57 protein-coding genes, 4 tRNA genes, 3 rRNA genes and 2 pseudogenes (1 of these 66 running past the window's edge) are annotated in these 57,375 nt (G+C 45.4%); 29 read left to right on the top strand and 37 right to left on the bottom strand.

Annotated features, from left to right (window positions below; genetic code table 11):
- Positions 1 to 498: 498 nt before the first annotated feature.
- The 6 genes from HDEF_RS06205 (at position 499) to HDEF_RS06185 (ending at position 4,472) form a co-directional block, all read left to right on the top strand.
- Positions 499 to 726 carry a type II toxin-antitoxin system Phd/YefM family antitoxin gene (locus HDEF_RS06205; protein WP_015873792.1) on the top strand — a complete coding sequence of 76 codons (228 nt, stop codon included), beginning with the start codon at positions 499 to 501 and terminating at the stop codon, positions 724 to 726.
- Position 727: 1 nt separating this feature from the next.
- Positions 728 to 1,057 (top strand): type II toxin-antitoxin system RelE/ParE family toxin, encoded by a 330-nt coding sequence (locus HDEF_RS06200; RefSeq protein ID WP_015873791.1) that lies wholly within the window; start codon positions 728 to 730, stop codon positions 1,055 to 1,057.
- A gap of 559 nt (positions 1,058 to 1,616) precedes the next feature.
- On the top strand, positions 1,617 to 2,042 hold the full coding sequence (locus tag HDEF_RS13210; RefSeq protein ID WP_234809354.1) for a hypothetical protein: 426 nt from the start codon (positions 1,617 to 1,619) through the stop codon (positions 2,040 to 2,042).
- The gene (locus tag HDEF_RS06195) at positions 1,957 to 2,442 is read left to right on the top strand and encodes a hypothetical protein (RefSeq protein WP_044612339.1); all 486 of its coding nucleotides are present in this window, start codon (positions 1,957 to 1,959) and stop codon (positions 2,440 to 2,442) included. The genes HDEF_RS13210 and HDEF_RS06195 overlap by 86 nt, the downstream gene beginning before the upstream one ends.
- A gap of 645 nt (positions 2,443 to 3,087) precedes the next feature.
- Entirely contained in the window at positions 3,088 to 4,041 is a 954-nt protein-coding gene (gene trfA / locus HDEF_RS06190) for a plasmid replication initiator TrfA (protein ID WP_015873789.1), read from the top strand.
- A gap of 104 nt (positions 4,042 to 4,145) precedes the next feature.
- Complete coding sequence (locus tag HDEF_RS06185) at positions 4,146 to 4,472, top strand: hypothetical protein (RefSeq protein ID WP_015873787.1); 327 nt, start codon at positions 4,146 to 4,148, stop codon at positions 4,470 to 4,472.
- A gap of 4 nt (positions 4,473 to 4,476) precedes the next feature.
- Here the strand turns inward: HDEF_RS06185 and HDEF_RS11580 are convergent.
- The 3 genes and pseudogenes from HDEF_RS11580 to HDEF_RS06170 all read right to left on the bottom strand — a co-directional run.
- Positions 4,477 to 4,788: pseudogene (locus tag HDEF_RS11580) on the bottom strand (cupin domain-containing protein); the annotation flags it as partial.
- A 109-nt stretch (positions 4,789 to 4,897) separates the two neighbouring features.
- Entirely contained in the window at positions 4,898 to 5,782 is an 885-nt protein-coding gene (locus HDEF_RS06180; protein WP_015873786.1) for a replication initiator protein A, read from the bottom strand.
- Between the two features lie 675 nt (positions 5,783 to 6,457).
- The gene (locus HDEF_RS06170; protein WP_044612337.1) at positions 6,458 to 6,781 is read right to left on the bottom strand and encodes a hypothetical protein; all 324 of its coding nucleotides are present in this window, start codon (positions 6,779 to 6,781) and stop codon (positions 6,458 to 6,460) included.
- Between the two features lie 180 nt (positions 6,782 to 6,961).
- Between HDEF_RS06170 and stbA the strand changes: the two genes are divergently transcribed.
- From stbA to stbC, 3 genes are read left to right on the top strand one after another with little or no spacing between them, the layout of a single operon-like run.
- Complete coding sequence (gene stbA / locus HDEF_RS06165; RefSeq protein WP_015873783.1) at positions 6,962 to 7,282, top strand: plasmid stabilization protein StbA; 321 nt, start codon at positions 6,962 to 6,964, stop codon at positions 7,280 to 7,282.
- 8 nt (positions 7,283 to 7,290) lie between these two features.
- Positions 7,291 to 8,007 carry a StbB family protein gene (stbB, locus tag HDEF_RS06160; RefSeq protein WP_015873782.1) on the top strand — a complete coding sequence of 239 codons (717 nt, stop codon included), beginning with the start codon at positions 7,291 to 7,293 and terminating at the stop codon, positions 8,005 to 8,007.
- A gap of 1 nt (position 8,008) precedes the next feature.
- Positions 8,009 to 8,317 carry a plasmid stabilization protein StbC gene (gene stbC / locus HDEF_RS06155; RefSeq protein ID WP_015873781.1) on the top strand — a complete coding sequence of 103 codons (309 nt, stop codon included), beginning with the start codon at positions 8,009 to 8,011 and terminating at the stop codon, positions 8,315 to 8,317.
- Between the two features lie 152 nt (positions 8,318 to 8,469).
- Here stbC and pilV read toward each other — a convergent pair whose 3' ends face one another.
- Entirely contained in the window at positions 8,470 to 9,876 is a 1,407-nt protein-coding gene (gene pilV, locus HDEF_RS11575) for a shufflon system plasmid conjugative transfer pilus tip adhesin PilV (protein ID WP_086935004.1), read from the bottom strand.
- Positions 9,877 to 9,984: 108 nt separating this feature from the next.
- On the opposite strand from pilV, the gene HDEF_RS06140 reads away from it, so the two are divergent.
- Positions 9,985 to 10,464, top strand: coding sequence for an Hsp20 family protein (locus HDEF_RS06140; protein WP_015873779.1), 480 nt, complete (start codon positions 9,985 to 9,987; stop codon positions 10,462 to 10,464).
- A 38-nt stretch (positions 10,465 to 10,502) separates the two neighbouring features.
- Here HDEF_RS06140 and HDEF_RS06135 read toward each other — a convergent pair whose 3' ends face one another.
- The 13 genes from HDEF_RS06135 to HDEF_RS06075 all read right to left on the bottom strand — a co-directional run bounded on the left by HDEF_RS06135 (position 10,503) and on the right by HDEF_RS06075 (position 23,689).
- Entirely contained in the window at positions 10,503 to 12,011 is a 1,509-nt protein-coding gene (locus tag HDEF_RS06135) for a GspE/PulE family protein (protein ID WP_015873778.1), read from the bottom strand.
- 17 nt (positions 12,012 to 12,028) lie between these two features.
- Positions 12,029 to 12,493: a type IV pilus biogenesis protein PilP gene (gene pilP / locus HDEF_RS06130; protein ID WP_015873777.1), complete on the bottom strand. Its 465-nt coding sequence runs from the start codon at positions 12,491 to 12,493 to the stop codon at positions 12,029 to 12,031.
- Positions 12,480 to 13,772 (bottom strand): type IV pilus inner membrane component PilO, encoded by a 1,293-nt coding sequence (locus HDEF_RS06125; RefSeq protein WP_015873776.1) that lies wholly within the window; start codon positions 13,770 to 13,772, stop codon positions 12,480 to 12,482. The genes pilP and HDEF_RS06125 overlap by 14 nt, the downstream gene beginning before the upstream one ends.
- Positions 13,772 to 15,412 (bottom strand): PilN family type IVB pilus formation outer membrane protein, encoded by a 1,641-nt coding sequence (gene pilN / locus HDEF_RS06120; RefSeq protein ID WP_015873775.1) that lies wholly within the window; start codon positions 15,410 to 15,412, stop codon positions 13,772 to 13,774. The genes HDEF_RS06125 and pilN overlap by 1 nt, the downstream gene beginning before the upstream one ends.
- A gap of 98 nt (positions 15,413 to 15,510) precedes the next feature.
- Positions 15,511 to 15,927 (bottom strand): type IV pilus biogenesis protein PilM, encoded by a 417-nt coding sequence (pilM, locus tag HDEF_RS06115; RefSeq protein ID WP_015873774.1) that lies wholly within the window; start codon positions 15,925 to 15,927, stop codon positions 15,511 to 15,513.
- Positions 15,928 to 15,951: 24 nt separating this feature from the next.
- Entirely contained in the window at positions 15,952 to 16,473 is a 522-nt protein-coding gene (locus tag HDEF_RS06110) for an IS630 family transposase (RefSeq protein ID WP_302476659.1), read from the bottom strand.
- Entirely contained in the window at positions 16,397 to 16,774 is a 378-nt protein-coding gene (locus tag HDEF_RS06105) for an IS630 transposase-related protein (protein ID WP_012737971.1), read from the bottom strand. The genes HDEF_RS06110 and HDEF_RS06105 overlap by 77 nt, the downstream gene beginning before the upstream one ends.
- A gap of 86 nt (positions 16,775 to 16,860) precedes the next feature.
- Entirely contained in the window at positions 16,861 to 17,778 is a 918-nt protein-coding gene (locus HDEF_RS12140; RefSeq protein ID WP_015873773.1) for a TcpQ domain-containing protein, read from the bottom strand.
- Positions 17,779 to 17,820: 42 nt separating this feature from the next.
- Entirely contained in the window at positions 17,821 to 19,674 is a 1,854-nt protein-coding gene (locus HDEF_RS06095) for a type IV secretory system conjugative DNA transfer family protein (protein ID WP_015873772.1), read from the bottom strand.
- Entirely contained in the window at positions 19,661 to 20,692 is a 1,032-nt protein-coding gene (virB11, locus tag HDEF_RS06090; RefSeq protein WP_015873771.1) for a P-type DNA transfer ATPase VirB11, read from the bottom strand. Before virB11 ends, HDEF_RS06095 begins: the two co-directional genes overlap by 14 nt.
- The gene (gene virB10 / locus HDEF_RS06085; protein WP_044612336.1) at positions 20,689 to 22,068 is read right to left on the bottom strand and encodes a VirB10/TraB/TrbI family type IV secretion system protein; all 1,380 of its coding nucleotides are present in this window, start codon (positions 22,066 to 22,068) and stop codon (positions 20,689 to 20,691) included. The genes virB11 and virB10 overlap by 4 nt, the downstream gene beginning before the upstream one ends.
- Complete coding sequence (gene virB9 / locus HDEF_RS06080) at positions 22,065 to 22,994, bottom strand: P-type conjugative transfer protein VirB9 (protein ID WP_015873769.1); 930 nt, start codon at positions 22,992 to 22,994, stop codon at positions 22,065 to 22,067. Before virB9 ends, virB10 begins: the two co-directional genes overlap by 4 nt.
- Positions 22,995 to 22,996: 2 nt before the next feature.
- On the bottom strand, positions 22,997 to 23,689 hold the full coding sequence (locus HDEF_RS06075; protein WP_015873768.1) for a VirB8 family type IV secretion system protein: 693 nt from the start codon (positions 23,687 to 23,689) through the stop codon (positions 22,997 to 22,999).
- Between the two features lie 353 nt (positions 23,690 to 24,042).
- Between HDEF_RS06075 and HDEF_RS06070 the strand changes: the two genes are divergently transcribed.
- Positions 24,043 to 24,639: a recombinase family protein gene (locus tag HDEF_RS06070; protein ID WP_015873766.1), complete on the top strand. Its 597-nt coding sequence runs from the start codon at positions 24,043 to 24,045 to the stop codon at positions 24,637 to 24,639.
- 57 nt (positions 24,640 to 24,696) lie between these two features.
- Here the strand turns inward: HDEF_RS06070 and HDEF_RS06065 are convergent, their stop codons facing one another.
- From HDEF_RS06065 to HDEF_RS06030, 8 genes and pseudogenes are all read right to left on the bottom strand, one after another.
- Positions 24,697 to 25,731 (bottom strand): TrbL/VirB6 family protein, encoded by a 1,035-nt coding sequence (locus HDEF_RS06065; RefSeq protein ID WP_048901567.1) that lies wholly within the window; start codon positions 25,729 to 25,731, stop codon positions 24,697 to 24,699.
- A 13-nt stretch (positions 25,732 to 25,744) separates the two neighbouring features.
- Positions 25,745 to 26,032: an EexN family lipoprotein gene (locus HDEF_RS06060; RefSeq protein WP_015873764.1), complete on the bottom strand. Its 288-nt coding sequence runs from the start codon at positions 26,030 to 26,032 to the stop codon at positions 25,745 to 25,747.
- Positions 26,029 to 26,775 carry a TrbJ/VirB5 family protein gene (locus tag HDEF_RS06055; protein ID WP_015873763.1) on the bottom strand — a complete coding sequence of 249 codons (747 nt, stop codon included), beginning with the start codon at positions 26,773 to 26,775 and terminating at the stop codon, positions 26,029 to 26,031. Before HDEF_RS06055 ends, HDEF_RS06060 begins: the two co-directional genes overlap by 4 nt.
- Positions 26,776 to 26,898: 123 nt before the next feature.
- Positions 26,899 to 29,535 (bottom strand): VirB4 family type IV secretion/conjugal transfer ATPase, encoded by a 2,637-nt coding sequence (locus tag HDEF_RS06050; protein ID WP_048901566.1) that lies wholly within the window; start codon positions 29,533 to 29,535, stop codon positions 26,899 to 26,901.
- 14 nt (positions 29,536 to 29,549) lie between these two features.
- Positions 29,550 to 29,825, bottom strand: coding sequence for a TrbC/VirB2 family protein (locus tag HDEF_RS06045; RefSeq protein WP_015873762.1), 276 nt, complete (start codon positions 29,823 to 29,825; stop codon positions 29,550 to 29,552).
- A 101-nt stretch (positions 29,826 to 29,926) separates the two neighbouring features.
- A pseudogene (locus HDEF_RS06040) lies at positions 29,927 to 30,247 on the bottom strand (transglycosylase SLT domain-containing protein); the annotation flags it as partial.
- Between the two features lie 83 nt (positions 30,248 to 30,330).
- Positions 30,331 to 30,558, bottom strand: coding sequence for a hypothetical protein (locus HDEF_RS06035; RefSeq protein WP_015873761.1), 228 nt, complete (start codon positions 30,556 to 30,558; stop codon positions 30,331 to 30,333).
- 24 nt (positions 30,559 to 30,582) lie between these two features.
- Entirely contained in the window at positions 30,583 to 30,900 is a 318-nt protein-coding gene (locus tag HDEF_RS06030) for a hypothetical protein (protein ID WP_015873760.1), read from the bottom strand.
- Positions 30,901 to 31,112: 212 nt separating this feature from the next.
- On the opposite strand from HDEF_RS06030, the gene HDEF_RS12135 reads away from it, so the two are divergent.
- Entirely contained in the window at positions 31,113 to 31,319 is a 207-nt protein-coding gene (locus tag HDEF_RS12135; RefSeq protein ID WP_015873759.1) for a hypothetical protein, read from the top strand.
- 58 nt (positions 31,320 to 31,377) lie between these two features.
- Here the strand turns inward: HDEF_RS12135 and HDEF_RS13790 are convergent, their stop codons facing one another.
- From HDEF_RS13790 to HDEF_RS06010, 7 genes are all read right to left on the bottom strand, one after another.
- Positions 31,378 to 31,689 carry a helix-turn-helix domain-containing protein gene (locus tag HDEF_RS13790; RefSeq protein WP_158531026.1) on the bottom strand — a complete coding sequence of 104 codons (312 nt, stop codon included), beginning with the start codon at positions 31,687 to 31,689 and terminating at the stop codon, positions 31,378 to 31,380.
- 57 nt (positions 31,690 to 31,746) lie between these two features.
- On the bottom strand, positions 31,747 to 32,367 hold the full coding sequence (locus HDEF_RS06025; protein WP_015873756.1) for a helix-turn-helix transcriptional regulator: 621 nt from the start codon (positions 32,365 to 32,367) through the stop codon (positions 31,747 to 31,749).
- Positions 32,364 to 32,528: a hypothetical protein gene (locus HDEF_RS12550; RefSeq protein WP_157791411.1), complete on the bottom strand. Its 165-nt coding sequence runs from the start codon at positions 32,526 to 32,528 to the stop codon at positions 32,364 to 32,366. Before HDEF_RS12550 ends, HDEF_RS06025 begins: the two co-directional genes overlap by 4 nt.
- 22 nt (positions 32,529 to 32,550) lie before the next feature.
- The gene (locus HDEF_RS13205; RefSeq protein ID WP_234809489.1) at positions 32,551 to 32,631 is read right to left on the bottom strand and encodes an ash family protein; all 81 of its coding nucleotides are present in this window, start codon (positions 32,629 to 32,631) and stop codon (positions 32,551 to 32,553) included.
- 231 nt (positions 32,632 to 32,862) lie between these two features.
- Positions 32,863 to 33,375 carry a DNA-3-methyladenine glycosylase gene (locus tag HDEF_RS06020; RefSeq protein ID WP_015873755.1) on the bottom strand — a complete coding sequence of 171 codons (513 nt, stop codon included), beginning with the start codon at positions 33,373 to 33,375 and terminating at the stop codon, positions 32,863 to 32,865.
- Between the two features lie 3 nt (positions 33,376 to 33,378).
- Complete coding sequence (locus HDEF_RS06015) at positions 33,379 to 34,092, bottom strand: Rpn family recombination-promoting nuclease/putative transposase (RefSeq protein WP_425475039.1); 714 nt, start codon at positions 34,090 to 34,092, stop codon at positions 33,379 to 33,381.
- 45 nt (positions 34,093 to 34,137) lie between these two features.
- Positions 34,138 to 34,653, bottom strand: coding sequence for an HNH endonuclease (locus HDEF_RS06010; RefSeq protein ID WP_238526161.1), 516 nt, complete (start codon positions 34,651 to 34,653; stop codon positions 34,138 to 34,140).
- Positions 34,654 to 35,252: 599 nt separating this feature from the next.
- Here HDEF_RS06010 and HDEF_RS13895 point away from each other — a divergent pair.
- The 15 genes from HDEF_RS13895 (at position 35,253) to acnA (ending at position 50,857) form a co-directional block, all read left to right on the top strand.
- Positions 35,253 to 35,408, top strand: coding sequence for a hypothetical protein (locus HDEF_RS13895; protein ID WP_234809347.1), 156 nt, complete (start codon positions 35,253 to 35,255; stop codon positions 35,406 to 35,408).
- A gap of 261 nt (positions 35,409 to 35,669) precedes the next feature.
- Positions 35,670 to 37,218: ribosomal RNA gene (locus HDEF_RS06005) — 16S ribosomal RNA — on the top strand.
- A gap of 85 nt (positions 37,219 to 37,303) precedes the next feature.
- Positions 37,304 to 37,380, top strand: a tRNA-Ile gene (locus tag HDEF_RS06000).
- A 56-nt stretch (positions 37,381 to 37,436) separates the two neighbouring features.
- Positions 37,437 to 37,512, top strand: a tRNA-Ala gene (locus HDEF_RS05995).
- Between the two features lie 83 nt (positions 37,513 to 37,595).
- Positions 37,596 to 40,497 (top strand): 23S ribosomal RNA (locus tag HDEF_RS05990).
- Positions 40,498 to 40,556: 59 nt separating this feature from the next.
- Positions 40,557 to 40,672, top strand: a 5S ribosomal RNA gene (rrf, locus tag HDEF_RS05985).
- Together the 16S, 23S and 5S rRNA genes with 3 tRNA genes alongside form the textbook arrangement of a ribosomal RNA operon.
- A 73-nt stretch (positions 40,673 to 40,745) precedes the next feature.
- Positions 40,746 to 40,821 (top strand) — tRNA-Trp (locus tag HDEF_RS05980).
- A 290-nt stretch (positions 40,822 to 41,111) separates the two neighbouring features.
- Entirely contained in the window at positions 41,112 to 41,384 is a 273-nt protein-coding gene (locus HDEF_RS11555) for a transposase (protein WP_086935001.1), read from the top strand.
- A 475-nt stretch (positions 41,385 to 41,859) separates the two neighbouring features.
- Positions 41,860 to 42,717: a phospholipase A gene (gene pldA, locus HDEF_RS05970; RefSeq protein WP_044612530.1), complete on the top strand. Its 858-nt coding sequence runs from the start codon at positions 41,860 to 41,862 to the stop codon at positions 42,715 to 42,717.
- 578 nt (positions 42,718 to 43,295) lie between these two features.
- Positions 43,296 to 44,021: a 30S ribosomal protein S2 gene (gene rpsB / locus HDEF_RS05965; RefSeq protein WP_015873751.1), complete on the top strand. Its 726-nt coding sequence runs from the start codon at positions 43,296 to 43,298 to the stop codon at positions 44,019 to 44,021.
- Positions 44,022 to 44,062: 41 nt separating this feature from the next.
- Positions 44,063 to 44,923 carry a translation elongation factor Ts gene (gene tsf / locus HDEF_RS05960; RefSeq protein WP_015873750.1) on the top strand — a complete coding sequence of 287 codons (861 nt, stop codon included), beginning with the start codon at positions 44,063 to 44,065 and terminating at the stop codon, positions 44,921 to 44,923.
- 4 nt (positions 44,924 to 44,927) lie between these two features.
- Complete coding sequence (gene pyrH / locus HDEF_RS05955) at positions 44,928 to 45,659, top strand: UMP kinase (RefSeq protein ID WP_015873749.1); 732 nt, start codon at positions 44,928 to 44,930, stop codon at positions 45,657 to 45,659.
- Between the two features lie 52 nt (positions 45,660 to 45,711).
- A complete protein-coding gene (gene frr / locus HDEF_RS05950; RefSeq protein WP_015873748.1) occupies positions 45,712 to 46,269 on the top strand; it encodes a ribosome recycling factor in 558 nt (185 codons plus the stop codon).
- Positions 46,270 to 46,374: 105 nt separating this feature from the next.
- Positions 46,375 to 47,562: a 1-deoxy-D-xylulose-5-phosphate reductoisomerase gene (ispC, locus tag HDEF_RS05945; RefSeq protein ID WP_015873747.1), complete on the top strand. Its 1,188-nt coding sequence runs from the start codon at positions 46,375 to 46,377 to the stop codon at positions 47,560 to 47,562.
- 628 nt (positions 47,563 to 48,190) lie between these two features.
- Entirely contained in the window at positions 48,191 to 50,857 is a 2,667-nt protein-coding gene (gene acnA, locus HDEF_RS05940) for an aconitate hydratase AcnA (RefSeq protein ID WP_015873746.1), read from the top strand.
- A 262-nt stretch (positions 50,858 to 51,119) separates the two neighbouring features.
- On the opposite strand, the gene cmoB is transcribed toward acnA, so the two are convergent.
- From cmoB to HDEF_RS05925, 3 genes are all read right to left on the bottom strand, one after another.
- Positions 51,120 to 52,094 carry a tRNA 5-methoxyuridine(34)/uridine 5-oxyacetic acid(34) synthase CmoB gene (cmoB, locus tag HDEF_RS05935; RefSeq protein WP_015873745.1) on the bottom strand — a complete coding sequence of 325 codons (975 nt, stop codon included), beginning with the start codon at positions 52,092 to 52,094 and terminating at the stop codon, positions 51,120 to 51,122.
- A 3-nt stretch (positions 52,095 to 52,097) separates the two neighbouring features.
- Positions 52,098 to 52,865, bottom strand: a complete 768-nt coding sequence (cmoA, locus tag HDEF_RS05930; protein ID WP_015873744.1) for a carboxy-S-adenosyl-L-methionine synthase CmoA — start codon at positions 52,863 to 52,865, stop codon at positions 52,098 to 52,100.
- A gap of 69 nt (positions 52,866 to 52,934) precedes the next feature.
- Positions 52,935 to 53,010, bottom strand: a tRNA-Ala gene (locus tag HDEF_RS05925).
- A 314-nt stretch (positions 53,011 to 53,324) separates the two neighbouring features.
- Between HDEF_RS05925 and HDEF_RS05915 the strand changes: the two genes are divergently transcribed.
- Positions 53,325 to 55,091, top strand: a complete 1,767-nt coding sequence (locus HDEF_RS05915; protein WP_015873742.1) for a coiled-coil domain-containing protein — start codon at positions 53,325 to 53,327, stop codon at positions 55,089 to 55,091.
- A 172-nt stretch (positions 55,092 to 55,263) separates the two neighbouring features.
- Complete coding sequence (gene radA, locus HDEF_RS05910; RefSeq protein ID WP_015873741.1) at positions 55,264 to 56,646, top strand: DNA repair protein RadA; 1,383 nt, start codon at positions 55,264 to 55,266, stop codon at positions 56,644 to 56,646.
- Positions 56,647 to 56,720: 74 nt separating this feature from the next.
- On the opposite strand, the gene HDEF_RS05905 is transcribed toward radA, so the two are convergent.
- Both HDEF_RS05905 and HDEF_RS13200 read right to left on the bottom strand, forming a co-directional pair.
- Positions 56,721 to 57,329: an autotransporter outer membrane beta-barrel domain-containing protein gene (locus HDEF_RS05905; protein WP_234809487.1), complete on the bottom strand. Its 609-nt coding sequence runs from the start codon at positions 57,327 to 57,329 to the stop codon at positions 56,721 to 56,723.
- Positions 57,311 to 57,375, bottom strand: the 3' end of a protein-coding gene (locus HDEF_RS13200; protein ID WP_234809346.1) for a hypothetical protein. The gene runs 172 nt beyond the window's last position; 65 of the gene's 237 nt are visible here — the last part of the coding sequence; the start codon falls outside the window, past its right edge; its stop codon occupies positions 57,311 to 57,313. Before HDEF_RS13200 ends, HDEF_RS05905 begins: the two co-directional genes overlap by 19 nt.

The following is a 57,375-nucleotide window of genomic DNA, read 5'->3' as shown; positions in this document are numbered from 1 at the left end:
CCGATTATGGCCAGAGCTACTGGTAGCGGGGTTAATCTGAATAAACTGCTTGATCGGTGCGGCTGGCAAATAGAAGCCTGTTCAAACGACGCTGAACCTTTTCTTTTCCAGCTAATTAATGGCTTCCGAAAGATAAGCAATGATGCCTGGTATGTAATACTGGCGTATTACATGAGTAATTCTTGTGTGTTCTATTTCACATTCAGCAGGTGTTCATATTCCCGGCGTTCCATCGAGAACGTTACGCCTATCTTTGGAACCACATCTTGGGGCTCTAGCGTTTAGCTCAGGCCTGAACCTCCGAAATTGCTGTCACCTCAGTTTCTGGTGGGCAACCAGCGCATCCAACAAGATCACCCGCGCTCGGGTCAGATTTCAACCGCCTGTCATAATGTGGCCGCCAGTTGAACATTCAGGTAATTCCGTCCAGATACACCTTGCATTAAAACCATATTTAGACTAAATTTAAACTTAATTATAAAAAGGGGGGGATTTATCATGAGAGTCGAAACAATCAGTTATGTGAAAAAAAACGCCGCCACGCTTGATCTGGCAGAACCGATTCTTGTCACACAGAACGGCGTTCCTGCGTATGTGATTGAGTCATACGATGTGCAAAAGGAGCGGGAAAACGCCATCGCATTACTGAAGCTGCTTACCCTCTCTGAGAAAGATAAAACTGACGGCAAGGTCTACTCAAGAGGCCAGCTGCTCGAGGGGTTATGATATGGGCGTTGTATTTCAATACACTAATACCGTCAAAATCTGTATCGATGATATTTCGAGTTATTTATTACGGCGTATAGAGGCGAAACGAAAAGAGGTTATCACCGCCATTATTGAGCAATTCGAAAAACGAGTGAGTGATTTTCCCCTGGGCTGTCAGATCTGCCCGGAATTGCTTAAAATAGGCTGTGCTCAATATCGTGAATGTAATACGGCAAATGGTTATCGTGTGCTGTATTCAGTCGAAGATGAAACTATTACAGCTCATGCTGTTTTGTCCCAAAAGCAGGACATTCAGCAACTGCTATTTAAGCGTATGATAAGTTTTTAATTAGACGCATAATCAATCTATGACGGGCCGTCATAGGTTAAAAAATGCTCCTGGCATACAAAAAATTCTGTTTCCCGAACTGGGGGGGGTTAGCTGATAGTTTTTTAGCCCTTGATAAATAGGCAGTAATTTCAAATAATGAAATACTAGTGTATTACATGTGTCATTCTTGGTTATTCTATTTTACTGTCAGCAAATGCGCATATTCGCGGTGATCCATCGAGAAAGTCACGCTCATCTCTGCGTTGCCAAGTCCAGTGCAAACACCTTCAGATACACCTCCGTGCTTTCATAGCGTTTATGTTGCATATAGTCCTGTACGACTTTCGGGGGAACATTGTTAAAGAACAGCTGCATCGCAAATTGAATAGAATACCTTCATCACTTGCCCTTTTCACTGCCTGTTGTAACCACAGCCCTGCAGTTTTTTTTCTGACATCGAATAATGGCTTACGGCATCCGGGCCGGAATGTCGCCAGGTAACGCTTCAGCGTCCGAAAACGTACACACGGCCGGGGACTATCCAGCTGTACGTCCCGGGGTTAACGTCAGGGCTTCAGTGATCAATTCCCTTGAAGTGATGGATTATGAGCGCCGATTGAAGGCCAGTCATGTTCAATTTAGCCTGGAGGCCTGTGCTTTATCTGACATTGTTGAATTCAATAAACCGGCGGAGTCGGACGTAAAGAATGAAGACGAACACACTGAAAAAACCATTCAGAATAAAATCATTAAAATACTCAGTGAAGCGGTCGCAAGCAGGGCCTCAGATGTGCATTTTCGTCTGGAAAAGGTCTTCTGCAAAATCTGTTTTCGTATCGATGGAAGAGATTCATCAGCCAAGCAAAAGCAGAAGGCTATGAGGTCGTGGTGGTGTCAAAAACGAACCTCTCTCCGAGATGGGCAAAAAATCTTCGGCCGATATCCGAGAGCAGCTTCTCGAGGAGCTGAAAGAAGACATCGACAATCAGCCGCTGTTAAGTGAAGCGCAATTCCAGGCGGCTCTGCATGGCGAAGGGGACTACTCGGAAACCAGCCTCAGGAAGACCCAGATATTTAAGGACCTGAACCTGACCGAGTATGACGGCGAAGATGCGACGGCGCTTTTGAACCAGCTGACCTTGGGGGAAGTCACTGGGGGAACGGTGAGTGCCATCAAAAAATTATCGATTTCCGCGCTGTCTGTGCAGGCCGACAAGCAGTTAGACATTCGCAACCGCAAGTTTGTCACCAACCGTGTAGATTTAAAACATTACAGCAAACGCAAACAACATCAGTCTCAGATTCTGTCGGCGACCGGTCTAGATGATAAACTCAACTATCAAGGTCGAATCTGGACAAGCCAGGAAGCCCAGACAATCCGAAAATGGCTTCTGCGCCCGTGAGGAAGTGTTTAAGTACAGCGGCATCACCGTGTGGTGTGACATTCAAGGCCCTAAAAAGCCCTCTTCGCTGGTTTAATGACTTCCTGAGAAAGAAAAAACCCCCTTGAGGGTTTTAGTTTTGTGCTCCTTAAAATGGTTTTTAGGCGTTTTTAGAGGCATTTGGTTCAAACAGGTTTAACGTCTGAGAATTTCAAAAAAAAATTTTTTTAACTTTAAACAAGAGCGCTCGCCGCAGTCTTTGGCTGAGGCGTACCGAAGGAGCTTTGCTCCGAGGAACGAACAGCCAAAGCGAGGAAGCGGAAGATCCTCTTTTGTCGAGGGAAGCACGGTCACTCTTTAGCCAATATTAGGCAATCAGGTTTTTTAGTATTTGAATTTGTGCCTGTTAAAATGATGGGGTAAGAACTGAAGTTATCCATAAGATTTAATGGGGAAAACGTGGTTAAAAGATCAGTTATGTATAAGTTAAATAAGTTAAAGGGATTTTTTTGGCTATAGGCATATGAAATATAATAAGTTTTTCGACATGTTGGTTTTTAAATCACAGTATTTAGGTTTTTAAATCACAGAAACGAGCCAATCAAGTGCTGCTAACACCTGACCAGCTCTGACCAACAACCCTAGACACTAGATAGGATTGAGGCTATGGCAGATCATACAATTAATCAGAGAGTAAGCAAATTGAGAACGTTACGTCCCCGTAAACATGAGTTAGAATTTTTTATTGCTGATGAGGTCGAGCTTTCGAGTTTCAGGGATGAGATGGCAAGCATGGAACCCCCTTTTTTTGCCTTGAAAGGCGGAGATACCAAGGTTAGAAAATACAAAAATGGGAATGTAACCGTTATTGTTAAGGCTACGGCTGATGGATTAGCCACTGTTTTTGATAAAGATGTCTGGATTTATAGTATATCAAAACTACAGGAAGCGATTAATAATCATCAAGAAATAAGTAGAACAATTTGTTTTACGCCTTATGATTTTTTTGTAACCACGAATAGAACAATTAGTGGTAGAACTTATCAAGAATTAGAAAGGGCTTTAGATAGGTTAAAGGGAACAACAATTAAGACCAATGTTTTTTATTCAGAAGAAAAGCAGGAAAGTATTGGCTTTGGTCTTATTGATAGTTGGCGAATTCTTGATGAAAAGAAAGGTAATCTTGATATTGGTATGATTGAGATAACGTTACCTGATTCGCTTTATCAGGCATTGCATAAAAAGAAAATGCTGAAAATCAGTCCCGACTATTTCCGTATCAGAAAAGCAATAGACAGGCGACTTTATGAAATAGCGCGTAAGCATTGTGGTCATCAGGGAGAGTTTACGATAGCCCTTGAAAAACTGCATTTAAAAACGGGCAGCACCGCCTTGTTGAAAATGTTCCGGCATAACATTAAACAACTGGCTAAAACGAATGACTTGCCTGATTACGGCCTTCGTTACGATGCCAAAGCGGATATGGTGATTTTTAATAACTGTAATCTCACACCGGAGCAGGAAGAAAAAGAACAACAACGGGAAAATGGTAAGCGAGAAATCTACAAATTGAAAAATTTACTGGATGAAAAACTGGCCGCCAAGCGAGGTAAAAAATGAGCAATATTTATCCGTTCCCTCAAGGTGAACAACGTCAGGCGGTGAAAAAATCAATAAAAACAACAAATCGGAAGAAAAAGTTAAGCAAGGCAGGTTAAATTTTGATGACCGGCATTCTCTGGTTGTGGTTTGCTTTGCGTATCACCCTTGCCAATATGTTGCATATCGCCACAGTCTCATTCTTTGCCTTTTTACATGCGTTCAAGGGATTTATTTTTGTGATGGGCGGATTGGGTTGCATCATAATGTATTATCATATTGATAAGCATTTTACCGCATCGGATAACTATACCATTCCTTTTTTTGGGGGGCTTTGGGTGATGGCTTGTGCAGGTGAGGTGATAACGTCAATGCTTCACTCAACGATGCGTTTTCATCGACTCTTTTCGGTTTTGGTCAGAGAAGAAGAGAAGAGCGACGCTCACTATTAAGATGTCCCTGTTGCAATAGAGTCTGAACTTGTGAAGGGGAGTACACCTCTGCCTCCGGTGCTTTCGGTAACTCATAGGAAGTTTGAGACATCTCCTGAACAAACCAGGTCTTCAAATGGCCTCTCTTCTGAAGTAAGAATTGACTCATCATGTCTTGGAGGGCCGTGAGGTCTTGTGGCAGAATTTCGGTGGGATCTTCCCGCAGAAGTAAATCGGGTGAGGGAGAATACTCAATGCCTCGATGGTTTTCATCTGAAAGCGACTCAGTCCAGTTCCTTATCATGCGAAGACTGTTGTCTGTCCAGAAATTCAGGCATCTCGTTTATTCTTCTTCAATGAAAGATTTACTGTCTCGAAAGGGCATTTTTTCAAAAAACATCAGAGATAAACTGAGGCAATCTGATGTGATGTCTGCCAGTATCTTGTCAAATCAGACCCTCAGAGGCCATACGGTGGGCGTGATATTGGAGGTCCCCGAACAAAATATTTACGCTGTCTCGTTCCACATCATAGCGCATTTCATAATCTGGTAAGTCGTTAGATTTAACCAGTTGCTTGATGTTATGTCTGAACATTTTTAACAAGGCTGTACTGCCTGTTTTTAAATGCAGTTTTTCAACGGAAATATTGAATTCTCCTTGATGACCACAGTGTTTTCGGGCAATCTCATAAATGCGTCGATCTGTCGCTTTTCTGATGCGAAAATAGTCAGGACTGATTTTCAGCATTTTCTTTTTATGCAATGCCTGATAGAGCCAATCCGGTAGGGTGACTTCTATCATACCGATATCCAATTTACCTTTCTTTTCGTCAAGAATTCGCCAACTATCAATAAGTCCAAATCCTATAGATTCCTGTTTCTCATCAGAATATACAATGTTCGTCGTTATTCTTGTACCAGATAATCTTTTTAAAGATTTTTCTAATTCATTATATGTTCTCCCGCCTATCTCTCTATTTGTAGTCACTAAAAAATCATAAGGCGTAAAGCAAATAGTTCGGCTTATCTCCTCATTATTATTCATGGCTTCCTGTAGCTTAGATATGCTGTAAATCCAAACATCCTTATCAAAGATAGTTGCCATACCTGATGATGTCGGTTCTACAGTAACGGTTATATTTCCATTTTTATATTTTCTAGTCTTTGTATCCCCTCCCTTCATAGCAAAAAAAGGATGCTCCATGCTTGCCATTTCATCCCTAAAACTTGAAAGCTCAACCTCATCGGCAATAAAAAACTCCAGTTCATGTTTACGGGGGCGTAATGTTCTCAAGTTGCTTACTCTCTGATTAATTGTATGATTTACCATAGCCTCAATCCTGCGTTATCAGGGTTGCTGGTAAGAGTCAGTGCTGAGCGGTCACTCAGCACTGACTCGCTCGTTTTGGGATTTAAAAACCAAATACTGGGATTTAAAAACCAAAGAGTTGAAAAACATGTTTTAAATTATTGTATTTATAAGATTTTTTATCTAACTAAATTTCCTTAACTTGTTTTAACTATACATAACTGATCTTTTAACCGCGTTTTCACGCTTTAATCTTGTGGATAACTTCAGTTGTTACCCCATAATTTAAACGGGCCAAAACTTGAGTACTAGAAAACCTAGAAAACCTGATTGCCAAATATTAGCTAAAGAGTGACCGTGCTCCCCTCGACAAAAGAGGATCTTCCGCTTCCTCGCTTTGGCTGTTCGTTCCTCGGAGCAAAGCTCCTGCGGTACGCCTCAGCCAAAGACTGCGGCGAGCGCTCTTGTTTAAAGTTAAAAAAATTTTTTTTTGAAATTCTTAGACGTTAGACCTGTTTAAACGAAACGCCTCTAAAATCGCCTAAAAACCATTTTAAGGAGCATAAAATAACAACCCATGAATGTGCATTACCAAAAGGAGATTTCTTCTCACAGAGAGATACAGGACGTTTTAGGATAGTTTTTGAAGGTTAGGCCAGGCGAGATTTTCAGATCAACACAGTTTTTGTACTAAAATCAATGGGGGTTCTGTACTAAGAATCTAGTACAAGACACCAAAAACACCAGTACAAAATTTTCATCAAATTTCACAATGTCATAGTGACGTAAATACGAATTTCTTTCAGGTGATGGATGAAAGAATGATAACCGTTTTAAGTCATGCTGTTTCAGGGAAAGCCCCTGTCCAAAATCCAAATATTTTTCTTCGCGTTCCACTTGGATTAACTTTTTCCGCTGACAGGTATTGTTTGGCTTGTTTTGACGCGGGAACCCCCCTAGTAACAGAAAGCCAAAATCACCAATATAAACACCCGATGCAGGATAGGCGTATTGTCCCAAAATGTGCCATTTTTTGACGCTCCGCCCGCCGCTACACGGGGTTCTTGTGAAGTAAAAACCATTTTACGTCAAAAATACATCATTTTTACATTAAAAAATTGACAGGAATTCATTTTTACATCATTAATCAGCTTTTTTATCATTATTACACCAAAAATACATCAATTTTAAGAGGCTAATATGAAGCCTAAAAGCATTAGGGCAGCCATCCAGATGATGCTGCCAGAAGTGGAAGAAATGTTATCTCTTGGTGTATCAAGAGAAGATGTTTTTAAGGTGGTTTCAGAAAGATTTCACATTGCTAATGTGAATGTTAGAAGTTTTGATACTGCATTATATCGAGCAAGGGTAAAACGATCCAAGCTGGAAAAATCTACGACTCTATCTTGCAGAAAAAAGGAAGATCAAAATAACACTCATAGTCAAGAGATTATCGGTAAAGAGTTTTTTGAAAAAATCAACGATTCGTTTGACCCAAATAAATTCATGGATAAATACTGAGGTGGAAAATGAAAGTAGCAGTCATTAATTACAGTGGTAGCGTCGGAAAAACCTTGATTTCGACTTATCTTCTTTCGCCTAGAATGAAAGATGTAAAATTCTTTTCTGTTGAAACGATTAATCAATCAGCGGCAGATTTGGGTATTAAAGATGTAGTCAGTTTTAAAGGTGATGATTTTTCAAAACTGATTGAAGATGTTGTTTTTGAAGATTCTGCCATTATTGATATCGGCGCATCTAATGTAGAACCATTTTTAATGTCTATGTCACGTTTTGATGGCGGTGCAAACGAATTTGATTTGTATTTTATTCCTGTTACCAAAGAAGATAAGGCCGTGAAAGAAAGTATGAAAACGGCACACACCTTACACAAGGCTGGAGTCGAAAAAGACAAAATTGTTTTCGTGCCAAACAGGATTACTCCGGGTGAAGATGTCAAAAAAGTTTTAGAGCCGATTTTCTCTTTTGTAAAAAAAACCAATGTCGGAAAAATTGATAAAAACTCCGTGATATACGATAGTGAAGTTTTTGAATACTTGGCTCATCATCAAATATCATTTGAATCTCTGACAGAAGAAGATGCAGAGGAATTTAAAATGAGAGCAAAACAATCTAATGATACCGATGAGCGCCGTAAAATGGCGCGTCGTTATACTTATATGAAACAAGCGATTCCTGTTAAAAACAATCTTGATAGAACATATGCTCTATTAATCGGAGAGTGATATGGACAAGCAACCCGATAAATTAGAGGTGCTAATGGACTGGTTTCTAGGTGATGCCAAAGAAATCAATGAGACACAAAAAAAAATACTGGAAGAACAAACGGCATTACTTAATCGTGTTGAAGAACTGAATCAATGCATTGATTCAAAAATAGAAAAATCCATCCAAGACATTATTGTTAGAATGAGCGATTCTTACAACGAAACAAGGTATAAAACTAAAAGAGGCCGATTTATCGCTATAATATTGCTTTGTTCTATCCTTAGTGCTCTGATCGGCGTGGAACTGACTTTGTTCATCATCAAATGAATAGAGTGAAAATAGACCACTCATATCTTTATCACGAACATGTCAGTGACATAATCAGATGAAACTAAATTTCAGAGTCTGCCTGATCTGCTGATGTTGATTCCATTCACCCCATTTTCAGACAACTCATCCCGCCTTGATGATAAGGGACGTTAATTCGACAGATCGATTCTGATATCACTGCTCAGGTGGTAATGGGCTGAGCTCAGTGCCCCGCGGAGGTGATCGCCCTGGGCTATTGTTAAACGATACTGTTTTTGTACGACGCCCACGGTGTCGTAGCCCCAGTAGTGGCCACCCCCTCCGGTTTTTCTGACATTTAATCGGTTCGTGATCTGTTCCCTCACTCTGCCATTGAGCGACAGGGTAAAGTTCGCCATGGCTGTGTGTGAGCCGTCGACCGCAAAAAATCTGGATGAAATGGAGACCAGTACAAAATGAAAATCGCCTGTGGACTCTACCGATAATGCATTCACTCCGGCGCGTGACAGGTTGCCTCCCCCTGCTCCCTTCCATACCCCTGATTGACAGGACAGCAGGGCCCCGCTCGCATCACGGCTCAATAACCCATCCGGAGTACACCTATGACCCGAAATCGATATTTGATCGAGCTGAACCGTGCCGCCTCGCACGGTGCCTGTGGTCGTGATATTCCCGGAGGCATTAATCCTGCCTGAATGAGTGATATCGTTACCCCCCATATCTATATGGGTATGCATCCGGTTCAGTTCCGGCCTGTGCTTCACCTGAAACCGGTACAGCCGATCGCTTTCCTGCAACACGCTACCCAGAATTTCAGACGATAACGCCATGGCAATATGCCCGTGTCGGCAGTCGAGGCCAAAATCACGGGGATCGCTTGTCCAACCCCCATAAGCGCCGATGGCGATATTTTTTCCATCGACATACCCCCCCATGCCGGTGATCTGGGTGGCAATTCGGCGCATGCCTTTTTCTGAAAGAGGCGCCCCCTGTACGCTACAGGTCAGCGCCTGTAGCGCTGGCGGATTTTTCTGGCTGTTTTTGACAACGCCGGTCACGTACTGTTGACCCAAGCCGTTTTTCTCTGAGAAGCCCTGTTGCAGATACCCGTTTTTCATCAGTAACGACGGCGTAATACGATAGGGCAGCGGAAAATTAAGTAATTCATCGCGATGGTCAGCAATATACTGCTTTGATGCGTCATTAAACTGGCTGGCACGGCGCAGGGCATCGGAGAGCTTTCCGGAGAGCATACCGGAACCCATCAGGGTGGCTTCCTGAACCGGCACCCATTCCAGCAAGACCTTTTCAAACGCACTTTGTCCCTCATCGATTGCAGACAGGCAATCGGTCAACAGCACCGAGCAGGGATGATGTTTTCGGCCAAAATCGGTGACCACGTGGCGCATATCGATAAAGGCCTGCTGCAACGATTTGTTGTTATCCAGCAGGAAGGCCAGCATGTCGTAAAAGGCAATGCGGTCTCTGGCGGAAAAGGTTTTTTGGTAAATCCATCTCAGTGTGGCGTCAATGCGAGGTTTGACGGCAACAACGGTTGACGTTAATAAGGGCAACATGGTTTTTTTCTCAGGTTGAGGGGGGCGCTTGAAAACGTCTCCACTGCCCCTATATGAAGGGTGTGAGGGGAATGTTTTATTCACTGTGTATTATTAAAGGAGGAGTCTATGGCCAATCGTTCTTTCTCTCTTATCCCGGCATTCAGCCATCATCCGCTTTCTGACCGGCTTTCGCAGATAGATAATCTGTTCAGTCGTCTGACCGGCGAAAAACCGCTGGCAGACTCACCCGCCTATAATCTGCTGCAAAAAGACAAAGCGCATTATGAGCTGACAGTGAGCGTACCGGGTTATGTTCGGGATGAACTCGATATTTCCGTGCTCAATAACCAGTTAACCATTACCGGCAAGCCGCACGTTGAAAAAACAGATTCTGTCGAGGAAAAAGACGGCATGAAATGGGTGCATCAAGGCATGACAAGAAGTGAGTTTTCCTTAAGTTTTAGCCTGGAGCATCGAATCAATATCCAGAAAGCGTATCTGGATAAAGGGCTACTCACTCTGGAATTTACCTACGATATTCCAGAACAGGAAAAACCCCAGAAAATTTCCATTGGTGTCAACAATCAATCAGGGCAGGTTCTCTAACATCAGACGGATGAATCCCAACTTGACCTGTTTTCAGGTTATAGGGCTAACAACGTATAACTGTCTTCATCGATGGGACAAACACAATGGGCGGCCAGTGGGTCCACTTCTCCTGCATGGATGTAGTTCAAAACGTGCTGATTACGCGTAATACCACCCAGTTTACGATGCCAGTAGGTTTTCGCGGCCGCCCTGCTTTTTGTCCGGTACAGTTCAAAAAAGGGGGCATCCGGGGCAATCACTTCAGCCACCACCATCCGCCCAACAATCCCGTGATAACAGTGTTCGCAGCCTTCCACATGGCGCATAAACACCTTTTCAGGCTGACAGTGGTGTTCAATCAGATTGCGATCGTCTGCCTCAAGCTGCCCGGCTACCCGCTGATAAGGGACTTTGCAGTGCGGGCATAAACGCTGTACCAGACGTTGACTGATCAGCCCAATTAACAACTGCGGATCGGCCAGTAGCCCGGCGGATACCCCTTCTATTTCCAGTCGCTCAAGGATATTCAGGCCATCATTGGCGTGCAGGGTCGTCATCACCAGATGACCGGTCATGGCCGCTTTCAGGGCGGTAAGAGCGGATTCCAGATCGCGGATTTCACCGTTTAAAATGGCATCCGGATCACAGCGCAAGGCATACGCCATCGATAGCCGCCATGCGCGTTTGATGTCTTCGGGATTTTTCTTGTCCGCAATGATCGGCGTCTGAATGGCGCCATCAATACGGCCTTCGGGTGAGTCTTCAATGGTTAACAGTCTCCGTACCGGTAACCTGTTGATATAGCCCCATAGCGCAAGCCAGGCGGCGGAGGCGGTGCGGAGCGTGGTGGATTTCCCGGAGCCAGTGGGACCGGATAAAATGATCATGCCTTCGGGACGGCGCAACAGGCGTTTGAGTACCCGGACTTGATCGGGCAAAAAGCCCAATGATTCAAAATCCGGGACGGCCTCGCCCTCCTCCTGAATCAGACGCATCACCACATACAGCCCGCCGACAGCAGGCATATGCGCATAGCGGGCACCAAATATGCCCAGCGGCTTTAAAAACCGTTCAGCGATACGGCCATCCTGATGAAGATGGGGGTAAAACTGTTTCTCGGTGACATCACACATCGACAGAATAATGGTGGACGCCAGCGCCATCCCTTCGTCCTTGTCGATGCAGTCCAGACAGTGCAGTTCACCGTGCACCCGCGCTTCCACATAGCAAAACTCACCGCCATCGCGTCCGACAGTCAAATGCACGTCAGACGCCGATAGAGCAATGGCCTTGCGGAAGTAGCCTGATACCCGCTGCTGGTTGACGCTGTGTGCCGGGGCATCCCCCGATGGCGGGAGGGCTGCGTGGGCGATGTCATCCAGCGACAGGCTGACCCATCGGGTACGCCCAGGAAAGGCTTTCTGTACCCGGCTGACAAAGTGCTGAACCTTGAAATCTTCGCGGTAATTGTCCGCGATCACCATATCAATCATGCCGTCCTCAGCCTGGGTCACCCGCACAAAGCGGGCGATATCGGCATCGGGCTGCGGAAGCGCATTGAACATCACTCTTTTTCTCCTTATCAATAAAATGCCAGTGTGCGTTTATCCTGGCCGTCAGCGACACGAACTTCTCGGGCGGTGATCGACTCCACCCAAAAACGGGTGCCGGGGATTGGCTCTCCCTGCATCAGTTCTGCCCGCTTGCCATCGGAAAGCACCAGACGCGCCATCAGCTGATGACCCCTGCCGTAAATTTCCTCCACTGACGGTAATCCGCTGGCGCGCTTTAATATCGCGATTTCCCGCCCATTGAGTGGTAAATGGGCTGTCCGGGTGTCCATACCGCTCTCTTCCAGCTCGCGCTGAATCCGGGCGCGGGCCGCTTTCGCTTCCAGCAGGACGGTGTCGGCCTGTATCTGCTCTAACCGTTGCAGGGTGTCCTCTTCCATCACGGGCGGTTGAGGCGGCAATAACGGCGGTGTTTCGGCATAGGCGGCGGTGCTTAGCCACGAGGCAATGAACAGAGCACATTTATGATTGTGCATATAATTTTCCTTCCATCCGGTAACGTAATCGCCCCTGACTGAGCGTGAGCGTGATGACGTGCAGGCGTAACCCCAGATCGTCCAGTTCATCAAACAACAGGGTGGGGGAGAGAGCGGTGTCCAGTGAAAAACTAAAACTGCGCCACGGCATAATCCGCTCTTCGCCCTGAGCACTGACCTGACGGGGGTCGTCTTCCTGTAGGTGAATCGGCAGACGCATCCGTTGCGCAAAGGTGGTTAACCGCTGTATCTGATTATCCGCCTCCGGCAAGGGGCGGGTATCCTTTGAGGCGGTGAAGGTCACGGGCTGGCTAAACCCGCCGGTATCGCCCTGACCGGGCAAATTGAAATACGGCGTCGTTTGTCCGGCGTACACTTGCTTCACCCGGTCAGCGAAGTCGCCCACGGTGGCCCCAGCAGGTTTGCTGTACGCCAGTCGTAGTGTGCCTTCCTGTGCGCACTGCGCTTCTTTAAAGCGCCAGCCTGCCAGCGACAGCGGGATTTTTTGCCAGCGGTCGGCACAGGCGCGGATAAACGCGTTCAATCGCGGTGTGTCATCCCACGGCGAACGCAGGGCAGGGGACATCTGCGTCTGTTTCTGTGCCAGCCATGCCGCCCGTATGGCCGCTTGACGTAACGTTTCCTGGTGGGTCAGATACCCCTGCCAGCCGAAGTAACCGGCCAAAATGAGGCCTGACAGAGTGAACAGACCTAACCATCGCCGCTGGCGTGAGGTCGCCTGAAAGCGGGCGCTGGCTGGAAAGGCAGTCCCTGCCAGCAAACCGTCCAAATCAAAAGGTTGGCTATCGGCGATGCCCCATTCTGCCGGGGCGAACATCTGCCAGCCCCCTTCCGGCTCAGGGTTAAACTGGAGAAAGTTTTTTTGTGCCTGCACTATTGCGGCCTTGTCGCCGACCAGATCGTTAATCAGCACGCCATCGATGCTGCTGACAAAGCCGTAATGCGTCCTGTCTATCGCGATAATCGCGTAGCCACTGCCTTTGAGTTGGGGGACAATTAACAGGGCCAGGGCGTAACCGTCCTTGCAGCCTTTGGGCAGCGCCAATGCTGACCAGTTAACTAGCCCCATCACCCACTGCGGATGTTTCTGGCGGTCCCGATAGCGGTAACTGACCACGCGGTCAGCCCCTTGCCGTCGCGCTTCGCTTTTCACGTTCTTCCCTGCCCGCAACGTCACGGGAAGCCAGTCTATTCCGGCCAGAAAAACTCTTCGGCCCCGCACCATCGATGTGGCGGCCAACCCCGGTATGGTCGTCATTAATATCCCTCCTGAGACAGAACGGGGGTAATGAGCACCACCAGACTCCGATCACCGTTTTCTGCCTGCTGACCGCCGCCTAACCCAAAGAACCCCGGTCGGCCGACGCCCTGTTTGCTGCCTTTACGGCTGGCCTGCTGAAACCCGGATAACACCAGTGTCTGACCGGTTTTCATTTTGACGCGTTGGGTGAAGGTTTTCAGTTGCGTATTGAGTAACTCGACCGAGCTTTCCCCGGAAGTAAAGGTACGTCGGGTGGGCGGGTCAGAGAGATTAATCGCGAATTGCAGCAACAGATGCTGACCGTCCGGCAGGATATTCGGCAGCAGATTGATATAAAAGCCGGTGGTGATCGTAGCGGGCTGAATCGAGGTGGCGGTGCCGACATTCGCGGTGGCCTGTGTCGTTACCTGCGCGACATAATCTTCCTGTTCGGCCACCTGCATGGCGACCGGCGAAAGATTGGTGGTGGTACTCGATTGTTGAGTGACCACACTCACCTTGGCCTGCTCTGCCAGCGCTTTAAGAAAGACTTTGGACCCCGCCAGTCGCCCATCCACGACAGAAAAGCCCCCCTGCATGATATTCCCTGACACGCCACCAAAAGCCTGACTCAGTGACAAACCCCAGCGACTGTTGTTAAAGACGGCGTTCCAGTCGAGCCCTAACTGGTCTTTTTGCCGTGCCTCAACGCTCAGCACTTCAATATTGAGCACCACCTGCCGATTTAATGTCTGGTTGCGCTCGTCAACAAAACGCTCAACCGTATCCAGCACCCGTGGCACATCGGTGACGGTCAGATTCCCGGCAGACAGGAACAGGCGACCCCGCCCCGGTGTCAGCATCGATTTCACCGCCCCCTGTAAATCCGCATACAGGGAGGACTTGATGAGGGTTGAGGTGGATTGTGACGTGGTGGCATCACCACTGAGCGCATGGCCGCTTTGACCACCGCTGTGACCGGATTTTGAGGTGGTGCCACTCACGACTCTGGATTGGTAATCGGTCTGTGAATCCATAAAATTCAGCGTCATGGACCGGGTTTCCAGCGCGTAGATAACAATCTGTCCCGATTCATAGCGCCACGATACGCCAAGGCGACTGGCTATCGTATCTAACAGCCCGGCCAGTGGGCCGTTCCAGTAAAGCCCGTTCAGGGTCGCGCCGGGGTTAACCGCCGCAGTCGCAGAGGATGACGCCCTCCCGATGGCGGCCAGCGGCACCATGCCATTGACCTCCGGCGGCGGGATATCGCCTGTCATCTGCTGGGTCTGGCCGCCAGAGACGCCGCCCAATAGCGTTAATGCATCCGGCGTCACGGAAACGGGCAGTCGGCACACGCGGGTAATACGCTCAGAGACGTCATGCAGACTGAGTGACCCTTGCCGGTGAAGGGTCAGGGTACAAGGCGGGGTGGCTTTTTTTATCGCCGTCCGGTCCATCATCGGCGTGGGATTCACCCACTGCCGGGCGGCTTCGCGTAATACCGGGGAGGGCGAAGTCAGTTTTTGAATCTGCTGCCTTGCCTTTGCGTCTGTCGCTTCACTGCTGTTCATGTTTTGATGAATGCGCTCCATACTGGTGCAGCCAGACAAGGCCAGCGCCCCCAGTAAAGGCGCCGCAGAAAAAATCGATCGCATGGGGTATCCTTGGGTTTTTGAACTTTTAAGGAATGAGATGAGAGAATGAAAGTCATATTTTCTTGCTGTCATGAATGAAGGCGATTCACTTTTTCCTCCTAATTAAGATAAACCATCGCCCCATCGGGGATACGTTCAGGGACGACCACCTGCATATCCCGACCGCTATGATCAAAAAGGCGATGGTTTTTGACGCTGCCCAATAATGCAGAATCGCGGGTTTGAGTTTTGAGCGCCGCCATTAATCCCGGTGAAAACGGTTGCCAGACAAAAACACGTTCGCTGGCAATGACGTGCTGGATGGACGAATGCGGCGAGATACCGATTTGCGCCGCTGTGAGCACCATCTCATTAGAATTTTTAATCACATCGGGATGAAGAGAGAGATGATGATGAATCGCATTCATATAATGAACCGTTTCTATCGCCTGTTGCGTCGTGGTCGTCGTTATTTCGGTACGGTTGAGATGGTCGGCAGACTGCTGCTGATAAAATCCCGCCAGAGATAACGTCACTATAGCTAAACGACATAAGAATAGTTACATAATATGTTCTGAAAACAAGGTATTGATGTCGCATTGAAGTTCTCTTCTTTTTCTTTTAGCTTGAGCCCATGTGTGCTCAATAGGGTTGAACTCGGGCGAATAAGGAGGCAAATATTCAATAGAATGACCGGCGTTGAGAATGGCGTGTTGAATATCTTTTCGCTTGTGGAAAGAAGCGTTATCCATCATCATCACGCACGGATGAGGAAGAGCGGGTAGGAGCAGCTGAGTGACCCAGGCATAAAAAACATCGCTGTTAATGGAGCAGTTAAAGAGGCCCACCGCGATGAGAGTGACCCCTAATAAGGCACCAATGACGTTAGTGCGGCCCTTAGCCTGCCAATCGTGAGTCCCAAAACAGCGTTGACCTCGTGTAGCGTATCCGTAGAGGCGGGGCATATCGTGAGCAAAGCCGCTCTCATCGAGATAAACCAGAGATTTACCCTGCTTTTGATACCCCGCGATTTTTTCCTGGAACCCCTGTCGTGCCTCTTCGTTTGCCTTGGGATGACGCAGAGTTTTTTTTATAGGTCAGACCCCATCTTTTCAATGCTTGCCAGATGGCTTTGGGGCACACCCCGAAACGGGCCGCCCGTTCCCGTTGATAGCTATCTGGATACTCTGCCACATCTTTGATAAACGCCTCTTTATCCATCTTGCCTCGACGCGGACCCGAGGGTTTCGGTTCTATTCGCTTGAGCCAACGCCTGAGAGTATCTGTACCTACGTGAAAACGCTTCGCCGTTGCTCTGATGCTCAGTCCTTCTTTCTCTCGAATACTCAGGACTTTTTGACGAAAATCCACTGAATAACTCATAGTGACCTCATGCTAATTAGTTCTTTATATTGTAACTAAAATTAAATCGCTTAGCTATAACAGAAAAGAAAGGATGAAATAGCCCATCATTCCCTCGGGGGTTTATCGGTGATCCGTATCAGGCATTGGGCGCTATGGATTTGAGCATAAAGTGGCGTCCTGGCCGACTGGTATAACTCCAGCACACTTCTCAATGCGGATTTAAAATCTCCCCTGAAATGTAAGAGGGCCTCAATCTGATAATGGACGGGCGTTTGCCAGTATACCGTCCAGTTTTTTACCCCCGGCCCGAGACAGGGGGCTTTGATGGCCCATGCCATCACGCCCTCCTTTAACGTCATCCCTTTTTCTATCTGCCATGTTTGTGCGGGTGTTGGATGAGCCCTGAGTGTCATCGACGTCAGCGGTGTATCTGTGAGCCCCGTCGTTGTTTTTGGGGGTGAAAACGTGGGTTGAGAAGAAATAGAAGATGTATTCCCCTGCGGGGGTTGAGTCACCCTCAGCGGGTGACTCGTCAGTGACGGATGATCTTTCGCGGGATGTTTGGCTGGCCACATCCGCTCAGGGTGTTTCTTTGTCGGAAAAGGAGGAATGTCAACCGGTTTATCAATCCGATAAAAATAAATGTCGGTTTCACTGCATCCGAGACATCTCTGCTTGACCTGATAGTCAATGACCCCTTTTGCGCCATGCGTTTTTAACCAGCGTTTGGCGTTAAAATAGCCTGCTGATGTTTGACTTGATACCACAATCTGATTGGCGTGGGTCACGGCAAAGTAATCATCTGGAAGATAGTTTCCTTTTTCTCCCTCAAAATCATACATCGCTTTTGCCCAGTGACCTGCGATAACGGGTGAGGGTATGACCACATGGTTTTCTTTCCAGTCCGGTATTGTGCTGTTGATTTCAACCGCAGAGCCTGACCAGTTTAACGGCGGAGGGGGTGGCGGTGAAGAACAACCGGCCAGCATGATCCCCGCTACGGTTATCAGTTTTTTTTTCATGGGGTATTTCCAGATACGTTGAGAATCTTTCGGATGAGGTCATTAAAAGAGCTCTGCTTCAAGTTCCCCTAATGACAACATCTCTTCTTTTGGGGGATATTTCAGTCCCTTTTTAACCATTGATGAGCCATTGTTCATGCTGGCCACACGCGCTCTCAGCTTCGGTGACACCGCACACAGTCTGTCCATAAAATACGGGTCATTAAAATACAGTGCCTTTTCGCATTTAATCGGGTTCTCGCCTTTCAGCAGAATAAACTCCTCCTGAAATTTCAGTGTCCCCAATTCTTGCGGTAACACCAGCGCGCGTTGGGCTTCGTTCTCGGATTCGCCTTGTGATACGCTGCCTTTATTACGGTTTCGGCTTTTTCCGGTTGATTTGGTGGTGGTATAGCCTAATTGCGCGGAAAATTTGTCAGCGTCTTCTTTTTCGCTGACCGCATAAATCACCCGGCAGGGATGACCGGACAGCAATGTTTTTGCCCCCATCTCACCGTAAATCTCAATCAGTTGTGAAATATTCTGGTAGATGGTGAGTAATTTGAGTTTAAATCCGGCAATAAACCCGGATGCCTTTTTAATGTAGTGCATGGCACCAATCGCGGGAAACTCATCAAGCAGAAACAGTACGTCATGTTTATTATCTGTTTCAAAATCGGGATTTTCGCGCATACTGACGTCAATCGCCAAGTTGAAGAACAGATTTAAAAAATCATCGGCAATCTTCAAATCGTCGGCATTAATCCCTAAGTAAATGGTCATGCGTTCTTTACGCAACAACCGTAAATCAAAATCGTTGCGGTCAGTGGCTTTGCGAAAGAGCGGTAAGGTGAACAGGTTTAATTTTTTAAGAAAGGTGCCTTCGGTGCTGGAGCGAGGCTCGTCACCCAGGTCATTATATTCCTTGATTTTGTTGAACGCATCCCTGAGCAGGTATTGCTCACGTTGATTTCCGCTATTGGCTACCCGTTCGCGGATACTGGGGCACTGGCTTTCGTCGCCGTTTGCCAGCAATGACTCACGGTTCACGGCATAGTACAGGTCAAGCACTGTCCCAATGGAAAACACCGGTTTAATATCATATTTCGCTAAATATTCCCGACCGTGATTGATTAACGTATACAACAACTGCGTATAGCCGATAAAGACGCGCCCGGCGGCGCTGTTAAAGTGCGCTTCCGTCCCGGTCAGTCCTGATGCATTCCACAGGGTTTCCGCCAGATTAAGCAGATATCCGGAGCCTTTCTCATGGGATAAATCAATATAAAACAGCGGGTTAAAACCGTGTGTCTTGCTGGAAAACGGGTCAAGCAAATAGACTTTTTGCCCCATGATAAGCTGCCGGAATTGACTGGTGATTTTGTAACACTCCTGCTTGGGGTCGAGCACAATCACCGAAAACAGCCACGCCAGCAGATTAGGGATAACCATGGCGGCCCCTTTCCCGGCGCGTGTCCCCGCCCCCATTGAGATAAAGTCAGGCGCGATATAGCGAAGCAGCTTGCCCTTGTAACGTCCGATAATGACGCCGCCTTTGCTTTCATCGCCCCACGTCACCGCTTTGGAGCGGCGAATATCGGCATCGCTGGCAAATTTTGCGTCACCGTAAAGCGAGGGCTTTTGCATCGCCGTTTTGATAATCAGCGCGCCCGCTATCACCCCTGAGGCGAGAAAACCATACAGCAGCGACAACACGGCATTCCAGCGAATATCATCACGAATATCGCTATCAAACAGGATGCGCCCCAGTATCGAAAACTGGTATGTCTGTAAAAAGCGGCGCAGTCCTACGCCGTTCATGGGATAAACCAGCACACTCGCTATCCCCACCGTCAGCAGGCAGACCAGAAGGCCAATAAAACCCCATTGCCCCGGCGTGAGTTTACATTTGTCCACGACTTAATTCCTTAAAATAGCTATCACGATGAAGCGGCTTGAAATAAAGCTGCGTCAGCCGCCGCCAGTTACCCCGTGCCGTCATGCAGGCGATCACATCGATGTTGTTAAGCACCTTGCGCAGCATCACGTTATAAGGCAGGTTGCGGCACTCCGGGTTCTGGTAACAGCGTTCGATAATGCCATCAATCACCGCTTCCGGCGTTGGCGCATGGAGGCTGGTGACACCGCCTTCATGCCCGGAGCTTTGCGCTTTCATAAAATCCCATGTTTCCGGGCCGCGTACCTCTGTCAGCAGGATGCGGTCGGGATTCATGCGAAAATTGGCGCGGAGCAGGCTGGCAGGGGTGACAATGGCCCCTTCCGGGGCTTCGGCGTTATAAAACAGGTGAACATAGTTACGATGTGAATAGAATTCCACCTCCGGGTTATCTTCAATGGAGATAAGCCGTAAATGCGACGGGATACAGTCGAGCAACGTTTTTTCATAGGTGGTTTTGCCTGAACCGGTTCCGCCGCCAAACACGGTTGTCTTGCCGTATTCGATCGCCTTTTCCATAAATTCGGGAAAGGCGTTATCCTTAAACAGCCGTATCAAAACGTCATCGTGACTCTCTGTTTTTTCCTGTCCGGTCAGTTGGTCGTAAAAACCGCTCTCGATCCAGGACTGGTGAGGAATTTTCAGGTAAGACGGTTGACGGAGGGTGATCGACACGGTGCCACGCTCACAGGCCGGGGGGATCACGATCTGGCAACGTTCTCCGCTTTCCAGCGTGGCGGATAATATCGGTTTCAGATCATCAATGTGGTCGTCATTGTGGTTTGCCAGCACCGCGGCAAAGGTCATGCATTCCTCATAGCTTAGCGTCGCGTCATGCTCCTGCCATTCCCCATTGACCTTGGTAAAAATCTGGTTCGGTCGGTTGACCGCCAGTTCGGTTAACCCCTCTGTCGCCAGTAATGCGCCAAAGAGACTATCGCGGTAATACATCATCGTTGGATTTTGGGGGTGACTCATCCGTTTTTTCTCCTCTTGAGTTCAAGCTGATAGATAGCCGAGAAATCAATATCCTGACCGGTGATAAGCGTGATAATGTCGCCCTGATTCTTGTACAGGGTCGGCGGAATATTCACACTGTTTTCAAACGCAGTTCTGGCAATGTCAGCCAGAGATTGACGGCTGTTTTCGGTGTAATCGGTATTGCGATCTTTCTTCCCGACCTGATTCGCCGCCGCCGCGGTCATATCGGGGATCATGCCCAGCATTAACGCCCCACCAAAGCGATCAACCCAGTGCCCATCAATCCAGCCATCCGAACCGGATTCACCCAGCTCCCCTGCAGCCTGTGAACCCCTCATGGGAATATCCAGATAAGGTGGCTGGCGGGTGCGCAGTTTGGTAATACGGATAAAGACACGCCCTTGCCCATGCCTGAGTGTTCCCGCGTTATACACCCCGTAGGCGGTGGTGCCCTTGTCAATCAGGCGGGTATGACCGCTGGCGCTGTAGATATCACGGGTAATGGTACAGCGGATTTTTCCCGCCAAATCAGAAACAAAGCGATAATCCAGCGCACAGGGGATAGGCCTGTTTTCCGGCAGGTATAAATCCGGATCGTAAGGAATGAGCGTGACCTGATTAAGTCCCTCTGACGCATTGGCATTTTCAGGCTTTTCCGCGTCTCTGGCGTCAACACTGGCGGGCGTCTTATCGCCCTGTTTCTCCTGTGCCCTCGTTTGGCTATGGCTTTGAGCTGACAAGGCGTCCTCTGCGGTTTCCAGCGCAAGATAGCGCCTGAATACCGGCTCAGAAAAAGACGGCTGAGGGCTAACGCTGTTTATCTGCGTGACCTGTTGGCTTTGCCCTCCACTATCTGTTAGCTTCTCTGTTTGAGTTTGAGTTTGCGCTTGTGTCTGCTTTTCCTTATGAAACGGATCCACCTTTTTGCCTAAATCCCGCCGCTGGTGACTAATGCCTCCCGATTTCTCGGCACTGACGGGCGGCGGCTCGGTATGGATTGTGCGGGCGGTCTCCCATAGATGAAATCCCACCATTCCAATTAACGCGACAACCACGGCAGACCCGCCAATCGCCAAAATCAGTTTATTTTTCTGCCGTTTTTGTGTTTTTGCCACCTCGACGGTCGTTGAGGCCCCACTTTTCTTTGCAGAATGCCCTTTCGCGTTAGCCACCGAGGTGATCCGCGCCTTAATCTCTTTTTCCATGTCGCTCACGGTTTTAACCTGTGGCTTTTCAGTTGCTGTGCCGTCCTCTTCCGGTTTGGCGTCTACTGAATCGTGGGCTGTTTCTTCGGGTGACGTTTCCTCTTCCCCGGTAAGATGCTTTCGCGCTTCCCGCTCGATGTCGTCCGTCGTTTTTTCTTCATGATTCATTTTTCTGTCTCCACGCGCTGAACGTGGGGGGAAATGGTATTTCCATCGGGGACAGTGACTTTACCCACGCCATGATTTTCAATCCCCACGACCTTATGCCCTGCCCGCAGCACAAAACGCGGATGAATCTGATGAATAACCAATACTTTATAGTTGCCCTTCTGCTGCACACTGGCGTTCACGATATGCTCTTTCTCACCATAGGCGACAAACGCGGCGGGAAAGGTTTTGATGGGGGAAAAACCGAGATAGGTAAAGCGTCCATCGTCATAGGCAAAATCGGGGGCGATATCACGGCTGTCTTTCGCTACCCGCATGTAATAATCCCAATTACGCGGCGCTTGGGCGGCATTAAATGCCTGCGCGATGGATTGTTTCATCTGCGCCTTTTCCCATTCACGTTGCCTCGCCTGCTGCGCTTTCCGCGTCTGCGCCTGCTCTTCCTGCGGATAGCGGTAATCAATGACGTAAGCCAGTTGTGACAGAGGCTGACCCTTGTCGATAAGGCGAAGCTCAAGGCTATAGAAATGTTTGGTGGTACTAACAAACAGATTGGTACGCCAGTCTTTATCCTGCGGCTCAAAAACCCGTTCGCTTTCCACCTCTTCATCGCCATCCTCACCGGATTTCATCGTCCTGATTGGCTGCTTGACTGGTGCTACGCGGATATAGACGCGATTGCCTTCCTTCGTCACATTCCAGCCTTTGGTAAAGCCGGTTTGCGTGCTGATCACGTCTTCCTCTTCGGAGAAAACCAGTGTGGAAACGTAGCCTTCGGCAGCCTGAACAATCGTGGTATTCCGGGGATGGTAGGCCACCTGTTGCATCCGGCTATCAAAGCGGCTCCCCTGCGGAGTCGCGGCAGCCTGTACGCCGCCAGAAACCAGCACCAGTCCGGTAAGGAAAAGCAATGCCCCTGTTTTCATGGCTATTCCCCCTGCTCTTTTTCACGCTGATAACTGGTGACGACAAATCCCAGCGGATTATGGGCGCGTTGCGCATCGGTCATGGCTTGCTGTGGCTCGAATCGCCACGTCATGCGTACCGTCCAGTATTCCGGTTGCACATGACCGCTACGGACATCGCGGATATCCTTGCGAAAACGAAGAGTAGCCAGTAAATCGGTGTTATCAGGATTGCTGGAATCGGAAATGAAATGGGTAATAAAGGTGATTTCAGCGGTATATTCTGCATCCTTAAACACCTTGTCGGGTGCAGACGGGCTATTCCACCAATCAAGGTAGGCTTTGTTAACTGCCTCATTACCGTAGCGCTGTACCGTGTCGTAATCATGTTGCAGACGAAAATAATCATACCCTTCCCGCAAGCGCACATATTGCTGGGTAAAATACCGTGCGAGCGCACTATTTTCGGATAATTCCCCTTTTTCCACGGTGGTGACTTTTTCTACCGTGCCCGCCAGTTTATCCGCGACATAAAGTTCGGTATTGGTCTGCTTTAACGGCAACAGAATAATCATGGCGATAAGTGAAAGCAGACCAAAGGCGGTGCCAACACCCGCGATAATAAAGGCGATGGTTTTATCGCGTTTATCACGTTGCCGCCATTTTAATTCAAATCCTTGCGCGGTTTTTAAATACGCTTCTTTTTTAGTGAACATCTTTGACTCCCAATCCGTTATTGACCGGCTCAAGCGGGCCGGAAATGGGGGACAATGCATTATGTTGCCCCGCGCAGCCGGACAACATGCACAGCAAAAACACGACGCCTGTTATTTTCATGCGCATAATTCCTTATTCAATCATGGCGGCTCAGTCATCACTCTTTGAGTCGGTTAGCCAGTCGTGCCGAGAACTGGGCCTACCTCGTTTAACTATCAGCCGGTAAACAGTTGTTTTACGACATAACAACTCTCCCCTTGTGCAACCGCCTCTGAGTAACCTCAAAATTGTGCGGAAAACCATGTCGCCATGTGCTAATATACGGAAAGCTATTTTTTAGGGTTATCCGATTATGTTGATTGGCTACATGCGCGTTTCGTCAGATTCCGATCGCCAGAGTACAGATTTGCAGCGTGATGCGCTGATCTCCGCCGGTATCGATCCGCGTCACTTGTTCGAAGATCACGCTTCCGGCGCAAAGGATGAGCGCGTTGGCTTGTCGCAGGCGCTCGAATTCGTCCGTGCGGGTGACGTGTTAGTCGTGTGGAAGCTCGATCGGCTCGATCGGCTTGGTCGCTCGCTGTCACACCTACTCAGCATCGTGACTTCACTCAAGGACAAACGGGTGGCATTTCGTTCGCTGACGGAAAACCTGGATACTACGACGCCCTCGGGCGAATTCTTGTTTCAGGTGTTCGGCGCTCTGGCGCAGTACGAGCGTGCCTTGATCCGGGAGCGCGTTACCGCCGGCCTGGCCGCCGCCCGAAAACGGGGGCGAATCGGCGGACGACCGAAGGCGATCACTGGAGAGAAGCTGGACGCTATCGTTGTCGCACTGGACGGTGGCATGTCCAAAGCAGCGGTGTGTCGCAACTTCAATGTCAAGCGGTCTACCCTGATCGAAACTTTGGCGCGGGCGATGACAAGTGGAAATGCGGAAAAACAATGAGGGTGGGTGACACGACCGTTGGGTCTACCCCGTCATTGAGGCAGATAACGCAGGAGATTAATCTTTCAGTTTTTGATTGGTTTTAACCGTAGGCGCTTGTGTCCATTGAACGCCATGGGTCGCCTTAGGGCGCGGTGGGGTAATATCTTTAGGTTTAGCCATTTCACTGCCACTTGCCATTGCCCAGCCCTCAGCGCGAACTTTTTGTAATGTCGCCTTTGCCTTGCTGATGCCGTATTGTGTCCCTCGACCGGCAAGATGACCGATGCGACCGCCTTCCCTCTGGCTTTTGTCTACGCCTTTAACACCTTCAACAAATCCCTTGCCCTGATGCCATCCTTCCTTTCCAAGCGCTTTGCTCCCACCCATCATTCCTCTGAGGCCTTTAGCGGCACCAAACAACCCGATGGCAGTCGCAGTCGTGGCCGCCCCTTCCAGTGCGCCTTGTACGCCAACACCGGCTAATTGATGGGCAATTTTTGAGGAAAGATAAATCACCACGCCACATACCGCCCCTGTTACTCCGGCCATTGCACCCATCGTCACTAAATTTTTATCGGTGGCTTCTACTGCTATGCGAGACAAAATCTTATCAAGAAAAGTGATCCCGGACGATAAAGCTAATGATGCAAACATGACCGTAAATACTGATGATAAAATAGCCTGCATCCAGTTATTAAACGTTGTTCTTAAAAAACCATACATCAGACAAAAAATAAACACTGGTGCAGTGACCGTTAGCAGTAAAATTGTAATTTCGGCACTAAGGAAAACAATGGTGGCAGATAACAAAGTAAAATAGACCCCTATCCACGTAAAGAAAGTACCAATCATTCCGTCGGACTTCACATACGTTGATGTATCTAATTGCATCAATTTCGCGCTAATGCGCTGCCCTTTAATCCATAACTGGTCAAGATAACTCCAAACATCACTTTTACCCGAAAGTCCATTTTTTAGACCTTCAATTGCCTGAACAGAAAGATCCAGATACCCCCCTATATTCATCATAAACATCATAATCACGCCCATCCTGGCCAAATCCCAGATAATGCTTTTCTTAAAATAAAGACTTTTCTGTTTTTTCTGCAAAGTCTTTTTAACATCATTCTAATGGTTGCCCTTTTTTCATTTTCTCAACACCTTCTAATACCTCTTTTTCAAAATCCTTGCCAAACTTAGGTAAAGGTGCATGAGCCTGGTCGTAGCGGAAAACGGCTTCCCGTGCATTGCGGCAATTATCGGTATCATCGCCACTTTTCTTGCATTCACGGTCTTTTTCTTTTGCCTGTTCGATATGATCTGACCACCACACCGTGGACTTCGTTTCTTCGCCACATCCGGTCATCATGAATGATAAAAACAAGGTAGATATTGCGGCTACTATTTTCATGGTACTAAATCTCCAAATTTCGGTAACGGCGCATTATATTGATGCTGACGAAACGCTTTTTCACGCTTCGCTGATAAGAGCTTATCACGTTGTTCTGCTGCTTTAATGTTCATTTCCCATGCACTGGTCAATGAATTGAGCTGAACACTCCTGGCCTGTATTGCATTTGCTAAATCCTGCGATTCCTTGCTGTCTTTAGCATTGGCAATGCGATGAGACAGGTGGCCAATATCTTTCAGCGCCACATTGATCTTTTTTTGTACCTCGGCCGTCTGCTCAATCATATAGCCCTTGTTCGCCGTTTCCTGCTTGCAGGCGTTAAGGTAAGAGGCAGGTAACTTTGAAGAGGAAGTGCTATCGCCACACACATCAAAACTTTTGTATTTATGATACAGACTGTCCAATGCCCCCCTCGGCGGATTATCTGACGTTAACAGGTCATTAAGGCTGATGCCCTGATTCTGCAACGTTTTGATTTCACTTTGTAAACTTTTTCCCTGTTCAAGTAGCCCCTGAATATCACGAAGCCCTGTCGAGGTAGCCAGCTGGTCTTTGTAGACGTTCATCTGCGCCTTGTAGTGCTCAACGGTTTCCATCCATTGCTTGGCTTCCTTCGCCCACTGCCGGGCATTTTCCATTTTTGATGTCGCGTCAAAAACAAGGATGCCGCCCTCAGAAATCGGCGATGACAGGGTAGAGAGCAGCGCCGATAATCCCCATGCCAATGTCTTTTTAATCCTCATCATTTATTCCTTAAGACACTAATTTCAGGTAGGTATCTATCCATTCATCTGGGCGCAGACCGTCTTTAAACAGGCTATCGAACACTTCCAGATCGTCTTTATCCGTGCTCAATAATTTGGTGGTCACCCTAATCCCGATAAATCCAGTGTCACCAACGCGGCAAAATCATTCAAATTTCCTTTATACAAAGGGGATTTTACGATAAGAAACTGGCGTGACAGAGGGTCAAGGTTTTTGATGATATTGAAATAGCGCTCCGGCACTTTTAGCTGGTTCACGTACTGATCATAATCGGCTTTAGGATTAGCCAGATAGATATGCGTTGTGCATTGTTCCCGCATAGCACCAGAGACGCTGCTTTTCAGAATTTCCTCAGGAGATTGAGTCGCCGGAATGATAATGCCGTTGAGCTTCCTCATGGTTTTTAGTCGGTTGTAGACAAAATCCGCAAAAGCGGGATTGCCGATCCACTGCCAGAATTCGTCCATAAAAATCACAAGGCGGCGACCATCCAGTAAACGGGTCACGCGATAGAGAAGGTAAAAGGCAATTGCCGGACAAACCTCCGGGTTATCCAGAAACTCGGTGCCATCGATACCGAAGTTGTCATACTGACTCAAATCGAAGGTGTCATTGTCGTTATCAAACACCCACGCCAGATCGCCCCCTTGTGCCCACCGAGACAGACGGATTTTTACGCCATTTTCCCGAGCCTCCCGATTATCCGGTTCACTGATATGGTTAATCAGGGCAGTTACCCCAAAACGCCTCACGTCATGCGGTAACGCCATAACGCGCGCCACGCCGGTATTAAGGCGTAACTCTTCGCGGGTGGTCAACGTATTACCGTTAAGCGTACAGATGATTTTCATCAGTTGCTTGACAAAAATGACATTGCGCTGGGTCGCGTCCAGCATAAACGGGGCAAATCCAGTCATTTCACCACTTTTGATACTAAAATACTGCCCCCCCAATGCCCGTATCCCTGGCTCTGTCGCCCTGTCCTTATCAAAAAATACTGTTGTTAAACGCTTGACCGGACTGTTAACCGGGAACAGATCTGCATTTCGCCATTTCTGCATCATCACCATCATAAACATCAATAATACTGTCTTTCCCGATCCGGCCTGACCCAAAACATCCGTATGCCCTAATGTTTTCTTGCCGAGTTCATTCACGCCCATTAACGTATTGTGCAGATTCAGATCGTACTTGCCGCCCGCGGGCGTTTTAAGCTGTACCAGTGGCTCACCCCATGGAACGCCTTTACGCTTGCCAGAGAAAAAATTATGAAAGGACTCAAAATCCACGAAGTTCTGACTGCTCATCAAGGCCAGTCTCGGGCGTAAATGGTACACGCCCGGTAGTTGCGCAAGATAGGCCGCCCCCAGAGACAACATGGAAAGCGCAACAATCATCCCCAAGTCTTCCAGAATCGTCATGACTTTATTGGTGTGGGCAGTCAGTTCATCCAGCGAGTCAGCATAAATCACTAGCGAGTAATGGTATTTGCCAAACGCAATCACACCTGAACCATGTAAATCTTTGGCGACCTCGAGATCTATCAACTGTGAGGCGGCTTCATCCCCGGCACTTTTCAGCTTCCTGATTTTATCCTTGATAGCGGCCTGTGCTTCCTGTTTTCCCAAGGCCGTAAACGAAGTGGTCATGACATAAGTCATACGTAGATAAGCCAGTGAATCCAATAACCCGCTCTCACTGTTTTCGCAAAAATCCTTGATTTCAAGCGACCTGAAAAAACGTTTTCCCCGCGGCGTATTAACTTGCCCGGAATCCTGAGACAAAAAAATATCTACCCCACCCAGCACTTCATACAGCGGCGTAGCCGATAAGCGGACTCTTTGCCAGTGACCTGAAAGCAGATATTGATAAAAACTCAACTGTGAAGAATAAACCCCCTTTTCAGTTTCAAATATCCCCAGCGGTTGCGCATGAAAGCGTGCCAGCGATGCACTGATTTTACTCACCATCTCACGCATTTCGGGTAATGTCTCGGCGATGGCTTTCTGCTTGTCGTGGATATTTCGGATTTTATGTTGCATCTTCTGTTCTTTACCAAAAGGCGCATAGCACAGGGTAAAGAACAGCCGATTTTGGTAGAGTTGAGACTTTTTTATTCCTTCATAGTATTTTTTACTGATCTCATCAGCAAAAGGATGGCCACTCGGGGTATCCAGATGATCATAAAATGTTTCACGGAGTCGGTGAGTATAGAAAGTCACCGGCTTACCCTCCCATGCGCGGATCATGGTATTTAACTGACTATTGATAATCGCTAAATCATTGTCATCCTCGCATTCAAACGGCACCCCGATCACTTCCCACGTCGCCATTTCATCATTCTCACGGGTTTTCACAATATGCGTATCAATATGTGAAGAGTAAGGGATCAGTTTTTCCAGTGGCAGGCGTTGATTGAGCTTCATACAGTCTGCTATCTCCTTGATATCGATGTCATCATACTGACTGGCTGAAAATACCGTAGTGCCATAAAAGCGGTTAATGACGTCAATTCCCAGCGTGCGCATTTTCAACCGCATCAAATGAAAAATGGCGTCATCCTCTTCGGTCATCAACTTCATGATGACCCATGCGGCAAAGGCAACGATAAGAAAAAACCAGCTAATATTCGCGCTCAGGCTGATTAATGCCCCCTCGATAACCACAAAAGGGACGAGGGGAACGCCAATCCCCGGCAACACGGCCTGTCGCGTCAATGCCTTATAGATGGTTGACATTCCTCCTCCTTATATCAGGCAAGCCATTTGCCGATTTCCGCTGCGGATGCAATCAGCGAAGCGCCTATAATAACGCCCCAGCAATCACGGAGGGTTTCACCCCGAAACAGCACTCGAAAGCCGATAATCAAGGCGGCCAGCGCCACCACAATCCCGACAAGAGAATGGGCTTCATCAAACACTTTTTGCAGCAACGTTTTTGTTTTCACCAGTCCGTTAGCCTCAGCAGATAAAGAAAACAAAAAAGCCGCCATCAGACCGACGTATTTATTTTTTAATAGCGATAACATGATAAGCCTCTATTTAATTTTTAATCAGAAACAAAGTCACCACGCAGCAAATGACGTGGGTAAAGGGTAATATTTTGCTTGGACAGCGACGGGGCTACTGAGGTTAAAGTCCCATCAAAAACAGAAAGATTCGTACAGGGGGTCAATACATCACGGGCGCTAATTCCATAATGGCTAAAGTTGGTGCGGGTTATCTGCATCAACCCAACCGAATAACGACGCTTTTTGTTCGCAATCCTGTCAATGATGCTGATAGCTTCGTCTTTACTTTTAGGATAGTGAGAAATCACGCCGTTATTGCTGGGCTTGCGTTCCGCTTGTGGAATAATTTCAGCAAGGGCGTAGGGATTAAAACCGGACTCTACCCGTGCAATGTCAAGTGCGGTATCGGGATGAACCGTCGTTGCGCACTGCATCGCCATTTTGATCAGGTGGGCTTTCCTGCGTGATATAGACGTTATAAGTGGGTTTTCTCATCGTGAGTTTCTCATTTTGAATTATTCGTTTATGTCATTTTCTGTGGTCTTTCTCTTTCTTCCTCCGTGCCTAAAATACGTTTCAAATTCTCCTTTGCTTCATCCCCATGTCGTTCAACGACATAGTGAATAAACTCAGTGATAGTCACGGGACGCCCAATATAATGACCAATATTGAGTACGATTTTATCGAGACGGTCACGTAATACCGCGCCCACATAAATATTTTTCCCCGGACGCGAAATTTGTTTAAACATTAACTTATTCCTTAATAAGGATGACTATCGGCCACGCTGCTTCACCGCATAGAGGTAAGTCTTGGGTAAGCAACGGTTGGTAAAGCTGGCTTCTTCTTTGTTATTCGTTATGTTTAATTCTTTTTTAAACGTATAAAGAAAATCGGCCAGCGTATCGGTGTTATCTCGTTTTTGATCTAACGTTTCCCTCCCTATTGAATCAATGATGTCTTCGGTTGAACGGGTCATTTTTTCATATCCCCGTAGAATACTGAGTCTTAATAGCCGTATTTCATCGTCTTTTTTGCACTGCTGACGATAGCGCATTTGACGACGCTGACGGCAGCGTTGACGAGCGTTCATTCATTCCCCCCCCAAAAGAAGATTGATGGTAAGTACACAAGAAGATACTTACTACAAATCCCCCTGTTGGTGATTTGTGTACACCTGTGTCGGCATACATCCAGCCAGAAAGCGTTATAAGCTCCGCCTTGAGAGTAAAAATCAAGGCTATCGGCGATCAACCCATTATTCCGTCGCTAATTTCTTAGCAGTGAAATGACGAATCATGCAACATGACGACATCGTTTTCCGCGATACTGCGGATCGCCGATACTGATTTATTAAAGAGCAGATGCCACTATTCAGATAACAGGCACCTCTACCAACACTGGATGTTTTCAGAATCAGGTCGCCCAGAAAACGGTGAGCGAGGGAAGATGATGGCAGAAAATTTTGGGATCGGGCATCGGCCAAAGGATGATTTTTTGATAAAAACTTAAAAAAAAAGCTACCAAAGCAATTGATGCATTGATAGCTTATATCTAGTTAACGGTGAATTTATTGACAGCAATGAAAACGGCGACAATGACAACAGCAGCATGAACCACTTTTATTTTCGATAGTTCTATGGTGTCCATTGACGATAAAGAAAAACATCGGTTTTAACTCTGAATTACTCTCAACATTAATTTTTTCCATAGCATTGCTTAAATGTGATTTAACGGTGCTCACTGATATGTTTAAGTACAATGCCACCTTGTTTCTATTCCATCCATTGCAATAAAGAGAAAGCACCTTAACTTCCTTCCATGAAAGGCATGGGAATATTTCCGCGTAAAATGCAAAATCGGCGTCCCTTAATTTTCTCATTTTTCTCTCCCTCATATTAGCGATTATTGTCAGAGCACGTCGCTCTGACGATGAGTCTTAAACGCTAATGACGTGACGACCAGAAGGCAGAAATTCAGGAGGAAGGTATCGATTGATGCCGTTATCGTGGCAATAGTTTATAAATTGTCTACAATTATGCACCCCCGCTGTTTGATAAATAGACTGCAAGTTGTTTTCTATCGTCCGATGGGACAAATTAAGTTTCTTGCCCACTTCCTTACTGCTTAATCGCTGTAGCAAACAAAATATAATCCGTCGCTCTCGCGGGCTAAACCTGTTATCTGACTGAATCAGATTAATGGTATAAGGGGATCCCCCTTCGATATATTCAAGCGGCGATAAAAACAGGAAGGGCTGGGCATAAAAAAAGGCCCCTTGGTAAACGTTCTTTTCATCGAATCGTGGTAAAAAATCAAACCGCCACGGTTGGGGCGATGGTTTGTCACCACCGGGTAACGTACTCAACAGCGATAACGGCAATTTCTTATCGCGCATAACCTCTTCGTGCGCATGAAAAACATCCAGAACTTGAGAAGACTCCGCCGTCATCTCCAGAATATCCGTCATCGCGGCATTGGTATAAACCTGAGATTCCTCATCAGTAAAGCCACAGGGGATCGTGAAACTTTGGCAAAATTGCTTGATGGAACTATTCATGCGACACCCCCTATTTTCAGAAGGGATGCACGTTGGCGAGGCGTTAAGTTTTTAGAAATGCGGGCAAATTTAGCCAGGATGGCGGGTCGAGCGTTACAGATACGCTGACAAAAAATGGGATGCAGACTTTTAGGATAAGTGTTAAGTAGGGTAGTAGCCATGATAGCAACCTCCTTGAAGTAACTAGATTCTGCTACCACCGAAGGTGCTAATCTTATGGGTGGTAGCCCAGACGGGGTTAGCACTACCGGCCTTCAAGGACACCGGCCATCCTTACGGATGCCCAGCCTGAGCCACCATAACTTACAGGTATGCTAAAGGCTTCTTTGACACACAAAAAAGACGCTTTTGGCGTCTGGTGTCGCCTCGAAGATGCGCGGGGTGCTAATCCCGGTTAACCATGAACGGTTAACATCTCAATTATAGCGACTGGTCGGCAAAGCAGCAAGGAAATATTAATGGAGGTGGGTGTACTTTGAGGATTTTGTTCACAATTTATATTGTCTTTAAACGCCACAATTTATCAGTGCCCACTTTTATTCCGATTCTTGGTGTTGCCATATATTCTGGTTGAATAGTGGTGTTGTAAACACAAAAATCATGAGATTGGGTTAAATCAATCTGGTTATTATTTTTTGTGATATTTAATTTTTTGCAGAGTTTACCCGGCCCATCTAAAGAAATCACTGTGGGTTTATATAAGTCGATGCCTCGAATTAAAACCGCCGCCGGAAAACCTTCACGTTCGGTCACAATATTCAGGCAATGATACATGCCGTAAATAAGATAAACATACGAAAATCCGGCAGCACCAAACATGACGGCTGTTCGTGGCGTGTAGCCTCTCGCGGCATGACAGGCCGGATCATCCTGCCCAACATAGGCTTCCACTTCGTTGATAACCCCGAAATAGTCAGCCAACTTTAAAACCTTTCCCAGCAAATCCTTTGCTACACAAAGCGTATCACGCTCATAAAATGAGCGAGGTAAAATACTATCACTCGACATCAATTAATCCATCAGCGCATTAATCTCAGCATCAGACAGCCCCGTCGACATTTTGACAATCGCCCGATCAACACCGTTAGCTAGAAGCTGACGAGCTATAGTTCTGGCAGATTCTGCCTTACCTTTTTCAATCCCTTTTTCAATCCCCCTCTGTTCGCCAAGTTTTTCGCCCTCTTGCCGTAACTGCTCTGCAATGGTCATCACCCCCTCCCGATAATCAGTTGCTCTCTCCGCAATCTGATGCAAAAATTGCGTTGCATCAGAAGTATTTCCTCGTTCTACAATATAACAGATTAATCCTCGAAATAGCTCAGGCGGCAATACCCACTGATTGAGCAAGGACGCTATCTCCTGACTTAACTCTAGCATATCGCGGGTGCGGATATGCTTCATCACCAGCTCCATCAAGGCGACGTGCCGATGAGTGACAATCTCCTCATCGGGGATAACCGTGATGTCAACCAGCGGGAACGCCTGCGTATAGACAGACTTTGCCAGTTCCGGATCAGAAAAACAATCCAGACAATGGGTACTGTAGGGATACGGCGAAGTTTCACCCTGATAAAACAGCAAAGGTATTACTACAGGTAAGGTGTCGTTGCCTTGCTCAAGATGCCGCTGCATGGCTGCCACCGCATACCTCATCAGGCGAAACGCCATTAGCTTTTCTGGGCGGCTCTGATTAGGTAAGCAGGCCGCAAGTGCCCACTCCCTCAAGAACCGTACGTGCGAGTTACCCCGCATACGGCTCACGCAACTTACTCACTTCAACATTTTTCCTTTTTTGCTATGTAATTGTCTGTGGCAATTAGCATGTAACAATCTTAGATTAGCCAGCTTGTTGTCACCCCCTTCAGCTTTAGGCTGAATATGATGAACATGCAATTGTTCACCATTGTCCAACTCTTGATCACAGAGAGGACAATAACCTTTCTGTCGCTTATAGAGGTTAACTTTGACACCGTAAATAAAAGGCTGTTTACGTGCCTGCCTATTACGCCAATAGTCACGCAATTCCGGATTGTCGGGGGAAGCATTTTTTGGAACTAGCCAATGACGCTGTATTTTTGTCCATGCATGCTTCCAAAGAAATCCACCGGTTGATTTATCCATAAATACTGAATAGTCTTCTCTACCTGGTATCTTGCCTAAGTAGTGTTTTCTTCGCCACCACCAGTGTTTATTGGGATGACGTCGATACAAATATCTACGTTGGCGGATCCACATCCATTGGTCTAATGCACTGAATGTTCTTTTTGAAGCACGTGCAACTTTCACGTCGCACATATTCGAAAGTAATATCTATATGGGCATCAGCGTTGTTTAATTGAATAAATTCTTGAAAAGTCATAGTGCTTCCATCTATGTTTCACCAAACTTCATTTGGGTAAGCTAAAAAAGCAGAAATATCTAAAAAATAGAACTGTTAATAACATTAAGTAATTGAATTTTATTATTTTAAATAAAGAGTATCATTTTGAACTTTTTCATGTATTTCACTCAAGTTAGCTTTTTGCGAAAATAAGGTCATTTAAAAAATATTTAGAGTAAATAAATTTACATCACTAATATAAATATAGTTATCGTTAATTTTTACCCAGATCATCAGAAACATTCATAATAATCCCTGTAATTTAAATATTATTAATATGTATTTTTTACTGTATGGAAATGCTAATTTTGATATTTCTTTTTATAAATATAAAAAACACTCATACAATAATTGGCGTTGTTTGGTACTCAGCTATCGCAAACGCGTTCTAAATTTTAGGCGGTTCTATAGCTTTGAAGCATACCAAACCGGGGGAATTGATTTCATATCCCAAAAGCGATCCTGATTTCCTGATTTCCTGTTCCTGGTACTTAAATTTTTGTGAATGAAGTCAATTTCCAGACATGCAAACGCTGAAGGGCAATTTCGGCTAAATTTCGTTGGCCGTATTGGTGTTTTTTCTGCCACGCCAGTAAGCCTTAATGAGCAATCTCATCAATATGTTCCGACCGTTTCGGCTGGTGATGATCGTTCCCCGTAAAATGATCTCTCGTTGGGATAATAATTCGGGAGCATACTTTAATTAGCATGATAGATGTGTATTGTAATGGAAGAAAGGGATGTAAAGGAGTTGACGGGAGAGAATAAGTGAGTAGAATGCGCGGTCATGTTGTGATTAGGAAGCAGCTCTTTAAAAATTTATCAGATAATGTGTGTGTGCACTGAAGTGAGAGGGAATGATATTAACGTTATGATGTTGAGCAAACAGAGATGTTTGTGAGACGAAGAGAATAAGAAGTAAGAATTGAAGAGTTTGATCATGGCTCAGATTGAACGCTGGTGGCAGGCCTAACACATGCAAGTCGAGCGGCATCGAGTGATCGCAGTTTACTGAGTTCATGTCGGCGAGCGGCGGACGGGTGAGTAAAGTCTGGGAATCTGGCCGAAGGAGGGGGATAACTGCTGGAAACGGCAGCTAATACCGCATGAAGTCGCGAGACCAAAGTGGGGGACCTTCGGGCCTCACGCCTTCGGATGAGCCCAGATGAGATTAGCTGGTAGGTAAGGTAAAGGCTTACCTAGGCGACGATCTCTAGCGGGTCTGAGAGGATAGCCCGCCACACTGGAACTGAGACACGGTCCAGACTCCTACGGGAGGCAGCAGTGGGGAATATTGCACAATGGGCGAAAGCCTGATGCAGCCATGCCACGTGTGTGAAGAAGGCCTTCGGGTTGTAAAGCACTTTCAGCGAGGAGGAAGCGATAAATGCGAATACCATTTATTTTTGACGTTACTCGCAGAAGAAGCACCGGCTAACTCCGTGCCAGCAGCCGCGGTAATACGGAGGGTGCGAGCGTTAATCGGAATAACTGGGCGTAAAGGGCATGTAGGCGGTGAGTTAAGTCAGATGTGAAATCCCCGAGCTCAACTTGGGAATGGCATTTGAAACTGGGTCGCTAGAGTTTTCTAGAGGGGGGTAGAATTCCAGGTGTAGCGGTGAAATGCGTAGATATCTGGAGGAATACCGGTGGCGAAGGCGGCCCCCTGGAGAAAGACTGACGCTGAGGTGCGAAAGCGTGGGGAGCAAACAGGATTAGATACCCTGGTAGTCCACGCTGTAAACGATGTCGATTTGGAGGTTGCGGTCTTGAACTGTGGCGTCCGGAGCTAACGCGTTAAATCGACCGCCTGGGGAGTACGGCCGCAAGGTTAAAACTCAAATGAATTGACGGGGGCCCGCACAAGCGGTGGAGCATGTGGTTTAATTCGATGCAACGCGAAGAACCTTACCTACTCTTGACATCCACGGAATTGTGCAGAGATGCGCAAGTGCCTTCGGGAACCGTGAGACAGGTGCTGCATGGCTGTCGTCAGCTCGTGTTGTGAAATGTTGGGTTAAGTCCCGCAACGAGCGCAACCCTCGTCCTTTGTTGCCAGCGCGTAGAGGCGGGAACTCAAAGGAGACTGCCGGTGATAAACCGTAGGAAGGTGGGGACGACGTCAAGTCATCATGGCCCTTACGAGTAGGGCTACACACGTGCTACAATGGCGTATACAAAGGGATGCGAACCTGCGAGGGAAAGCGGAACTCAGAAAGTACGTCGTAGTCCGGATTGGAGTCTGCAACTCGACTCCATGAAGTCGGAATCGCTAGTAATCGTAGATCAGAATGCTACGGTGAATACGTTCCCGGGCCTTGTACACACCGCCCGTCACACCATGGGAGTGGGTTGCAAAAGAAGTAGGTAGCTTAACCGCAAGGAGGGCGCTTACCACTTTGTGATTCATGACTGGGGTGAAGTCGTAACAAGGTAACCGTAGGGGAACCTGCGGTTGGATCACCTCCTTAACTATAAACTCTCACTATCAGTGTCCACTCACATTATCTGATAAATCATGAAAAAAGACGACATTTCGTTTTTGTATCTTACATTGGGTCTGTAGCTCAGCTGGTTAGAGCGCACCCCTGATAAGGGTGAGGTCGGTGGTTCAAGTCCACTCAGACCCACCAACTTACCTTAAATTTTTGATGGTATGTTGTAACTTAAGATAATTTTTTTATTGTATGGGGCTATAGCTCAGCTGGTAGAGCGCCTGCCTTGCACGCAGGAGGTCAGCGGTTCGATCCCGCTTAGCTCCACCAAGTTAAATCATTTTCAAGAAATTGCTCTTTAAAAATAAGGGATAAGCAAGAGATTGTAAGTCAGAAACAATTTCGGGTTGTAAGGTTAAGTAATGAAGCGTACAGGGAGGATGCCTAGGCAGTCAGAGGCGAAGAAGGGCGTGTTAATCTGCGAAAAGCGACGGTAAGCTGATAAAAAGCGTGTTAGCCGTTGATACCCGAATGGGGCAACCCAGTGCAGAATATGCACTATCGTAATATGAATAAATAGTATTGCGAGGCAAACCAGGGGAATTGAAACATCTCAGTACCCTGAGGAAAAGAAATCAACCGAGATTCCCTAAGTAGCGGCGAGCGAAAGGGGAGGAGCCCGGAGTCACCATCTTTGCGCAATTAGGGGAATCGTTTGGGAAGACGAGCCATAGAGGGTGATGGCCCCGTACCTGAAAATTGCAGCAGAGTGAGCTCGAAGAGTAGGACGGGACACGTGATATCCTGTTTGAAGATGGGGGGACCATCCTCCAAGGCTAAATACTCCTGACTGACCGATAGTGAACCAGTACCGTGAGGGAAAGGCGAAAAGAACCCCGGGAGGGGAGTGAAATAGACCCTGAAACCCTGTACGTACAAGCAGTGGGAGCTTCGAAGCAATGAGAAGTGACTGCGTACCTTTTGTATAATGGGTCAGCGACTTATATTTTGTAGCAAGGTTAACCGAATAGGGGAGCCGAAGGGAAACCGAGTCTTAACTGGGCGATGAGTTGCAAGGTATAGACCCGAAACCTAGTGATCTAGCCATGTGCAGGTTGAAGATGTGTTAATCCACATTGGAGGACCGAACCGACTTATGTTGAAAAATGAGCGGATGACATGTGGCTGGGGGTGAAAGGCCAATCAAACTAGGAGATAGCTGGTTCTCCCCGAAAGCTATTTAGGTAGCGCCTCGTGGGTTTATCTTCGGGGGTAGAGCGCTGTTTTGGCTAGGGGGCCATCCCGGCTTACCAACCCAATGCAAACTGTGAATACCGAAGAATATGACCACGGGAGACACACGGCGGGTGCTAACGTCCGTCGTGGAGAGGGAAACAACCCAGACCGCCAGCTAAGGTCCCAAAGTCATGGTTAAGTGGGAAACGATGTGGGAAGGCTTAGACAGCCAGGATGTTGGCTTAGAAGCAGCCATCATTGAAAGAAAGCGTAATAGCTCACTGGTCGAGTCGGCCTGCGCGGAAGATGTAACGGGGCTAAACCATGCACCGAAGCTGCGGATGCGTGCAAACGCATGGTAGGGGAGCGTTCTGTAAGCCGAAGAAGACGCTCTGAGAAGAGTTTTGGAGGTATCAGAAGTGCGAATGCTGACATGAGTAACGATAAAGCGGGTGAAAAGCCCGCTCGCCGAAAGACTGAGGTTTCCTGTCCAACGTTCATCGGGGCAGGGTAAGTCGACCCCTAAGGCGAGGCTGAAAAGCGTAGTCGATGGGCAACAGGTTAAGATTCCTGTACTGAGTATTACTGCGAAGGGGGGACGAAGAGGGCTAGGCAATCCGGGGGCCGGTGGTCCCGGTTCAAGCGTGTAGGAGGATGAGCCAGGCAAATCCGGCGCATCTTGACTCTGAGGCGTGATGAGGATTGCCCTTATGGGGTAAGAAGTTGCTGATGCCGAACTTCCAGGAAAAGCCTCTAAGCAACAGGTAATAGTCAATCGTACCGAAAACCGACACAGGCAGTCAGGTAGAGAATACTAAGGCGCTTGAGAGAACTCGGGTGAAGGAACTAGGCAAAATGGTGCCGTAACTTCGGGAGAAGGCACGCTGGCGTTAGGTGAAAGGACATGCTTCTGGAGCTGAGGCCAGCCGCAGAGACCAGCTAGCTGCAACTGTTTATTAAAAACACAGCACTGTGCCAACACGTAAGTGGACGTATACGGTGTGACGCCTGCCCGGTGCCGGAAGGTTAATTGATGGTGTGAGTGTCAAAACAAAGCACTTGATAGAAGCCCCGGTAAACGGCGGCCGTAACTATAACGGTCCTAAGGTAGCGAAATTCCTTGTCGGGTAAGTTCCGACCTGCACGAATGGCGTAATGATGGCTAGGCTGTCTCCACCCGAGACTCAGTGAAATTGAACTTGCTGTGAAGATGCAGTGTTCCCGCGGCAAGACGGAAAGACCCCGTGAACCTTTACTATAGCTTGACACTGAATATGAAACCTTAATGTGTAGGATAGGTGGGAAGCGAAGAAGTGTAGACGCCAGTCTATGTGGAGCTGCTGTTGAAATACCACCCTTTGATGTTTGATATTCTAACTTGGTCCCGTTATCCGGGGTGAGGACAGTGTCTGGTGGGTAGTTTGACTGGGGCGGTCTCCTCCTAAAGAGTAACGGAGGAGTACGAAGGTCAGCTCATCACGGTCGGACATCGTGAGGTGAGTGCAAAGGCATAAGCTGGCTTGACTGCGAGAGTGACGGCTCGAGCAGGTACGAAAGTAGGTCTTAGTGATCCGGTGGTTCTGAATGGAAGGGCCATCGCTCAACGGATAAAAGGTACTCCGGGGATAACAGGCTGATACCGCCCAAGAGTTCATATCGACGGCGGTGTTTGGCACCTCGATGTCGGCTCATCACATCCTGGGGCTGAAGTAGGTCCCAAGGGTATGGCTGTTCGCCATTTAAAGTGGTACGCGAGCTGGGTTTAGAACGTCGTGAGACAGTTCGGTTCCTATCTGCCGTGGGCGTAGGAAGATTGAGGGGGGCTGCTCCTAGTACGAGAGGACCGGAGTGGACGCATCACTGGTGTACGGGTTGTCATGCCAATGGCATTGCCCGGTAGCTAAATGCGGGAGAGATAACCGCTGAAAGCATCTAAGCGGGAAACTTGCCCCAAGATGAGTCTTCCCCGCAAGAGATTGTGGTAAGGGACGTTAGAGACGATGACGTAGATAGGCTGGGAGTGTAAGTGCAGCGATGTATTCAGCGGACCAGTACTAATGACCCGAGAGGCTTAACCTTACAACACCGAAACTGTTTTAGAGCGCATGACTTGCTTATTCTGAAGAAAAAAAATATGGCTTGGCGGCCAAAGTGCGGTGGACCCACCTGAAACCATCCCGAACTCAGAAGTGAAACGCCGTTGCGCCGAGGGTAGTGTGGGGTTTCCCCATGTGAGACTAGGACACCGCCAGGCTCCTTACATAAGCAGCCAAAACATTTAAAGCCGGCCTTTCTGTTGACGACATACTTACTGAAAAGACATTTTTAGGGGTGTAGTTCAATTGGTAGAGCACCGGTCTCCAAAACCGGGTGTTGGGAGTTCAAATCTCCCCACCCCTGCCATGCTTTAATGCTTTGTGGACGATTTTTGTAAAAAGTTCGAACCCATTTTTAATGCATATCTTGTGATAAATAGGTAAAAAAACGAATCATGGCAACCTCTATTTCTTTAGTCAGAACTCATGACTGTAGTCATATTCTTTCATCAATTTCGCTACCGCCACTTCAAATGATTTTATATTCATTACGTGTGTCAAAATATGGGCTAAGAGTTTCTGATTCTTCTTTCATACTGACGCTGTATTCAATTTCTTCCTCGTTATACAATCGCTCTTAATGCTTTATTTAAAATCATGAAAGGAACATGCACCGGTCTGTCCATCGTAGATTCAATCCCCATACCCGTTTGCAAACTCTTTCTAGCTAAGCCTCATCGGGTTTTCGAGGCACCACTGCACTCGGAGAAACTTCAACAGGAGGGGTTTTTGGATTTAAATGACATATTGATTATCCATCATTTAGGAGAAATACTCAGCATGCGTTTTACTCGAGGGAATGTAGACGATAGAATGACTGCGCCTGACTTAGGGGAAAATATTACAGGTCAGATTTACGCAGATAATTGAAACCGTTTTTGATCAACACCAAAGGCTCGCTTTACGCTTCGATAAATTCGATGTCGCCTTCTTTTCTTTCTTCGCTATCGCTTGTCTTAAAGTCTTTAAATGACTTTGTTAACAGCGCCATAATCCAAATGTCATTGGAATGTTGAAATTTTTCAAAATGATTGCAGATAAATATCGAAATAGACTAAATGCTTTAGACTCTGGTTCAATTTCATTGCCGGAGCTTATAACTATGAATTGTATTAATAAAGTTTGGAAAGAAATCTAAATAAATAACGAACAATTTTTGTTTTTAGCAACTTTCAGGTTAATCCAAGAGCAGCCAGAGCAGCCAGAGCAGCCAGAGCAGGATTCAACTCACAAACAGGTGCGGTTCACATTCCGGCTACAAATATTCTAGTTTTTAAAGCGGATCAAAATTTTACAGGGAAGGGGCTGTCAAGTGACCTATTATCCGAAATCTATTTTTAAACCAATAGCTTATTCAATTATCTGCTTCGTGACAGGTGCTTTTTCACTTTGTGATGCACAGGAACTGACAAGTGCTGAAATGAGCGATAAGGAAGTTAAAAAGAAGGGTATTGTTGCAAATTTACTGCATGATGAGGGTAATATTTTTCATTTGTACTCTTATGAAAAAAATTTTTTGCTTTATACCTTCACAAACCACATTAACAAAAAAGCGATAAGCAAATACTCGTGGGCTGAAAAAGCCAAAAAAAATGAATTATTATTCCAATTTAGCGTTGGATTTCCTATATGGAAAGGTATTATCGGTGATAACTCCTTGTTAGGGGCTTCTTATACACAGCGTTCTTGGTGGCAAATGCTGAATATACAAGAATCTTCTCCATTTAGAGAAACTAACTATGAACCACAGTTGTTTCTAGGATGGGCCACCCATTATAAATTAGCAGGATGGGTATTGCGAGATATCCAAATAGGCATAAATCATCAATCTAACGGACGTTCTCAGGAGACATCCCGAAGCTGGAATCGAGTATTTTTGAAACTCATGGCACAAAATGGAAAATGGAAAATAGATGTTATGCCTTGGCTACGCGTTGGAAAAATTGAAGACAATCCAGATATCAGTAAATATATGGGCTACTATAGTTTAAAAACAAGCTACAAGTTGGAAGCAAACGAGATTAGCGTAGAAACTCGGTATAATTGGAATAGTGGATACGGCGGAGTCAATATTGGCTGGAGCCATAATATTTCATCAAACTTAGCTTTATATACTCAGCTCTTTAGCGGCTATGGGGAATCACTGATTGATTATAACCACCGACAGACGAGATTTGGCATAGGTTTTACTCTCAAAATATAGTAAACGAGTTCCTTAGATGTAGGGCCTCCTTGTTTTCTGATGATAATATCTACATCAAAATAAGGACCTTACAGCTAGTGTCTGTCACCCTTGAGCCGAATGAAACATAACGCCATTGAGACGCTCTCTTGACTCATAAGCCATAATACAGAATGCCGCAAGTTCATTTACTAGAAACGCCCTATAAAGATCTTTCGTACATTATATGCCCAGCCATCTCATCACCCCCTTAACTTTTTCCATGGCCTTTTACATTCTTCTATAGCAGGGCGAAACTCGTGTTTAATGCAGAAATTTTAATGGGACAGCCGTGGTTAATCAACTTGGCGTCTGGCACAAAATTCATGTTTGTGATATAAAACGGCGTTTTTATCAGGGAGTTCATAAAACATCGGCCTTCAAGGCGAGGATATTTTGAGCGGTATGGAATACCATGTTTACCTGTGTATAAAACTGAACTTACTCTGTGTTAAACACACACACTGGTCGACACATAATCCGGGGTGCCCAGATATTTTGGGTCGGTATTACGGGACTGGTGGAGGTATAACCCCAACAATACTAAAGAGGCGTTAATTATGGTAGCTATTTCTATGCGTGAGATGCTCGAAGCGGGTGTGCACTTTGGTCACAAAACCCGTTACTGGAATCCAAAAATGAAGCCTTTTGTTTTTGGTTCTCGCAACGGTATTCATATTATTAATCTTGAATTTACCGTCACGATGTTGAATAACGCATTGAGTGAATTAAGAAAAATTTCTGCCCGTAAAGGTAAAATTTTATTTGTGGGTACAAAGCGGGCTGCAAGTGAGGCAATAAAAGAAGCTGCAGGTAATTGTGCACAATTTTTCGTTCATCATCGTTGGTTGGGCGGAATGTTAACGAATTGGAAAACGGTTCGCCAGTCCATCAAACGTTTAAAAGATTTAGAGACACAGTCCCAAGATGGTACATTTGAAAAATTGACTAAAAAAGAAGCTTTGATGCGCACCCGTGAACTCAATAAATTGGAAAATAGTTTGGGGGGGATTAAAAATATGGGAGGCTTACCTGACGCCTTATTTGTTATTGATGCTAATCACGAACATATTGCTGTTAAAGAAGCCAACAATTTAGGTATTCCTGTATTTTCTATAGTAGATACCAATTCAGATCCAGATGGTATCGATTTTATTATTCCTGGAAATGACGATGCTATTCGCTCGATAAAACTTTATCTCAATGCTGTTTCTGCTGCGATTTCTGAAGGTCGTTCCGAAAATTCTGTGATGCAAAAAGAAGAAAGTTTAATAGAAACAAAATAATGCAAAACAAGAATATTTAAAAAATCATTGAGGAATAAAACATGGCTCATATTAGTGCCACTCTTGTAAAAGAACTGCGCGAACGCACTGGCGCAGGGATGATGGAATGTAAAAAAGCCTTAGTTGACACGCAGGGTGATGTTGAACTGGCCATTGATAACATGCGAAAATCTGGTCAAGCAAAGGCAGCAAAAAAATCAGGTCGAGTGGCTTCTGAAGGCGTCATTTTACTGGAAATTTCTTCAGAGCAAAAATTAGGTGCGATTCTTGAATTGAATTGTGAAACTGATTTTGTCGCCAAAGATGCCAGCTTTAAATCTTTTGCTGAAGAAATTATCAGTACTGCGCTGAAAGAAAAAATCACATCTTCTGAGCTCTTAAAAGCCAAATTTGAAGAACAACGGACTGCTTTGGTAGCGAAAATAGGGGAAAATATCAATATCCGTCGCATTGCAATGCTTGAATCGGAAGCATTAGGCAGTTATCTGCACGGTGCACGTATTGGTGTGCTTGTTTCAGCTGTTGGGGCTGATCAGAAATGCCTTAAAAATCTTGCGATGCATATCGCAGCGAGTAAACCAGAGTATGTTAATTCTGAGGATGTCCCAAGCGAGGTCGTGAATCGTGAGCATCAAGTTCAATTAGACATTGCAATGCAGTCTGGAAAGCCTCGTGACATCGCTGAAAAAATGGTGTCTGGTCGCATGAAAAAATTTACGGGTGAAATTTCTTTGACAGGCCAAAATTTTGTGATGGAGCCAACTAAAACCGTGGGCGACTGGCTGGAAGAGCATGGGGCGACTGTTCTCAATTTTATTCGATTTGAAGTGGGTGAAGGGATTGAAAAATCGACCACAAACTTTGCTGATGAAGTTGCTGCGATAAGTAAAAAGGAAGTCTGAGATCATGGCAGCAAAACCAATATATCAAAGAATATTACTCAAACTGAGTGGTGAAGCACTTCAAGGCAAGGAAGGCTTTGGTATCGACGCTACGATTTTGGATCGTATAGCAAAAGAAATCAAAGAATTAGTTGAGCTCAACATGCAGGTTGCTTTGGTGATTGGAGGAGGGAACTTATTTAGAGGTGCAGGGTTAGCCAAAGCTGGAATGAATCGAGTAGTCGGTGATCATATGGGTATGTTGGCGACTGTCATGAATGGTTTAGCCATGCGGGATGCCTTAAATCGTGCTGGTGTTAATACAGGCTTAATGTCTGCTATACCTCTTAATGGTGTTTGTGACAGCTACAGTTGGACAGATGCCATCAAATTATTAAATCGTAAAAGAGTCGTTATTTTTACCTCTGGTACTGGTAACCCCTTCTTTACGACTGACTCTGCAGCTTGTTTACGTGGTATAGAAATTGAAGCCGAAGTTGTTTTAAAAGCCACAAAGGTCGATGGAGTTTACTCAGAAGATCCGATGAAAAATCCTCATGCTAAATTTTATCCAGAACTCACTTATCAAGATGTATTAGACAGTGAGTTAAAGATAATGGATCTTGCTGCTTTTACCTTGGCTCGTGATTATCAACTCCCGATTAAAATCTTTAATATGAATAAACCGGGAGCTTTGAAACGTGTTGTGATAGGAGAAAAGGAAGGCACTCTTATACATCAGAAAAGAATGGAATAATTCAACATCACCTTACTAGCTCGTTTCATTATGAATGATTAAAGGTTTAAAAATGATCAGTAAAATAGAAACAGAAACTCAAAGTCGCATGGAGAAATGCACAGAATCTTTTGAAAGTCAAATTAAAAAGATACGAACTGGAAGAGCTTCTCCCAGTATTCTTGATAGCATTCAGGTAGAGTACTATGGAGCTTCGACTCCGCTGCGTCAGTTAGCCAACATAGTGGCCGAAGATTCAAGCCATTTAGCAGTGACTGTCTTTGATCGTAATTTAACCCCTTATATCGAAAAAGCCATTCAAAATTCTCCTTTGGGCCTCAATCCTTCGTCAGCTGCAAACCTGATCAGAGTGCCTTTACCGCCGCTCACTGAAGATCGCCGAAAAGAATTGATTAAAGTGATACGTTCAGAAGCAGAAGCAGCACGTGTTGCCGTTCGTAACATACGGGCTTCTGTTAACAAAAAAAGCAAAGAGACGTTAAAAAAGAAAGAAATAAGCGAGGATGAAGATCGTCAAATTCAAGATAATGTCCAAAAGCTAACGGATCGATATATCAAGAAAATTGATGAATTTTTAACAAAAAAAGAAAAAGAAGTAATGACAGTTTAACAAAAGATTCTTTACTTCTCTGAAACAGATTTGATATCAAGTTTCTCCATTATTTGTAAAGCAACCCGGAAAAATACTTAGGGAGGATTTCCCCTTAAGGCACCTATGAAGCAGCTGGCGATTCTTGGTTCTACTGGTTCTATTGGCTGCAGCACTTTAGCCGTAGTACGAACCAACCCTCACTTATTTTCTGTCACCGCCCTGGTTGCCAGCTCCAATGTTCAACGGATGGCAAAACAATGCGAAGAATTTCATCCTCGTTATGCCTCTATGTCCAATGAAAAATTGGCACAGGAGCTTCGTTTGTTATTAGCAAAAAAAAATATAAAAACAGAAGTATTTTCTGGTTCTAAGGCGGCTTGTGAATTAGCCATGTTAACAGAGGTAGATCAAGTGATGGCTGCCATAGTGGGTGTAGCTGGTTTAACACCGACCCTTGCTGCCATTCGTGCTGGCAAAAAAGTGCTTTTGGCCAATAAGGAATCTCTCATTACTTGTGGTCGTATTTTTATGAATGCCGTAAAAAAGTATGGCGCACAACTGTTACCTATTGATAGCGAACATAATGCTATTTTTCAAAGCTTACCCCAAAAAATACAACGAGAATTAGGTAATCTATCTTTATCTGAAAATGGAGTTTCAAGCATCATTTTAACTGGCTCCGGTGGCTCATTACGTGATATTCCCTTAGAAGAATTTTCTCGCATCACACCCGAAAAAGCCTGTGCTCATCCAAATTGGTCTATGGGGAAAAAAATATCAGTAGATTCGGCTACTATGATGAATAAAGGTCTTGAATACATCGAGGCTCGTTGGCTATTTAATGCGTCTGATCAACAAATTGAAATTTTACTACATCCTCAATCTGTGATTCATTCTATGGTTTGTTATAAAGATGGCAGTATACTGGCGCAATTAGGAGCCCCTGATATGCGAACACCGATTGCTCATGCCATGGCCTATCCAGAAAGGATCAACTCGGGCAGTCCCTCTTTGGATTTTTATAGTATGAATGCATTGACTTTTTCAAAACCTGATCCCGCTCGCTATCCTTGTCTACAATTGGCGATACATGCCTTCAAGAGCGGCCAATCAGCAACCACGATATTAAATGCTGCCAACGAAGTGGCTGTAGAGGCCTTTTTAAACACAAAAATTCGTTTTACGGATATTGCGATGATCAATCAAAAAGTCCTGGACCAGCTCAGCTTGCCGGAGCCCAGGGATGTGCAGGAAGTACTAGATATTGATCGTCAAGCTCGTCAAAAAGCAGAAAAAATTCTTTTGGCATGACTGTACTCAATTTTAAACAGATCTTTTCATCAAAAAATTTGTTGCCTAATAGTAAAAAGAGGGGTTTTAGGATAAATGAAGTGAATTTCAATTCATTCGAGGGATTTTTTATTGGCATCAAGACTCTTGCGAGCAAATAAAAAGATTCCGAGATCAATTCAACTTTCATAGTGGCTTATGATCTTCATAATAATTTGATAAATTAAGCAGTTTCAATGATTACGGCTATGATGTTTCCTGGCCATCACTTAATGCGACCCAACCTCATTTATCACCAGCTTATCCGCTTTCAAAGTATGCGTCCTACTTCCATCAAACCTTTCTGGTACTGAAAAACCAACCCCGCTGTATATCAGAAGCGTCAAAACAGACAGCCAGAAGATGTGTTGGGTGATGCGTTGATATCTCATCGTATTTTCGTTTGTTTTTGATGATGAGCTCATCTTTTTGATGACCTAAAACAAGAGAGTGAAAAAGTTAAAATTGATAGAGTGATCATCAATCCAGGTGATGATCTGAGCTTGATTTTAATAGTAGTTAATTTTTTTTTAAAAAATTGACAATAATACGTAGAAAGACATTTTTAATGTAAACTCAAATAGAAATATTACAAGATTGAGGGGGTTTCATGTCTTTGTCCGATTTACAACAAAAAAGCGGTGCCGAATTAGTGGTCGCTGATCGTCGTTATTATTATTACAGTTTACCTGAGATTGAACCATTAATAGGCCCAATCGACCGTCTCCCAAAATCCCTCAAAATATTATTAGAAAATTTATTACGTCATCTTGATACGCAGAGCGTACAACCTGACGATATTCATGCTATGGCCGCTTGGTTAAAAACGGGACATGTAGATCGTGAAATTGCTTACCACCCTGCTCGCGTATTGATGCAAGACTTTACAGGCGTACCGGCGATAGTCGATCTGGCCGCCATGCGCGCTGCCGTAGCAGAATTAGGAGGAGAGGTCTCACAGGTCAACCCTCTATCACCAGTAGATTTGGTGATCGATCACTCTGTGACGGTCGATCAATCGGGTCATGAAGAGGCTTTTAAGCAAAATGTTTTTTTAGAAATGGCCCGCAATGAAGAGCGCTATTCTTTTTTACGATGGGGGCAGCAGGCGTTTCATCGCCTTCGGGTGGTGCCGCCAGGCACCGGTATTTGTCACCAGGTGAATTTAGAATATTTGGGTCAAACGGTATGGTCTGAACAACAAGGTTCTCGACTGGTGATTTATCCTGATACCGTTGTGGGCACCGATTCTCACACAACCATGATCAATGGTTTGGGCATTTTGGGATGGGGTGTGGGGGGTATCGAAGCCGAAGCCGCGATGTTGGGTCAACCCATTTCAATGTTGATTCCAGATGTCGTGGGTTTAAAGTTAACAGGGCATCTGAGATCGGGCATCACAGCAACAGACTTGGTGCTCACCGTCACAGAAATGCTTCGTGAATATGGTGTGGTTGATAAATTTGTCGAATTTTATGGTAATGGATTGGTACACTTATCATTGGCGGATCGCGCGACCATCGCTAACATGACACCAGAATATGGCGCGACCTGTGGTTTTTTCCCAGTAGACGAAGTCACTCTTCAATATTTGCGTCTGACCGGTCGCAGTGATGAACAAATTGCTTTGGTCGAAGCCTATACAAAGGCGCAAGGCATGTGGCGATATCCTGATGATGAGCCTGTTTTTAGCAGTCGACTTGAGCTTGATATGTCCACGGTAGAAGCGAGTCTGGCAGGACCAAAACGCCCACAGGATCGCGTCAAACTCAGTCAGGTGCCTCATGTTTTTGCTCAGTTTTGTCATCAAACTGAGTGCCTTTCCTCCTCTGAAATTCCTTTAAATCACCAAAATGTGCAAAATGGGGCCGTGGTTATTGCGGCCATTACCTCTTGCACAAATACGTCGAATCCCAGCGTGATGATGGCCGCAGGATTGCTGGCTAAAAAGGCGTATGAAAAAGGCATTAAAACGAAGCCTTGGGTCAAAACCTCCTTGGCCCCGGGTTCTAAAGTGGTGACTGAATATTTAAATGCGGCAGGATTGAGCCTCTATTTAAACTATCTCGGTTTTAATTTGGTTGGATATGGTTGCACAACCTGCATCGGTAATTCAGGGGCTTTGTCAGAGCATGTTGAACAAGCGATTCAATCTCGCCAATTGACAGTGGCGGCTGTTTTATCCGGCAATCGCAATTTTGAGGGGCGCATTCATCCATTGGTCAAAGCGAACTGGTTGGCCTCTCCTCCTTTGGTGGTAGCGTATGCGCTGGCGGGCAATATGAGTATCGATCTGGATCATGATCCTTTGGGTCAAGATAAATCCGGAAACCCAGTGTATCTTAAAGATGTTTGGCCAAGCAGCACTGAAATTGCAGAGGCCGTTCAAAAAGTCACTACAACTATGTTTCGCCAAGAGTATGCTCAGGTATTTGAAGGAGATGCCAGTTGGCAGTCGATTGAAGTGATGAAATCCCCCACCTATGCTTGGCAGGAACACTCTACTTATATTCGCCATCCTCCCTATTTTAAAGGGATGAGCATCACACCTGATCCGATAACAGACATCAAAAAAGCCCGAATCTTAGCCATACTAGGCGATTCAGTTACCACAGATCACATTTCGCCGGCCGGCAATATCAAACAAAACAGCTCAGCGGGTCACTATCTTCAGGCGCAGGGCGTCGATATCAAAGATTTTAATTCTTATGGCTCCAGGCGAGGCAATCATGAGGTGATGATGAGGGGCACCTTCGCAAATATTCGTATTCGTAATGAAATGGTGCCAGGTATTGAAGGCGGAATGACTCGGCATATACCTTCACAACATCAGATGTCTATCTATGATGCCGCTATGCTGTACGAGCAAGAAAAAGTGCCTTTGGTGGTGATTGCAGGTAAAGAATATGGCTCGGGTTCTAGCCGTGACTGGGCTGCAAAAGGGCCGAGATTACTCGGTATCAGAGCCGTTATTGCAGAATCTTTTGAACGTATTCATCGATCTAATCTCATTGGTATGGGGATCTTGCCTTTAGAATTTTTATCAGGGACAGATCGCCTGTCGCTGTCTTTAACCGGCGATGAATGGATTGATATTAAAGGATTATCTCATTTGACCCCGGGCCAAGACATTTCTGTCATCCTGACTTATCCTGACGCGCAAAAAAAGGAAATAAAAACACGTTGCCGAATTGATACCCACAATGAGCTTCTTTATTTCAAAAATGGCGGAATTTTACATTATGTCATTCGGAAAATTTTGTCTGGCAATCCGTAGAGCCTATCTCAAATCTGTGTCTGTTTAATTCATCTCATTATTGGCGGACAAAACCAGTCTAATTATTGCAGCGATAGGTATTAGCCCATCACCTGGAACGCAGATACATATTGAGACCCGCTAAAAAAATTCCATTGAGGGCACTTAATGCGATCACAATAAAAAGAATAACAACGACTTTATTGAAAAATTTATTTTTTTTCATTTTTCACTCATCAGATTTTTTTAAAATTTGAGTAGTCTTTGAAAGAAAGAGGTTCTTTCAAGGTTTATAGGCAGTTAAAATGGCTCGAAAAGGAGCAGGATACCCTTCTATGGTTTTGCTATGATCTTCAGGATCAAGAAAATCGAGCAAAGACTCACTGGTCATCCAACAGGTGCGGCGTTGTTCATCAGTGCTGGTGGCCGTCACATCAACCAGACGCACATCAATAAATCCGCATTTTTTCAAAAAAACATTTAAAAGAGACACAGAAGGAATGAAATAAACATTACGCATCTTGGCGTATTCTTTTTCTGGGATCAGAACTTGCTGGTCGTTTCCATCAATCACTAATGTTTCCAATACCAACTGACCAGAAGAGCGCAATTGATTTTTTAATTGATAAAGATGGTCTAATGGAGAACGACGATGATACAGGACACCCATCGAAAAAACGGTATCGAACGCTTCCACTGGGGCTATATTTTCAATTCTTAAAGGTAAAATCTGTGCTTTTAATGCCTCACCCAATAGTTTTTTAACCGCCATAAATTGAAAAAAAAATAACGGCATGGGTTCGACCCCAATCGCCAAACGAGCGCCTGCGCCTAGCATACGCCACAAGTGGTAACCATTGGCGCAGCCCACATCAAGCACTTTTTTGCCCACTAATGAATCGAGATGAGGCAATATTCTTTTCCATTTACAATTGGATCGCCACTCGCTATCGATATGGATTCCATATAGCGAAAAAGGCCCTTTGCGCCAAGGCATTAAGGCTTTTAAGCGATTTTCAATCCCTTTTTGTAAACTTTCAGAAATGGGAGGGGAAATGTCAGCTTGTATTCTATCTAATAGATTTAAATAAGAAGGAAGCAGTTCGGGCAAACCCTGAACAGTATTCAACCAAGCCTTTGCTTTAGGGTTTTTTAAAACAGAAAGCCGCCAGGCGGTCAGTTGTGATGGCAAGGTATTGAGCCAGATTTCAAAAGGATTATTAACAATCCATTGATAAAAATGGCTGAATTCAGTCATTATTTAGTCATTGGAGCTGGAAGTTTTTAATGCGAGAAGAGATCCAAAATTAAAACATTGAAACCAAAGATCCATCTGTTCAAATCCGGCTTGACGTAGCCGATTTTGATGTGTTTCTACTGAATCTATCCGCATCACGTTTTTCAACATGGTGCTTTTTTGACTGATTTCTAAATCACTGTAGCCATGCGCTCGTTTGAAATCATGGTGCATATCAAATAAAAGCGGTCCAATATCAGGATCTTCAAAGTGAAATTTTTCGGACAAAACCAATATGCCCCCCGGATTCAAGCCTTGATAGATGCGATTCAATACATTTTCACGATGGCCTGGATCTAAAAATTGCAGAGTAAAGTTTAATATCACCATAGAAGCATTGTCTATTTTGATATTTAAGATATCGTCTTCGATGATTTCTATTGGGATCTGATCGCAATGTGCCATCAGATTTTCACGACAGTATTTTATCATCGCGGGTGATTCCTCGACGGCGATGATTTTACAGCTTGGGATATCAAGAATATTGGGGTAAATACTCAGACAAGCGGCACCATGAGAACACCCCAGATCATAAATTTGTGTATGAGGTTTTACGAACCGCTTCGATAACATCCCTATCATGGTAATGATGTTGGTGTAACCAGGGATAGAGCGCGTGATCATATTGGGGAACACTGCAGCGACCTGCTCATCAAAAGCCCAATCGCCCAGTTTTTCAATGGGGGCTGCAAATAAATGGTCGGGTTGGTCGTTTTTTGAGCTCAATACCATCAAACCTCAATGTTGAGTAAAGAACTTTATTAAACTGACAGTCTTTTTGATTTTATCATTCAATAGAATTGGTGGAGCTAAGCGGGATCGAACCGCTGACCTCTTGCATGCCATGCAAGCGCTCTCCCAGCTGAGCTATAGCCCCAAGCGTGTCATTTTGGAGGCGGAGATAGTATGAAACTGATGAAACAGTGTCAACGCCCAATAGGGCTTTTTTATATACAATCCAAAACATTTGATCTCAATCACCATTTTAAACATTCAAAAAAGGGGCATATATCCAATAAGCTGATTGTTGTGAGACCAGAGTTTTTGAATCAATGAGATTATATTTTGCTTTTTTCCTTATTTTATCAATTTATGACCATTAAATTTTTTTTCAGAGGTAATTTATAATATAAAGGGTGAAAATATTTTTAGTATAAACAAATCATTTTAAAAATTAATAAAGAGGTCACTATGGGAATAGATGCAGCGCGGACTCTTATCAAGGCTTATTCTTCGATTAAAATCCCATTGGAGGACACCACTAAACATTGCGGTACTTTACAGCCAAGCGCGGTGAAGAACTCAGTTCGTGACTCTGATGATTATCCTGAAGAAAAGGATCCGTTTTCTAAAAAAAATGATAAAACAATCAGTCAATCTATTCCAAAAAATACTACAAGTCTGAACCCATTCGGTGATGATGAAGACGATTCTGAAACTCATTCATCCTCAGAAACTCATGTTGATCTGCCTGCTTCTACTAATGAAGCTGAATCTGATATGAGACCCAATACTGAAAATATTAATGTAATTAATCCTTTTAAAAAAATAGCGGATGAATTTTTAGAACATATAAATGATTCTTATCTAAATAATAAAGATATCGAAAAACATTTTAAAAAATTAGAAGAAAGATCAAGTGATTTTATTCAACCCTTAAATAATGAAAATAAATTTGAATGGATTCCAGATAAAGAGCCTAAAACAAAAAAAGAGTTTGATGATATTATCAAAACAATAAATGATACTTCTAACAAAAGCGGCCAATTATATAAGATTGCAAAAATTTTTGAAAATAGAATAAATGATAAAGATAATATTTCTGGCTCAACTGATGTACTTGAGTCATGTAATCATGATAAAAAAAGTGAAGTTAATCAAAAAAACAAACAATATTTGGAGATACTTAATCATTATATTAATGGTTCATCTATTGGTAATAAATTAACGATAGCCCGATTTCAAAGGAACGAGACGACACGTTTAAAAAAAATTCAACAAAGATTATCCGCTGAAATTGTTAGAATAGAGAATAAAAAAGCTGAATGGGTGAATCCGCCTGACACATCACAAGAATTTGATGATCTTATGACACAAACCTTGGAAGCTTTTAAAGAAGGGTCGTCGTTACGTAAGAATTTAAGGAAATGCTTTCCAGAAGAAACAAATAAAATAATAGCTAAAATAGAAGTTAAAAAGATCAACAGTAAAGTTGAAAAACTTTCAGAAAAAAATAAAAAAATTTTAGAACAAAAAATGAATAAGTATCAAAATGAACTTAATAACGCTAAAAATTTTACAGACCTTGAGAAGTTATCAATAAAATTAAATAAAAATCAAAAAAAACTTCTTGAAGAATTTAAAAAAGATATGAAGAAATTGAATATTTCAGAGGATACGCTAAACGAAATTGAAAACATTTTTAATTCAGAAATAAAAAATAAAATAGATGAGCTAAATTCAGAAGAAGCTATAAAAGCAATTGTAGGAAATAAAACAGATGTCATTTATTTTCCAAAAAACAGATTCGGTATTAAAATTCATGCCAAATCAATGAGCCCTGATAAAATCACTGAGTATGGAGTGATAATCAAGAAGAGAGTGGATAAGATAACCGCTCGTAAGATACCAGAAAAATGGGAGAAAATAGCAATACAGGAGGTCAAAAAAATAGCTTCGGATAAATTAAATGAAATAGAGAAGTTTTATCTCCAAAAAACGTTCACGCGCCGCCTTTTAGGATTAATGACATCGATCCCTACGGTTGCAGGATCAGTGGCCGGAATCAGTGCAGCTGTTTTACTTTTTTATACAACTACAGTTGGAATCGTACCCGCTCTAATTGTAGGAGGCGCTCTTTTACTAGGAGGTCTGTTAATCGGTCTACGTAAGATATTACAAAATCGTAAAGTGCCAGAAGCCATTCTAAGAGTTCGGGAAGATTTAGAAAAAATATGAAATTGACTTATCTCAGACATTGTCCTAGGCAAACTAAAGTTCACCGCTATTGGCTTCGTTTGCTTCATGTAAAAATTTGAATTTAATCTGACATTTCGATTTTTTTATCTCAACGTATAGGAGTGTCAGGAATAAACCAAACCGCAAAATCATCAAAGGATAAAAATAAAAAGTGGCTAAAGGGATAAAACGGGCGTTTGTATGTCATGAATGCGGGGGAGATTACCCTCGTTGGCAAGGACAATGCAGTGAATGCCATGCCTGGAATACGATCACAGAGACCCGTCTATCAAACCCTGCTGCTCATGACCGCTTTATTGGCGGCTATGCGGGTGAGATGCGCCAAAACCGAATTCAAAAATTATCTGAAATCAGCTTACAAAAATTACCTCGCTTTTCGACCGGTTTTCTCGAATTTGATCGAGTATTAGGCGGCGGCGTGGTTCCAGGGAGCGCCATTCTAATCGGAGGAAGCCCCGGGGCAGGTAAAAGCACTTTGTTATTGCAAACGTTATCTCAACTGGCGGAAGAGATGAAGACGCTTTACATCACGGGCGAAGAATCACTGCAGCAGGTTGCCATGAGATCTCATCGTCTTGGTCTGCCCATGAACCATCTTGATATTCTTTCGGAAACCGGGATTGAACAAATCTGTTTATTGGCTCAGCAACAAAAACCAAAGCTCATGGTGATTGATTCGATTCAGGTGATGCATATGTCAGACATTCAATCCTCACCAGGCAGCGTGGCACAAGTCCGTGAAAGTGCCGCTTATTTAACCCGTTTTGCGAAAACACAAGGGGTCTGCGTGATCATGGTAGGGCATGTCACTAAAGACGGTTCTCTGGCAGGCCCTAAAGTGTTAGAGCATTGTATTGATTGCTCGATTATGCTGGATGGGGATACCGACACTCGTTTTCGAATTTTGCGTAATCATAAAAATCGTTTTGGGGCAGTCAACGAGCTGGGGTTTTTTGCCATGACGGAGCAAGGTTTACGTGAAGTCAGCAACCCATCGGCGCTTTTTTTGAGCCGTACCGATGAAATCACCTCTGGCAGTTCAGTCGTTGTGGTCAGAGAAGGCACTCGCCCTTTACTGGTAGAAATTCAAGCTTTGGTAGATCGCTCTATGATGCCGAATCCAAGAAGGGTTACTGTAGGGTTAGAGCATAATAGGCTGTCTATGTTATTGGCTGTATTGCATCGTCATGGGGGGTTACAAATGTCGGATCAAGACGTTTTTGTGAACGTGGTGGGGGGTGTAAAAATCACGGAAACCAGCGCTGATTTGGCACTATTGCTCTCTTTGGTGTCAAGCTTGAGAAATCATCCATTACCTCAGGATCTGGTGATTTTTGGAGAAGTCGGTTTGGCGGGTGAAATCCGCCCTGTGCCCAATGGCCAGGAGCGCATTGCTGAGGCGGCCAAACACGGGTTCAAGCGAGCGATTGTCCCTCATAATAATCTGCCTAAAAAATCAATACCGAACATAGAAGTCTCGGGTGTCAAAAAACTCTCAGATGCCTTAACGGTATTTACTCTGGATGAACCGTAAAATCCTTATGTCTATGTCTAAACGACTTAATCATGATTCATTGAGGTTCGTTGTCGACATTTTCATTGTGAGGATTAAAATTTCCAGCTCATCCCTAGTGAGGCATTCCAGGGGGATTCAACATGCTTCCCTTTTTTATATCCCGCTGTCGCACTGATATTCCATGTCTGGCTTATATTTGCGGATAAACCCAAAGAATACACCCCTGTGATGCCACTTAAGTCGTTGTCAAAAGAATCACGCTGATTAATCCGAACCCGGTTGTTTTTAATGAACTCCCGCTCAGCGCCCACATCTACCCAAGGGGTCACTGAAACATCTTTGATTCTCGTTTGATAGAGGGCCCTTAAACCGACTTTGCCAAGCACTGAACGCTGGGCGAAAATATCTCCCTTCATTCCGTTTGAAAGTGAGAGGCTCGAACGGGTTGTTCTTAATCCACTCAAACTGAGGTATGGGGTGAATGTCATCTCTCCTGCGACCATATCTTTCCCTCCTCGAATACTTGCTCCCAACGCCAAGGTGCTGAAATCCCCGAATGCATCCGCTCCACCGGTCATTTTTCCACGAATCTCATGCGAGAACCGGTTTGCTTTCAGAATGCTATCGAGCCAGAAACCTGAGTCATGATAATAAGCCGCATACGTGCCCGCCGACCAGGAACTCACGTTTCCACCGCCAATCGCTTTACCCCTGAAATTGAGCTTGTCGTCACTATGAGTGAAGAAG

It is taken from the genome of Candidatus Hamiltonella defensa 5AT (Acyrthosiphon pisum) (assembly GCF_000021705.1).
Taxonomy (GTDB): Bacteria; Pseudomonadota; Gammaproteobacteria; order Enterobacterales; family Enterobacteriaceae; genus Hamiltonella; species Hamiltonella defendens.
The sequence above is the reverse complement of the archived record's forward strand: the minus strand, read 5'-3'. Positions and strand labels throughout refer to the sequence as shown.

Bases quoted from the DNA above. Each gene is read 5' to 3' on its own strand.
- pilN (WP_015873775.1), bottom strand. From the start codon at position 15,412: ATGCGATCGATTTTTTCTGCGGCGCCTTTACTGGGGGCGCTGGCCTTG.
- HDEF_RS06045 (WP_015873762.1), bottom strand. From the start codon at position 29,825: ATGTTATCGCTATTAAAAAATAAATACGTCGGTCTGATGGCGGCTTTT.
- HDEF_RS06125 (WP_015873776.1), bottom strand. From the start codon at position 13,772: ATGACGACCATACCGGGGTTGGCCGCCACATCGATGGTGCGGGGCCGA.
- HDEF_RS06055 (WP_015873763.1), bottom strand. From the start codon at position 26,775: ATGAGGATTAAAAAGACATTGGCATGGGGATTATCGGCGCTGCTCTCT.
- stbC (WP_015873781.1), top strand. From the start codon at position 8,009: ATGGACAAGCAACCCGATAAATTAGAGGTGCTAATGGACTGGTTTCTA.
- HDEF_RS06180 (WP_015873786.1), bottom strand. From the start codon at position 5,782: ATGGTAAATCATACAATTAATCAGAGAGTAAGCAACTTGAGAACATTA.
- cmoB (WP_015873745.1), bottom strand. From the start codon at position 52,094: ATGACTGAATTCAGCCATTTTTATCAATGGATTGTTAATAATCCTTTT.
- virB10 (WP_044612336.1), bottom strand. From the start codon at position 22,068: ATGAATCATGAAGAAAAAACGACGGACGACATCGAGCGGGAAGCGCGA.
- HDEF_RS06060 (WP_015873764.1), bottom strand. From the start codon at position 26,032: ATGAAAATAGTAGCCGCAATATCTACCTTGTTTTTATCATTCATGATG.
- HDEF_RS06195 (WP_044612339.1), top strand. From the start codon at position 1,957: ATGGGCAAAAAATCTTCGGCCGATATCCGAGAGCAGCTTCTCGAGGAG.
- HDEF_RS11555 (WP_086935001.1), top strand. From the start codon at position 41,112: ATGAAAGGAACATGCACCGGTCTGTCCATCGTAGATTCAATCCCCATA.
- HDEF_RS06025 (WP_015873756.1), bottom strand. From the start codon at position 32,367: ATGAATAGTTCCATCAAGCAATTTTGCCAAAGTTTCACGATCCCCTGT.
- HDEF_RS12140 (WP_015873773.1), bottom strand. From the start codon at position 17,778: ATGAAAAAAAAACTGATAACCGTAGCGGGGATCATGCTGGCCGGTTGT.
- HDEF_RS06070 (WP_015873766.1), top strand. From the start codon at position 24,043: ATGTTGATTGGCTACATGCGCGTTTCGTCAGATTCCGATCGCCAGAGT.
- HDEF_RS06205 (WP_015873792.1), top strand. From the start codon at position 499: ATGAGAGTCGAAACAATCAGTTATGTGAAAAAAAACGCCGCCACGCTT.
- tsf (WP_015873750.1), top strand. From the start codon at position 44,063: ATGGCTCATATTAGTGCCACTCTTGTAAAAGAACTGCGCGAACGCACT.
- HDEF_RS06140 (WP_015873779.1), top strand. From the start codon at position 9,985: ATGGCCAATCGTTCTTTCTCTCTTATCCCGGCATTCAGCCATCATCCG.
- frr (WP_015873748.1), top strand. From the start codon at position 45,712: ATGATCAGTAAAATAGAAACAGAAACTCAAAGTCGCATGGAGAAATGC.
- HDEF_RS06200 (WP_015873791.1), top strand. From the start codon at position 728: ATGGGCGTTGTATTTCAATACACTAATACCGTCAAAATCTGTATCGAT.
- HDEF_RS06035 (WP_015873761.1), bottom strand. From the start codon at position 30,558: ATGTTTAAACAAATTTCGCGTCCGGGGAAAAATATTTATGTGGGCGCG.
- acnA (WP_015873746.1), top strand. From the start codon at position 48,191: ATGTCTTTGTCCGATTTACAACAAAAAAGCGGTGCCGAATTAGTGGTC.
- HDEF_RS06135 (WP_015873778.1), bottom strand. From the start codon at position 12,011: ATGTTCAATGCGCTTCCGCAGCCCGATGCCGATATCGCCCGCTTTGTG.
- virB11 (WP_015873771.1), bottom strand. From the start codon at position 20,692: ATGAGTCACCCCCAAAATCCAACGATGATGTATTACCGCGATAGTCTC.
- HDEF_RS06185 (WP_015873787.1), top strand. From the start codon at position 4,146: ATGACCGGCATTCTCTGGTTGTGGTTTGCTTTGCGTATCACCCTTGCC.
- HDEF_RS05915 (WP_015873742.1), top strand. From the start codon at position 53,325: ATGGGAATAGATGCAGCGCGGACTCTTATCAAGGCTTATTCTTCGATT.
- HDEF_RS06050 (WP_048901566.1), bottom strand. From the start codon at position 29,535: ATGTCAACCATCTATAAGGCATTGACGCGACAGGCCGTGTTGCCGGGG.
- stbB (WP_015873782.1), top strand. From the start codon at position 7,291: ATGAAAGTAGCAGTCATTAATTACAGTGGTAGCGTCGGAAAAACCTTG.
- HDEF_RS06075 (WP_015873768.1), bottom strand. From the start codon at position 23,689: ATGTTCACTAAAAAAGAAGCGTATTTAAAAACCGCGCAAGGATTTGAA.
- HDEF_RS06105 (WP_012737971.1), bottom strand. From the start codon at position 16,774: ATGAGTTATTCAGTGGATTTTCGTCAAAAAGTCCTGAGTATTCGAGAG.
- HDEF_RS12135 (WP_015873759.1), top strand. From the start codon at position 31,113: ATGACGACATCGTTTTCCGCGATACTGCGGATCGCCGATACTGATTTA.
- HDEF_RS13790 (WP_158531026.1), bottom strand. From the start codon at position 31,689: ATGAGAAAATTAAGGGACGCCGATTTTGCATTTTACGCGGAAATATTC.
- stbA (WP_015873783.1), top strand. From the start codon at position 6,962: ATGAAGCCTAAAAGCATTAGGGCAGCCATCCAGATGATGCTGCCAGAA.
- trfA (WP_015873789.1), top strand. From the start codon at position 3,088: ATGGCAGATCATACAATTAATCAGAGAGTAAGCAAATTGAGAACGTTA.
- pilP (WP_015873777.1), bottom strand. From the start codon at position 12,493: ATGCACAATCATAAATGTGCTCTGTTCATTGCCTCGTGGCTAAGCACC.
- HDEF_RS06020 (WP_015873755.1), bottom strand. From the start codon at position 33,375: ATGTCGAGTGATAGTATTTTACCTCGCTCATTTTATGAGCGTGATACG.
- cmoA (WP_015873744.1), bottom strand. From the start codon at position 52,865: ATGGTATTGAGCTCAAAAAACGACCAACCCGACCATTTATTTGCAGCC.
- ispC (WP_015873747.1), top strand. From the start codon at position 46,375: ATGAAGCAGCTGGCGATTCTTGGTTCTACTGGTTCTATTGGCTGCAGC.
- HDEF_RS06030 (WP_015873760.1), bottom strand. From the start codon at position 30,900: ATGAACGCTCGTCAACGCTGCCGTCAGCGTCGTCAAATGCGCTATCGT.
- pilV (WP_086935004.1), bottom strand. From the start codon at position 9,876: ATGTTGCCCTTATTAACGTCAACCGTTGTTGCCGTCAAACCTCGCATT.
- HDEF_RS13895 (WP_234809347.1), top strand. From the start codon at position 35,253: ATGAAGTCAATTTCCAGACATGCAAACGCTGAAGGGCAATTTCGGCTA.
- pyrH (WP_015873749.1), top strand. From the start codon at position 44,928: ATGGCAGCAAAACCAATATATCAAAGAATATTACTCAAACTGAGTGGT.
- virB9 (WP_015873769.1), bottom strand. From the start codon at position 22,994: ATGAAAACAGGGGCATTGCTTTTCCTTACCGGACTGGTGCTGGTTTCT.
- HDEF_RS12550 (WP_157791411.1), bottom strand. From the start codon at position 32,528: ATGGCTACTACCCTACTTAACACTTATCCTAAAAGTCTGCATCCCATT.
- rpsB (WP_015873751.1), top strand. From the start codon at position 43,296: ATGGTAGCTATTTCTATGCGTGAGATGCTCGAAGCGGGTGTGCACTTT.